We start from the raw sequence: 55,630 nt of genomic DNA, 5'->3' as shown, positions 1-55,630 counted from the left end.
ACTTTTGCGACTGGTACATCGAGCTGGTCAAGCCCCGGCTGCGGGGAGAAGACCTGGCTTCCAAACGCGCAGCGCAGCAGGTGCTGGCCACCGTTTTGGAAACCATTCTCAAACTGCTGCACCCCTGGATGCCCCACATCACCGAGGAGATCTGGCAGCTTCTCACCCAGGTCAATCAAACCACTTCCATCTCTGTGCAGCCCTATCCCACCCCGGATCCCAGTTGGATTGACCCTCAACTGGAGCGGGAGTTTGGCTTGGTGATCCAAACCATTACCAGCCTGCGCAACCTGCGGGCAGAAACCGGCCTCAAGCCCCATCAGACCATCAGGGCCCTTTTGCTCACTACCGATCCCGCCGAGCAGCGGATCCTGACGGCTGCCCAAGCTTATATCTGGGATCTGGTTAAGGCCGAGGCTTTGGAGATTACGGGATCCCTGGCCACGGAGCCCAAACAGGTGGCGGCTGCAGTGGTGGGCACGGTGCAGGTGCTGATGCCCTTGGCAGGACTGGTGGATGTGGAAGCGCTGCGGGCCAAGCTGCAAAAAGACCTGGCCAAGCTGGAAAAAGAGGCCCAAGGGATCCGCGCTCGCCTAGAGAACCCCAATTTTCTCAACCGGGCCAACCCTGAAGTGGTGCAAGCCAGTCAGGAGCAACTGGCGGAGCTGGAAGCCCAGATGAGGTTACTGGGATCCAGGCTGGAGAAGCTGGGCTGAGATGGCATCAGCGCAGGCAGAGCGGCGGGGTGATGAAGGCAATCTTCCCAGGATTTGGAAAAATCGGGGTGGCGAGCCCCTACTTCTGTGTTAGGATAGGGGACGAGATCGTTGTCGGTTGTAGTGCTCGTTTCTTCTAGTCTTGACGGATTTTCACGTTTTGTATTGGCAGACGGCTCTCCGAACATCTCACCCTTTGTTACTCTCTCTTTCGGAGATCGTCTATGTCGATTTATGTTGGCAACCTTTCCTTTAAGGTGACAGAAGCGGATTTGACCGCTGTTTTTGCTGAGTACGGTTCTGTGAAGCGGGTGCAGATCCCCACTGACCGTGAGACAGGCCGCATTCGGGGCTTCGGGTTTGTGGAAATGAGCTCTGAAGCAGAGGAGCAGGCTGCCATTGCTGCGCTGGATGGGGCGGAATGGATGGGGCGCGACCTCAAGGTGAACAAAGCTCGCCCGCGAGAAGAACGCCCCACCTCAGGTTTCCGCTCTGGTAACGCGAACAGTGGCGGCGAGCGGCGGCGGAGTTTTCAATCTCGCTATTGAAACGCCTGCTGAGGCTTCCCGGTGCTGGGCAAGGGATTCTCAGTTGAGCTTGTTTTGAAGCGCAGCACCAGGATCCAGCCGTCTCTCTAGGTTGCTTCAATTTTTGTTCAAGTGGTAGCTCAGGAGGAGTTGAGAGGGGATCCCAATCAACTCCTTTTGAATCTCTCACCGCCGACCTCTCTCTCAGAGGGAGAGGGGAGCTAGGGCAAACCGTATTTGAAACTGGAATAGCTACTGGGCTGGCGGTTTGTCTGGCCAGGGATCCGTTAGATCGGCGGTCAAGGGATCCCAGTCCCATCCCCAATCGCGGGCAATGGCCTGAGTAATCCCCAGTTGCCCGTGGCCAGGGTAGCGGGCCAGGGCTACCACCAGATCAACAAGCTGCTCACCGGCAGGGATTCGACCAAAGATGTGCAGCCCATCGCGAATCTGGGATTCTTTTAGCTCGCAAAGATAGCCATCCAGGCGATTCCAATCTTCTTCTTTTTCCAAGTTGAACTGCTGGTCTAGATGCTCGGCTCGAACCAGCTCCTGAATCTGGGCGCGAATCAGCGGGCAGCGGCCTGGATCCATCTGTTGGGCCTGCACGTACTCATCCATCAACCGTTCCAAGTCCGCCAGGGGGCCGTACAGCTCGGCGCGGGTAAGGGGCGGGGTGAGGTGGTCGATAATCACTGCCTGGGCTCGCCGCTTGGCCTGGGATCCCTCTCCTGGGTCGTTGACGATGAAGGGGTAGAAGTGGGGCATTGGCCCCAGAGCAACCTCCGGGTAGCAGGTGGCGGAAAGGGCGGATCCCTTGCCAGGCAGCCATTCCAAGTTGCCGTGCTTGCCCACATGCACCACCGCTTGAACGGCGAAGACCTGCCGCAGCCACAGGTAAAAAGCCAGGTACTCATGGGGGGGCACCAGATCCGGGGCATGGTAGTTCAAGGACGGATCCCGGTCATAGCCTCGCGGGGGCTGAATGCCTACAAACACCTGCCCTAACTGCAGTCCCACCACGGGAATATCTCGAGAGGGCGGATCCCCCCACTGCCGGACGAGGTCGGTCTGGATGGGCTCAGGCAAGCGGGCAAACCACTCTCGATAAAGGGCAGCAGAAAGGCATTGCCGAGCCGGGCGCAGGGATCCCAAGGGGTCGTAGGTCTGGCCTTCGGTTAGCCAATGGATGAGTTCATCTCCAGTCTGGGGCAGGGGATCTACTGAGTAGCCAGCTCCCGCCAAAGCTTTGAGAATTTCCACACAACTGGCAGGGGTATCCAGACCCACCCCATTGGCCAGTCGCCCGTCCCGACTGGGGTAGTTGGCCAGGATCAAAGCCAGTCGCCGCTGGGAAGGGGGGGTACGCCGCAATTTCACCCAGTTGGCCGCCAAATCGGCTACAAACTCCACCCGATCCGGCACAGCCACGTAGGCCACCACCTCCGTTTGCAAGTGGGGATCCCGCTGTTGAACCGCTTTGAAGGAAATGGCGCGGCTGATGATGCGCCCATCCACCTCCGGCAAAGCCACATTCATGGCCAGATCCCGCGCCCCCAATCCCCGCGTGGAGTTCTCCCAGCTCTGGCGGGATCCGCTGCTAAGGATTACCTGCAAAACGGGCACATCCAATTCCTGCCACAGGCTTACATCGGGCTGGTGGCTGTCCAACCGCGCCAGCGAAAAACTGGTGGTGTTGAGCAACAGGTCAATCTGGCCGCCAAAGTGATCCCGAATGGCCTGGGGCAAGTCGGGATCTTGAAGGCTGTAGGTGTAAAGGCACAGAGGCTGCAGCCCCCGCTCCACCAAGGCTTTTGCCAATTGATCCACCGGCTCTGTATTCCCCGCCAGAACATGGGCCCGGTAGAGTAAAATCCCCACCTTGGGAGCTTGGGGATCCGCCAGCGGAGCTATGGGGGGTTGATAGATCCCTAGACGAGGCAGCACTTGAGGATCCGGCGCCGAATATTGGCCCCCTAGGAACTCCCCAGCCAGCAACAGCAGACAGGCAGCCACATTCTCCGCTCCCCCCTCCAGCCAGTACCGCCACACCCGATCCGCCACCGCCAGGGGCACAGTGGAATGGCTCACCAAATCCCAGTCGGGGCGATCGTCCCCAGGAATGACGATCAGGGTGGATCCCTCCTCGGCGGCCACCTGCTTGGCTACCTCCAGGCCATAGCTCCAGTAGGCCCTTCCCCCCAACAGGCGAAGGAGCACCACCTGCGCCCGCCGCAGCACCCTCTCGGCATAGTCATCCAGGCTTAGGGGCTGTTGCAACTGCAACAAATTGGCCGCCCGCACCGCCGGAAAATCGCCGGGCAACAGGCGCAGGGCTGCGCTCAAGGCCGTGAGATCCGTATCGGCTGCCGAAAGGATAACGATGGGAGCGGGATCCTGCTCCAAGAAAATGACGCCGGATTGGGAAGGATCCCATCCCCCTGGCAAAGCAGCTATTCGGTGCATGGCCGCTCTCCCAAGGGAAGGAAGCTCAGGCTTAGCGACTGTACTTGAAGCACAGAAGCACCCCAGCTCCCAGCGCTCAACTGGTCAGGAAGGGCTCCCGTAGTGGTTCCCGCTACCCAAGCATTGCCCTGTCCAAAGTGCTCCGCACCGCTGGCGCGAAAGTGCTCCGCACCGCTGGCGCGAAAGTGCTCCGCACCGCTGGCGCGAAAGTGCTCCGCACCGCTGGCGCGATCGACAGCAATAGAGTCAGCCACCTCATTCGCAGGAGTTCCGAACTGGCGAGCCCACTCGATTGAATGCGAACCGTAGGCTCTCAGAAGAATTGAACTGGCAAAAAAAGTTAAAGCACTTGCGAAAACTACCCTGCCCACCCTTTTTTTCATATCCTTCAAGTCCCCCCTTGCCGACTAGGGCAGCACCGCCTAGAGCCTAGCATGGGGCAGCTTTCTGCTGGCTACTGGGGTGTTGAGCTGCCGCAGAGGGATCCCGCCCTGGCAAAGCCTCAGCCTAACGAGCGTATTTGAGTACAAAGACATCTTTCATGCCCGCAAGGACTCCGTCCCGCTGACGCGATCGGGGTTGGTCAGGAAAGGCTCCCCAAGTTACCCCCGCCACCCAAAGATTTCCCCTTCTATCCGAAGCAAGAGAACCGATCCATTGACATTCTCTCCCGCCTAAAGGCGAGGGATTCTTTCCCGGTTTGTGAAACGACTTTCACTTGCCGGGCTACATTGGGCGTGAGGCCAATACCTCAACCCAATGGGGGATGCCATCACCCCAACTACTGGGACATCGAACTGCCCCAGATACTTCCGTCTCAAATTCACTGCACCCACACCGTCGCGGTGAAACCTAAAGCCACAGGCTCGGCAATGATACTCCCTACCACTGGGCTTGTGGAGCATGTTGCAGCGCGGGCACTTCTGCGAGGTGTACCGCTCCTCTTGCAACACCACCCGCATCCCCAACTGCTCTGCCTTGTAGGTGAGCATCCGCCGCACCTGTCCCGACAGCATTTGGTGGATTTTCTGGTTGGCTACCTTGTTGTACTGGGCCGACCGCCGGATATCCCGGATGTCCCCAATCACAACCGTCTGCACGCCTCTTGCTTGGAGCGTGGAGACCAACCTGGTCGTCTGCTTGTGGAGAATGTCCGCCATCTGCTTTGCCAGCCTAGCTAACTGACGCTGCTTAGAACGAACTAACCGCTTCCACCGCCGTGAGTCTCTCTTCTTGCGAGCCATTAGCCTGGAGAGCTTGCCCTTCAGCTTGTTCTGGTAACGCCTTTGGGAACGCAGCAACCGCCCGTTGGCTATGAAAGTTTCCTTCCCATCGTGGGCAACGGCCAGATGCACTTCTCCCAAATCCACCCCTGCCACTTCCCCGGCCTTTGGTGTTTCCTCTTCTTTCCTCTCCGCCTGCCGTTTGCTGGGGTCGTAGCAGGCCCGCAGCTCGTACTGCTTGCCGTCCCAGCCGATTTCTACTTAGACTGGAGTCTCCCACGCCCAAGAAATGACCACAGGCGGGTTGGTCTTGCCGTTGGAAAGAACTAACTTCCCACCCCGAACCCTAATGGCAGAGGACTTCCAGATGACCTTGAAGTAGCGCCGCCGTCTTTTGGGGGGCTTGGCGGTGGGGTCGCTGTTGCGGCGGCTGCGCCAGGATTTCAGGGCAGCACAGAAGCTCTGCACTGCGGCGTCAGCACTGTGGGCATGGAGCTCATTTTCTGGGCTGTTGGGGAACCAGCGCATTAAGCTTGCGGGTTTCAACCACAAACCTTTTTTACGGACTACCCGCCAAAAGGAAACGAGGGTTTGGGAATACAGCTGGCCTGCTGCCAAAGCCAACTGGTGCAACTGTGGGGAAGTTCCTAACTTGAGCCTGCGGACGCGATACACTTACTTTCACCGGTGCCCCAACTAAGACAGACTATAGCGCTCTGCGCCGCCGCAGGCGTCCGCGAAAGCGTCACGTAGCGATGAAGTAAAAGCCGCCCTTAAGGGCAGGGCTTGCAACCCAGTTTTCTTGGTCAGGGGTTCTAAACTGGTGGCTCCAGAGTTCATTGCCGATGGCATCGTAAAGGCGCACAAAGGCATCGCTAGGCAACTGACCCGGTCTGCTCGGGAAGAGTTCCACTCGCCGCAGGCACCCAAAAGAGCTGAGCTGGCAAAAGCCAGCCCTAGAGAGACAACCCTCTCCAGCGGTCGCTCCCTGTTCATATGCCCACGGCATCCTGACGGGAAAGGACTCCGTCCCGCTACCGCGTTCGCGTTAGCGTCGCGTAGCGACAACGGCGCTTCTTGACAAGGGGGCACCGCCTAGAAGTTAGCACGGGATAACTGACGGGATAACTGTTGGATGATTCTCCAACGGCAGGACTGTCCTCTGGCCGGGAACCTTCCTCAGGCGACTTGGGGTACGGGCTCAGGGTTGGGCAGCAGGCCAGCTAGGCGCGGGGAAAAACGCAGTGCTGCCTGCACAAAGGCTTGAAACAGACGGAAGTGCTCGGCTTCTTCAAAGGTGAACTCGGGGTGCCACTGCACGGCAACAGCCCAGGGGTGGGTTTCGTGTTCAATGGCCTCGATCAGCTCATCTCGAGAACGGGCAGCCAAACGCCAACCTGAGGGCACATCGCGGATGGCCTGATGGTGCCAAGAGACCACAGAGATTTCTTCTGCGCCGACGATTTGGTGTAGCCGTGTGGAGCGGATCAGGCTGACATTGTGGCGAATGGGCTTGCGATCAGCGGGGTTGAAGTGATCCAGCTCGTCGTACACATCAGGCACATGGGGGATCAGCTTGCCGCCACTGACCACATTTAACAATTGCATCCCCCGGCAAATGCCTAAAACAGGGATCCCCTGGGCCAGCACGGCCTGAGCCAAGGCCACCTCAAATCGATCCCGCTCCGCGTTCACATAGCGCACCTGGGGATGTTGCGGATCCTCTCCATAGGTGCTGGGGCAGAGGTCGCCGCCACCGGTCAACACCAGGCCATCCACCCAAGACAGCAAAACCTGGGGTTCGCTTTCGCCTGGGGGAAAAAGAACAGGGATCCCTCCGGCAGCACGAATGGCATCCACATAACGGCCTGGCGCTACAAAGTCTCCCTCGTCATTGCGGTTGCGGGTGGTAACGCCGATGAGCGGTCGATTTGAAAAAGGGGATGTCCGATTCATCCTTCTACGATAACCTTATTTCCCGATGTTGATGGTGCTATGCCTACGGCAGAGGAACCGCACCACTGTCCTGAGCAGAAAAATCCAAAGTTTTCCCCCGCGATAGGAGTTAAATCTCGTTGTTGCGCAACGCTAACGCAAAGGGATCCCAGAAATCGCCGAAGCCATTAACCTTTCCCAAGGAAATAGCGGCGGCTGATCCCTTGGGCCAGCAAGACGAACAACACCAGGGATCCCTGAATCACACCGGCCAAAGAAGACTCCAATTGCAAAGAGAGAGGCAGTTGCAAGCTGCCGATGTTAAGACTGCTGAAGAAAAAGGCAATCGGCAAAATCAGCAGGGGGTTAAAGCCTGACAGCATCACCACCAACAAGGCCAGAAAGCCCAAATTGCTGGAGATATTGGGGATGAGGCGATGGAACAGAGCCAACACCTGCAAGGCGCCCGCCAGCCCTGCTAAGCCCCCACAGCAGGCAAATGCCATGAGCAACCTGCGGGTAGCCGGGATCCCCAACCGGAAAGCAGCTACAGGGTTTTTCCCCACCGCCCGCAACTGCAGGCCGAAGCGAGTGTTGCCCACCACCAGCACCGTCAGGGCCAAAGCCAACAGGGCCAGCAGCAACGCCACCGGACTGGCCTCTGACCGCCCCCAGGTGGGCAACCACAGACGGGGATCCAACACTTCCGTCCCGCTCATGGAAGCCACCCCCGGCCTTTTCCAAGGGCCGAAGATCAGGTAGAGCACCCAACCTTGGGCAACAAAATTCAGCCCCAGCCCAGCGAAGATCTCGTTGACCCGCCCCCACACATTCAGGATCCCAGCCAACAGGCCCCAGCCCGCCCCCCCCAGGATCCCGGCCAAAAGCGCCAAGGTAATGGCCAGTGGCGGCGGCAACCATCCCGCTTCCAGACGCACCAGAAACGTGGCCGCAATTGCCCCGACCACCATTTGCCCTTCGATGCCCAAGTTGTAGAGACCGGCAACAAACGTAAACACCAGCCCACAGCAGCAGAGGACAAGGGGAGCCAGCGTTGCCAAAACCCGGCCAAACTGAGCTTCAGTGCCGAAGGCCCCCTGCCACATGCTGGCCGCCACCTGGAGAGGTGAAGCCCCCGCCAGCAGGATCACCCCCGCCACAAATAGCAGCGCTGCCAGCCAAGCCAATCCCTGGATTACCCAGGTACGCTCTAGAGACACCCACGACCGGCCCGATTCCGCTATTCCCGCCATGCTTTAACACTTCCTAGGATTCTTAAACTTAAGATTTTTAAACTCAAAGAGGCTCCCCGCTGCCCTGCTCCAAGAGGGGATCCAAACGGCGCACCAGTTGCCAGCCCTCCACCTCCGCCAGAGGTTGTAACCCCAAATCCCGGATCTCCACCTTTTCTGCCTGCACCGGAGAAACCCAAAGGTAGTCTCCATATTCCCCTCGTTGCAGAGCCTGATCATCCACCCATCTCCCCGGATTAGGGGTATAAAAAGCGATGGCCTGGGCCTGACAGACATCCGGCAAGCCGCTGCGGCCAATATCCACCACCGTCTCCCCAGCCTCTGTCGAGGACTCCGTCCGAATAGCGCGAACGGACGGGGGCAGCATTTGGTTCCAATCCATTTGGGCAAAAGCAGGGCTGAAATTGCCAAAATCAGGCCGCAAGACGATGGTGATCATGGCGAGGATCCCGGCCAACAAGAGGGTTCCCACCCACAGACTGCCGGCACAGCGCAACACCCGCCGCCAACTCCAGATCCCTGGCAGCAAGAGGTACAAAACACCCATCACCACCAGCGGCCAAGCATGAGGCTGTAGGAGCTCCAGACCGTCTACGCCCAGCCGGACGGCCACCCCCAAACCCAACAGCAACAGCCCCACCGCTGCCAGTCCCCAAGAGAGCACCTGGGCCAGACGGGGCTTTAAGTGCAAGGACTCCGTCCCGCTAACGCGATCCGCACCGCTGACGCGACCCCGCATAGCCAACGCTTGATCCAAGGCTACCCCGGCCAAGAGAGCCAGCCAAGGGTAAAGCTGCACGGTGTAGTAGGGGGTTTTGGTGGGATAAAGCTGCAACAACAACAGCAGCAGCAGGGGGAAAGACCAGATCAGCAGCGTGGATCCCGGCTGCTGGCGCACCAGGAGAAAGCCACCCACCAAAGCCAAAACCGTCCACGGGAAGCCATGAACGGGAATGTGCCAAAGGTAGTACCAGCCGGTGGCATCCGCATGGAAGGGCTCTTGCCCCAGATCCCACACCTTCCCCACCAGGGTGGTCAGCACCTGTGGGCCATACACCTGCATGGCTGGACCTAGCCAGAGGCCAAAAATCCCCAAGCCCAGCCCAAGCGCCAGCCAAAATGGGGCGGATCCCATCCAGCGGCGCCGTTGCTGCACGAGATAGGGGATCAAAGCCGCCCCCGGCAGCAGGATCATGGCACTTTTCATCAGCAGGCCCAGCCCGAAGGCCACTCCGGTTAGCCAAAACCAAACCCTGTGGCCGCGGATACCGTTGACCAGCCCCAGGATCCCCAGCAGCTCCAGAAAGGTCAAGGGCACATCCTGCCCCACCAGCCGCCCCTGCTGCACCCAGAGGTAGCACAGGGGCAAAACCGCCATCCCCAAAAAGGCCGCCCGCATCGGCAAAAAAAACCACCCAATCCAACCCACCAGGGGAATGGAGAGCAAAGCAGCGAGGATCCCTGGCAGCCGCGCTGCCCACTCGTTTACCCCGTACAGGGCAAAACTGAGGGCCACGCTCCAGGTGAGCAGAGGGGGTTTCTCGAAAAAAGGCTCCCCCAAAAAAGTGGGCCCCAGCCAATGCCCTCCCCGCAGCAGCTCGCGGGCCATTTGGGCATAAAAGCTCTCGTCGCAGCCAGCCAAACTGGGATCCGCCCCCGAAAGCACAAACAGGGGCACCGCCAGGCCCATGACTAGTAGGCTTAGGCCCCAAAAGGGCACTAGGTGTGGGTCGCGGCGAAACTGAACGAAGGAGCTGGATCCCGGCAGGGATCTGCGGCTAGGAGAACTGCCCAGACGGTTGGGGTTGCCGAAAGGACGCATGGGACTCCGTCCCGCTAACGCGATGGGACAAGTCAGCAAGGGGCGGCTCTAACCAGACTAGACAAGGACTCCGTCCCGCTTACGCGATCGGCAGAATTTTTTAGGGAAGCTCCAGAGATCCAGAGGAGCTCTAAGGACTCCGTCCCGCTTACGCGAACAGCCTGGCCCAGTCCTCCCGGCCACGACTGAGGAAAAAGGACTCCGTCCCGCTGACGCGATAGGCTGCCAAGCGGACTTGGGTTTTGCGGATCCCACGCAGGGTGGTTTCCTGTTGCTCGCTTAAGGACTCCGTCCCGCTGACGCGAACGGGGTCTTGATCCAGGCGTAACAAGGCTTGCACAATGGCTTCCGTTGTTTCAGAGCCCAGAGCACAGCTCGACTGGGCCAACATTCCCAGATCAAAGCCAAAGGTTTCAGAAAGGACTCCGTCCCGCTTACGCGATAGGAAAAAGAGGCCAGCTTTGTAGGCAATCAGGCTGTAATAGCGAAAGTAGCCAACAATCTGCAAGACCAGAGCCGACTGGCGGTGTTGTAGGGCTGCCTCGGCCAACAAGCGGTACTGCTTGAGCAGGTTGTAGCCGCTGCGGATGTCTCGCGCGTTGATGACGGCCCGCAGATAGGTATTGAAAAACTTGATCACCCACCCCGCTACCGTGAGTTGTTGGGCTTCCAGGGCGCGGATCCCCAGCTCCCGGCTGTGAATGGCCACCAGGGTGCTCGCCTGGCGCATGCCGTTTAGCCCTAAGGACTCCGTCCCGCTTACGCGATCGGCAAATAAGGCTTGATACTGCCGCAGGATCTAAGGACTCCGTCCCGCTTACGCGATCAGCTCCAGCCAGGATCCTTCTGCCTCGATCCGGCCCAGCAGGCCCCTATCCACCGAAGCAAAGTCCGGATCCCGCCGCAGAGCCGGGGTAAAGAGAAACCAGGCAGGGGGCAGTTGTGCTTTGTGAGCGGCATAGAAGACCCATAGAGACTTCAGGCTATCCAAGGCTTCCAAGAGAATGCTTCCCTCCTGTTGGCGGAGAGCGCTGGTGGCGATGCTTTTGATTTCATCCAGAGCCGAGAGGCAGCGCTGATGAGCTGGCGAGCATTCGCCCATTGGAGAGTGCTGCTCTGTTGCTATGCCTACGGCACCCTGTATTCCTGCGCATCGCTGTTGCTGCACAACGTTGTCGTGACGAGGCCGCAGTTGCAGTGAACAACGGGAGAAATAGCCCCTCTTGGATCCGGAGTCCGATCCTGATCTCCTGGAAGCAAGGGATCCCAGGATGGCCTGCCGCACTTGCTGCTCAATGCGATGGATAATCGAAGCCGGCTGCAAAAAGTGAGACACGAAGCGAAAGTAGGGGATCAGCATCAAAAACGAAGCTGTGCCCAGCAGCAGATTCAGCCCGACGAGCAACCCTGGAGGGTGTTGCTCCGCAACGCCAACACGAACGTAAAGGCCCAGGGCTGCCGAACTCCACAAACTGACCACATTGGCCAAAATCAGGAAAAAGAAGAGGTAGAAATTGACTTTCTCGCGCAAAAACAGCTCCGTGACCTTTGGCGTGAAGCGATCCGCGCTCAACTGCACCACAATGGTCACCACCGAGAGGGTAAAGCCCAGCACCCCCGACAACACCTGAGCCAAGGTGGTTACAAATTCCTGCAAAGCTTCTGTATCCTGCGCGGATCCCGCCCGAACCAGGTTCAACCCGCTCTGGATCCAGCGATGCCCGCTCCAGGCCCAAAGCAAACCTGCCCCCACCACTGCAGCACTCCAGGGCAGAAAGCGGGGGCGACGCCCAACAAAGCCTGGATCTGTGTGTCTGATACATTTACGCTGAACACTGCTGAACATCACTGTTCAACTATGCAGCGATAGCATTCTGTTTGTTTCCAACCAGAATGGCGGTATCCCGCAAAGCTTTGAGTAGAATACCCAAAGCGCAGTTTCCGTGTCGTCTTACTACCAATTTTCTGCTTTGCTTTGGCTACCATGTTGGCAGACTCGAAAGTAAACAGAAAGATCAACTGGTAGTAATCCGTACTGAACATATTATACATTATTTTCAGTATAGTTGAGCTTATTATTGACTAGAGTCATGCTCCTTCACAATGGCCCTTCTCAGAGAGGGGGTGCCTCAATACTCGCTTAGAAGAGCTTCCACAAACTCGTAGCTGGAAAAAGGCCGCAGATCTTCTAGCCCCTCTCCGGCGCCGATAAAGCGGATGGGCAGGTTCATCTGCTGCGTAATGGCCAGGGCAATCCCCCCCTTGGCGGTGCTATCCAGCTTAGTCAGGATCACACCGCTCAACTTGGCAGCCTCGGCAAACACCTCGGCTTGGCGCAACCCGTTTTGCCCTTGGGTGGCATCCAGCACCAGAAGGCTTTCTACTTTGGCTTCGGGAGCTTTTTTGTCAACGATGCGGCGGATCTTGGCTAGCTCGTCCATCAGGTTTTTCTTGTTTTGCAGACGGCCTGCCGTGTCCACCAACAGCAGCTCTGTGCCCCTGGCCTTGGCGGCTGTGATGGCGTCAAAAACCACCGCTGCCGGATCGGCATTGGGAGAGGGATTGGCGATTACCTCTACCCCTGCTCGCTCTGCCCAAACCTTGAGCTGCTCCACAGCAGCAGCCCGGAAAGTATCAGCAGCAGCAATCAGACAGCGGTATCCAGACTCGCGGGCAACATGGGCAATTTTGCCAATGGTGGTGGTCTTGCCCGCCCCATTCACCCCGACAATCAACCAAATGTTGAGCGTGTCCCGTTGCGGCGCAAAGGTGGGATCCCCCACCGTCAACATCTGCCGCATCTGCTGCTTGAGGTATTTGACGGCCTCCTCTGGGGGCACCACCTCCTCTCGCATGCGCTTTTGTAGGGCTTGGATGATCCGCTCGGTGGCGTCGATCCCCACATCGGCCTGCAGCAACAGGGCCTCAATTTCTTCCACAGCCTTCTGATCCAGAGGGCCGCGGCCTACCAGGGCTTTCAACTGGTTGATCAGGTTAAGGCGGGTTTTGCCCAAGCCTCGCCGCAGCTTTTGCAGCCAGGAGATTTCCTCAACGGAAATCTCTTCCGGTTTGCGCCCTTGAGCCGCCAAGATCTCGGCTGACCAGCGGAAGCCCTCATCGAAGACCAGCTCTTCCGGCCCCGTCTCTGGAGAAGGAGCAACTGCTGCAGTCGCCGCCTGGGGTTTGGGCTCGTCCACAGCGCTGGCTTGCAGGGCTTGGAGACGCTCAGCAGCACGGGGAGCCAGATCGAAAAATGAGGGAGCTGCCGCCGGCTGCACAGGGGGCGATTCTGGAGATGCTGGTTCTTGTGTTGGAGTGGAGGACTGAACGGGTTCACGGGGTTCTGCTTGGGCAAGTGGGCCGGAGTCCTCAGTCGAGGCCGGTGGCTGTGGCTGGACGGATTCTGCAGGGATCCCTTCCGCTGGCGCAGGTGGGACAGAGTCCTGGGTTGCCGGTGGGGCTTGGGCAGCAGCACGGGCCTTCAGGTTGGCATAGGCGGCTTTGGCAAAAGCCAAATAGTCTTCCGGGGAGATCTCCGCCGGTTCCGGGGCCGGTGGCGAAGGCTCTGCTTCACCAGAAGAGTCGGTAGAGTCGGTATAGCGGCGGCGAAACCAATCGAAGGCCATAATCCCATCTCCAGCCTGGCTGATCTTTATCCAGTTTGACAGAGCAGCTCTCCTGCTAGAGCGCAGCCCTGGGGAGCTCATCCCTGCTCAATGGGGATCCCCGTTAGCGGGACGAGGTCCTTTCCAACCCTTCCACCCGCACAAACCCAATCACCTGCAACTGGTCAGGCTCTATCTCTAGGCTGAGCACCCGCATCAGGATCCCAATCTCTTCCAGCTCTTGCAGGTCAAGCACCTCATTGAGCCCGCCCAAAAACGCTGCTGAGATCTCATCGGGAACCCGCACAGAACCGATCACAAACTCCGGATTCTCCAGCTTTAGGCTGCGCCCTTCTTCCACGCGGATCCCGGTGTTAAACACCACCTCCACCGCTCGCGTTAGCGGGACGGAGTCCTTTTGCTCAGTACCGCCGTCTTTCTCCACCAAGAGGGCAGAGAGCTGAATGCGGCTGGGATCCGAAAACTCGACTCGAGGCTGACGCAGATCAAAACGGCGAGCTTCCCTTCCAGCTCCCCCAAAGGGCAGATCGGCCCGGATATCCTGAAACTGGCGGAGCACCTCTGGCTTGTTGAGGGCGGCATTCAAGTCCTCTTCCCGCACCAACACCCGTACCGCCGCTTGCAGAGGTCGCGTCAGGCGCAAGGGAGCCCCCTGGAAAAAAGAGGGGTCAATTGCCACCGGATCGGTTTCCAGCTCCAGAAGCTCGATGCGGGGAAAGGGCGCTCGATAGAGCCCGCGACCGGCGATCAGCAGGCGATCCGCTTGGCCATTCAGCAGTCGGTAATTGGGCTGGCTTTGAATACGCACCTCCAAAACCTCTGCCCGATCCAACTGATCCAGCAAAAGCTGCCGCGCCGTCTGATCCGCCAGATAGCCCGCTCCTCCTCCCAAGCTCGCCAACAGCCCCAAGAGAACCGCCAGGATCTCCATGCTCACTGCCCTGCTGTGCCCTAACCTAGGTTAGCAAGGGGATCCCTGGCCCCCCTTGGGGATCTGGGCTAGCGCAGCACCTTGAGAGGGCTGGCCTCAATGGGTCGGTTGCCCATAAAGGTTTTGGCAATTTTCAGGCCATCGGCCATTATCGGCCGATTGAGCGCGGGGTCATGGATGAATTTGGCGCCAGAGGCAACCGTTGGGCGTCCCTCCCCCCAAGTGTCCACGACTTTGAGAGTTGCAGCAGCAACTGGACGTCCGTCGGCATAGTAATCCACCACTTTCAGGGTTGAAGCCCCAACCGGACGGTGGTCAATCTCAATTTCGCTGAACTTGACAGGGCTGGGAAACACGGGCGGGCCGGATTTCTCCCCCAGCAGTACCGGCATCTGAGCAGCCGCAGAGGCCCCATCAGCAGGCAGGGGAGCCAGGTTTAGAGCGTTACCCGTTTGCGTTAGCGGGAGGGCGTCCTTTCCCATAGAAGAAGCCTCTTGCTCTGGAAGCGTGCCGGAATGACCATTTGGAACGGCCATAAGAAACTCCTGAGTTGGTAGAGATAATGAACAAAACAGGACGGGAAAGGGCAGGAAGCTAGATCCCAGTGGAGCGCTGCAGAAGAGGGATATCCTTGGCAAGGCTAAAGGTTGGCCTCCCCAAGTTCAAATGAGTGAGACTGAATCTCGAATCTAAAAATATTCTAAACCAAAGTTTGGCATGGGATCCGCCGGCTGTGACCCAACGGTTCCTGAGACGATGCCGGCCAGTCGCGTTAGCGTTGCGCAGCTATGACGTCCTCTTCGCTTCAGCCACTCCCTGGCAAAATCCAAAGCGGACGGTACACTAGTGAGTTAGCAAAGTCTATGGCAGGGATCCCCTATTCCTATTGGCGCTGGGCAAGGTGGCCGGCACCGGCTCTGTGGGCGTTGCTGCTTTTGTCTGCTCCTGCGGCTTGGGCTTCTGCCCTGGACGCGCCCCCATTTGACCTGAATGTTGTCCGCTCCCGTTCTCTGCTGTGGAGACATCCTCTCCTTGTTCCCGAGCAGAAGGATCCCATCCCATCCGCTCGCGTTAGCGGGACGGAGTCCTGGGTTGAGGTCGAGGTGACAGAGCATCCCTTTCTGGAGTTCACCCTTGAAGAAAGCAACGCAGCTGTTGCCCTATTTGGATGCGATTGCCCGGCCCACCTCAACCAGTTGCGGAGACTACGCGGTCTGCCTTTGCTGTGAAGCACAGCTCCACCAGTAGCCATCCCCGACCAAGAAACACAGGAAGTCATCAAGGCCAAAGATTGGGAGCGAGAGCCATTTCAGCCGGCCTTGGGCAGAAGGGATCCCTCTGTGCCGAGTTAGGGCAGGACAGGGAGTAGCGGCAGGATCTCAATCTCGGTGCGTTGGGTTTGTTCGGGGGATCCGGAGGGCCAAATGGAGCCGCCGGAGCCGTGGAGTGGAACGGTCTGACCGGCTGGGCTGACCATGCCGTGCTGAGTGATGAGCTGGTTGAGGCGGGCAATGCGCTCCGAGACGGGGGGATGGGTGCGCAGGAACTCTGGCACAGATCCGCGGGATTGCAACTTGGCCAAAAATTGCGGCATGCCCTGCGGGTCAAACCCGGCGCGATAGGCTGCCCCCAGACCTTTTTCATCGGCGATAAACTCGTTTTCACGGCTCTGCGGGCGCCGTACTCCCAATTCCAGGGCCAGAGCGGCCAGGGTACTATCGTTGAGCCCCAACAATTGAGCCCCAAACTGGGCAGTGGCAGCCTGCTGCAGTTGTTGCAGGCCGTGGCGTTCGCCGATGTGGGCCACCTCGTGGGCCAGCACGGCGGCAATCTGGTCGTCGTTGTCGGCGGCTGCGAGGGCACCAGTGGTGATGTAGACAAAGCCTCCCAGTGTGGCAAAGGCGTTGATGTCGGGATCTTCCACCACTTGAAAGGTGTAGGGCAGATGGGGCCGTTCGCTGTGGGCGGCCACCCGTTGGCCAATGCGGTTCACCCGCTCGACCCAGTAGGGATCCGAACTGAGGCGAAGTTGTCCCCGCGCTTTCAGTTGTCGATCGATCTGGCGGCCTAAGCTCACCTCTTGGGCATCGTTCAACTGGCTCACCTGCAGCCACTGAAGGCCATGAATCAGCAAACGGCCCAGATCTTGGGCATGGGCAGGGGATCCCATCCCAGATGCCGCAAGAATGCTGAGTAGGGCAATGGCGACCGGTCTCACCGCGCGAGAACTCCACCCCTTGGAGAGGAGAGGATCCTGTCCTGCTGGCGCGAGCAGCCTGAGGGTGTGGCGAGGTTTCAACATCAGGAATTGGCTCCATCAAGTACCCTCAAGTTAGCGATCCCGAAGCAAGATTGTCCTGCCACCCAAGCGAAACCGCTTTGCTATCAAGGGCAACCGCCGAGAGAGTTTCCCCTGGCTTGGGGGAATGGAATAGGATAGGGCTCTATATTCAGGCAGACGTTTAAGGGCGGTCATGACGGGATCCCCTACATGGAACCCTGAAATCTCCCCATCTCCAGACTCCTGGGCCACGGGCAGCGTTTACTTTCGGTCGGATGCCCAGGGGATCCATCTGCACTTGCCCAGCACCTTGCCTTGGGAGGAGCTTTGGGAAAACCTGGTTTGGCAGTTGCGCAGCCGCAAACCCTACTGGGCCGGAGTCGCTCCCCTCACCCTCTGGAGCCAGCAGCGAGAGCTGGACATGCCCACCCTACAACTTCTTGCTGCCCTATTGTCTCAGCATGGACTGCAACTGTGGCGCGTTCAAACTCGATCCCGCTCGACAGCGATTGCAGCAGCGACGTTGGGGTATTCTGTGGAGCAATCTTCCCTTTTGGAGGCAGTTCCCCCTGCTCCCCCAGACACCACACCTCTGTACCTACGTTCGACGGTGCGCTCTGGCATGTCCGTGCGTCACAGAGGATCCGTATTCCTGTTGGGGGATCTCAACCCCGGCGGCGAGATCATTGCTGGAGGAGATATTTGGGTTTGGGGACGCTTGCGGGGCCTGGTTCACGCGGGGGCCGACGGCGACAAGGGAGCTGTAATCTTGGCTTTGCAGTTGGAGCCCACTCAGTTGCGCATTGCCGATCAAGTGGCCCGTCCGCCAGAAGGCGGATCCCTGCCCAACACCCCTGAAGTGGTTTACCTGCAGGAGGATGTCATCTGCGTCGCCAGCCTTCAGGATTTTCTGCGGAGAGGAGTATGAGCCGAGTCATTGTCATAACCTCTGGTAAAGGTGGAGTCGGCAAAACCACCGTGACGGCCAACCTGGGCACTGCCTTGGCGCGCTTGGGTCGCTCGGTGGTGGTGGTGGATGCAGACTTTGGCCTGCGCAACCTGGATTTGCTGCTGGGGCTGGAGAATCGGGTGGTGTACACAGCCCTAGAGGTGATCGCCGGGGAATGTCGCCTCGAGCAAGCTTTGGTGAAAGACAAGCGCACCCCCAATCTCTCGCTGTTGCCGGCAGCCCAAACCCGCAACAAAACGTCGGTGCATCCGGATCAGATGCGCCAGTTAATCGAGAAGCTGGCCAGCAGCCATGACTATGTGCTGATCGATTGTCCGGCAGGGATCGAACAAGGGTTTCGCAATGCCATTGCCGGGGCCAACGAGGCCATCATCATCACCACCCCAGAAGTGGCAGCGGTGCGGGATGCAGATCGCGTGGTGGGCTTGTTGGAAGCCGCCCAGATTTCATCGACTCAGCTGATTGTCAACCGCCTGCGCCCGGACATGGTGGCAGCCGGCCAGATGATGTCGGTGGAAGATGTGGTGGAGGTGCTGGCCATCCCCTTGGTGGGTATTATTCCAGAAGACCGCGAGGTGATCGTCTCCACCAACAAAGGGGAGCCCCTGGTTCTCTCCGCCAATCCAACTCTGGCTGCTCAGGCCATCCAGCGCATTGCCCGACGGCTGGAAGGGGAAACAGTGGACTTCCCCAAGATGGCCAGTTTGGGCGAGTCCTTTTGGGAGCGGGCCAAACGGTTTTTAAACCAAAAGGTGCTCTGACAACTGTTCCATCTCTAATTCATCCAGGTTGCAATGGCAATTTTGACCTGTTTACAACTGAGTAACAAAGCCAACAAAACCTATGCTCCTCGATTTTTTGGATCAGCTTTTTTCTCGGCACTCCGGCAACAGCCGCCAGCAAGCCAAGCAACGGTTGAAGCTGATCTTGGCCCATGACCGCGCTGACCTCACCCCGGCGGCGCTGGAATCAATGCGCCTGGAGATTTTGGGGGTGGTGTCCCGCTATGTGGAGCTGGATTCAGAAGGGATGCAGTTTCACTTGGCCACGGAAGGGGGAACGACTGCTCTTATTGCCAATCTGCCTATCCGTCGCGTTAAGCCCTTAGAGACCGGTCTCAGCCGCTCAGAAGGCGAGAAAGCCTAGAAGGGGAGATTTCTGGCAGCATGTTAATTGGCCTTCATTCCAACAGGGCTCCCAATGCCAGAGTGGTCGTCAAGCTCGCTCTGTGATAGGTTGAGGTAAGTCGTGTGTACTGTAGAAAGAGTGGAGCTGGGTGTAGCTTTTGCAACTTTATGGAGCCAGCACACAGAGGTTAACTAAATGTTAACTCTGCATGTTCGAGCTCATGAACTGCTGACGTGATGGGCAGAGCCACCTTGACGATTGGAGACTTTCCAGCAGTCTGTATTGGCGTTAGCGTTGCGGAGTAATAACGACGTTAACGATGGAAACAAAACGATGGAAACAATGAGAGGGTTGGCGTTCAGTAGCTGGAAAGGTAAGGGCTCCGTCCCGCTATTGCGTTCGGTTAAGCCTTAATATGCAAGATTCATTTGAGCTGACGATCCTGTTTACGCTAGCCCTGGTGGCTGGGATCGCTGCTCAGGTGCTGGCCAATTTTGTCAAAGTGCCCAGCATTGTATTCCTGCTGCTGTTTGGCCTGTTGCTGGGGCCAGATGGTTTGGGCTGGGTTCATCCCCAAGTCATGGGATCCGGGCTGGAAGCGCTGGTGTCGTTGGCGGTGGCCCTGATCTTGTTTGAGGGGGGACTGAACCTGCGGCTGCAACGTCTCAATCAGGTATCCGATAGCCTGCGCAACTTGGTTTTGTTGGGATCCCTGCTGACCTTGGTGGGGGGAGCGGCAGCAGCTCACTATCTGGGGGAGTTTCCCTGGCGGCTGGCTTTTTTGTTTGGATCCCTGGTGGTGGTAACAGGGCCGACGGTGATCAACCCCATCTTGAAGCGGGTACGGGTCGATCCGGCAGTCAGCACGCTCCTGGAGGGAGAAGGGGTGCTCATCGATCCCATCGGGGCCATTCTGGCAGTGGTGGTGCTGCAGGTGGTGCTCTCCGGCCATCCCAGTTTTCTCATGGCCCTGGAACAGTTGTCCAGCCGTCTGGCCATCGGGTCGGCGGTGGGAGCGCTGGGGGGCTGGCTGATGGGATCCTTCCTGCTTTGGTCGCGGCAGTTTTTAACCGAGGAGCTGCGCAACTCGGTGGTGCTGGCGGGGGCCCTGGGGGTGTTTGCCTTGGCCCAGTCGCTGCGATCGGAGGCGGGGCTGATGGCGGTGGTGATGGCGGGCCTGGTGGTGCGGCAGAAGGCGGCCATTGCCGAGCGGGGTGTGCGGCAGTTTCACGGCCAGTTGGTGGTGTTGGCCATCTCGGTGATCTTTATTTTGCTTACCGCCACGCTCTCCCTCAAGGCGGTGTTTGCCCTGGGCTGGGGATCCCTGGCCACAGTGCTGTGCTTGATGCTGGTCATCCGCCCCTTGAGCGTGTGGCTGTGTACCTGGCGCAGCGACCTGAATTGGCGGCAGAAGCTGTTTGTGGCTTGGCTGGCTCCTCGGGGCATTGTGGCGGCTTCGGTGGCCTCCTTGTTTGCCATTCTGCTGACAGAACGGGGCATTACTGGGGGGGATGCCCTCAAGGCGCTGGTGTTTTTGACCATCTCAGTGACGGTGACGGTACAGGGGCTGACCGCGGCTTGGGTGGCCCGTTGGCTGGGTCTGGATCAGGGCAGTTCCACCATAATCATCGGCGATCATCCCCTCACCAACCAATTGGCCCAGTTGATGCGCTCGCTCAACCAGACGGTCGAGGTGATCCCGTTGGTTTCTGGGTCTTCCAAAAATGGGCACGGCAGCTACAAAGCTCCCCACCCAACAGACGGTAAGGACTCCATCCCGCCATCCCGTAAGTCCTCCACATCCCTGTCAGGAACGCCGAAGCGTCGTCCAGCAGATGGCTTGCCCCCACAACTTCATTCCTCTGACGGCAACGGCACCCACAAGTCTGCCCCAAGCCAGGAAGTCGGCAAGCCAGAAGCCATCCCCGGATCCCTGCAGGAAGCTGTACTGAACGAGTCTGCTTTGTTGAAGGCCGATATCGACCATGCGGAAACTCTGTTGATCCTGACTCTGGATCCGCAGGTAAACTGGGCCATTGCCGAGTTGATGGTGAAACTCTCGGTTTCGGCCACCATCTGGACGGTGTTGCTGCCGGATATGCCCATCTCAGAAGGGATCCGCACCTTGCAGCCTTCCTTCCCCCAACTGCAGCGCTGGGCCGGCTATCTGGAGGCCAACCGGGCTGAGCTGCGCTCGATCACCCTACCCACGTTGGCAGACCTGGGCCTGCCTCTCCCTTTATCGCTACGTGACGCTTCTGCGAATGCGGCCTCAACCCTGCCGGAGGCAGTGCGGAGCAATAAAGCTGATGTCTTGACGGCTCAAGAGTCGTTCCCGACAGCGGTGCGGAGCGCTTTTTCAGCACCAGCGCTGCCCAATCCCTTCCTGGCCCAGATGGGACTGGAGGATCCCACCCTTGAACGGCTGCGGGATCAGTTTGCCTATCGAATCAAAGCCGATCTATGCCTGCCCTTGTTGTTGGTGCGCCCGCAGCGGCTGAGGAGCGGCTCATCTCGACCGGGTCGGCTCTTCTACCTGCCTGAGCCAGACATTTGGCGACGCGGGGATCGCATCTACTACCTGGAGCGCGTTTCCAGCCCTGTGGATGCCGGTGCTCTCTCCGCCAAAGAGTCTGATTCCCAAGAATGGGATCCGTCGGCAGCCGTTCGCGTTCGCGACAGCGGTGCGGAGCACAACAGTGGGATAGAGTCTTTGGTGCTGCCCCAGTATGTTGAGGGCGTCAAGCTCCACTTTGATCTCTAGCCAGCCAGCGGCCACTGGGGATGAGGGAACACCCCTGCACCTGCTCAGGCCGACCCAGATAAACCCAAGCAAAGGTGCCGCTATCCAGTTGCACCCACTGCCGTTCGTACACCCGCGGGTGGTCTTCCAGCTCGTCCAATCGGGGCAATAGACTCAAGGGGATGCGGTAGCACTCGCCGTAGAGCCGGTTTCGGCCACGAACTGCCATCGGGTAGGGGCCGAGACTGTAAAGATCAATGTGGTTGAGGCTGTCTGTCCCCAAAAATTCTGCCCCCTGCAGCAAGCTGTGGTATTGGCCGCCCCGCAGCAGGGATCCGTAGACAAAAACCACTGTGGTCGGTTGCATAGCGTTGCGGAGTAATACAGCTGCTTCACAGTGCCTTGAAAATTAGGGAGATTGCGTCCATTTTTGGCCAATGCGCGGCTCCGACCCGGCCAGTAGGCGCTCGATGTTGCGCCGATGAGCACCGATCACATACACCCCGCCCGCCAACGCAAACAACAAATAGGGCAAAGGTTGAGCTGTTGCCCACATCACCACCGGAGCCGCCACTGCCGCCAGCAGGGAGCTGAAGGAAACGATGCGGGTGAGGGCGAGCCCCAGCAGCCAGACGCCGAAAGTTGTCAGGGCTACCGGCCAAGCCATAGCCAACAAGATCCCCAGGCTGGTGGCCACCGATTTGCCCCCCCTGAAGCCCAGCCAGCAGGAACGGCTATGGCCGATCACTGCGAACAATGCCGCCAAAACCACCCACCACGCGGATCCCAAGGCCGATCCCAGAGCCACTGCTGCTGCCCCCTTGGCAGCATCCACCAGCAACACCAGCAGGGCGGGCCCCTTGCCCAACGTCCGCAACACATTGGTCGCTCCGGTAGAGCCGGATCCCTGTTGGCGAATATCGATGCCTCCCCACCAACGGCCTACCCAGTAGCCGGTCGGGATGGATCCCAGGAGATAGCCCCCCAGCACCGCAAGAAGAGCCGTAAGCAATGCAGGCATAGCAGGATCTGGAACGCTCTTCCCTCACTTTGCCACAGGGTCTGGGCTGCAACTGGGATCTTGCCCCGTCCAGGAGCTTTTGGCTGTTTGCGGCCTCGTCTGCAACACCGTTACGTTCGCGCCAGCGGTGCGGAGCACTTTCCCCCTGCCGTGGGCCCCGAAGAGGCGGGACAGAGTTCTCTCCACCCAATATCGAGAGTTGCTAAATATCGAGAGTCGCTAAATATCGAGAGCCGCCAGATCCAAATGGGCACTGTGGGCCTCAATAAACTCCCGTCGGGGGCCAACGGCATCTCCCATCAAGATGGTGAAAATGCGATCCGCCTCCACCGCATCTTCGATGGTGATTTGTTTGAGGGTGCGCGTTGCCGGGTTCATGGTGGTCTCCCAGAGTTGTTCGGGCATCATTTCCCCCAGACCCTTGAACCGTTGGATGGTGTACTTGGTGTTGGCAGGCAGCCCCCGCAGGATTTGGTCTTTCTCGGCGTCGCTGTAGCAGTAGCGAACATTGTTGCGACCCCACTCGATTTTGTAGAGCGGCGGACAGGCGATATAGACATAGCCCTGTTCCAGAAGCGCCTTTTGATAGCGGTAGAAAAAGGTCAGCAACAGGGTGCGAATGTGGCTGCCGTCCACGTCAGCATCGGTCATGAGGATGATGCGGTGGTAGCGCAGTTGGCTGGGATCAAATTCATCCCCTTTCACCCCCAAACCCAGCGCTGTGATCATGGCCTGAATTTCGGCGTTTTTGTAGATCTTGGCGGGATCTGCCTTTTCAATGTTGAGAATCTTGCCGCGCAGGGGCAACACCGCCTGAAACTGCCGATCCCGACCTTGTTTGGCGCTGCCGCCTGCAGAGTCGCCTTCCACCAAATACACCTCAGACTCCGCCGGGTCGCGGCAACTGCAATCGGCCAACTTCCCCGGCAGCGTGGAAGATTCCAGGGCAGATTTGCGCCGCACCAATTCTCTGGCCCGCCGGGCTGCCTCGGCAGCATTGAAGGACTGGATGGCCTTATCGACGATCCCCCTGGCCACGTTGGGGTTGAATTCCAAGTACTCCGTGAGCACCTCGGAGACGAGGGTTTGCACAATGCCCCGCACCTCGGTGTTGCCCAACTTGGTTTTGGTTTGCCCCTCAAACTCGGGGTTGGGTACCTTGACCGAGACGATGGCCGTCAACCCCTCGCGCACATTTTCTCCGGCCAGGTTGCTGTCGGAATCTTTCAGCTTGTTGAGTTTGCGGGCTTGGCTGTTGATGGTGAGGGTGAGAGAGGTTTTCAGGCCCTCTAGGTGGGTGCCTCCTTCGTTGGTGCGGATGTTGTTGGCAAAGCCAATCAAAGTGTCGGTGTACACATCCGAGCACCACTGCAGGGCCACTTCCACCTCCACACCATCCCGCTCCCCTCGGATGTAGATGATGTCGGAGTGGATGGGCGTTTTTTCGTGGTTGATGAAGGCCACATATTCCTTGATGCCGCCTGCATATTGATAGGTTTCGCAGTGAGGCGGATCCCGCCGCAGATCGCTGAAGGTGATTTTCAAGCCGGCATTGAGGTAGGCCAACTCGCGAAAGCGGGCCGCCAATACGGCATAGTCAAACTCTCGCTCGGGAAAGATCAGCCCATCCGGCTTGAAGCGCACCTCTGTACCCCGCCGGTTGGATCCCTTGGGTTGGGGTTCAGATTTCAGGGATCCCACCACCGCCCCGCGCTCGAAACGTTGAAAGTAAACCTTGCCCTCTCGCCAAACCGTCACCTCCACCCATTCGGAGAGGGCATTCACCACCGACACGCCCACCCCGTGCAGCCCACCGGAGACTTTGTAGCCGCCACCGCCAAACTTGCCCCCCGCGTGCAGCACCGTCAGCACCGTAACCAGAGCCGACTGCCCGGTTTTGGGGTGGATGTCCACCGGAATGCCGCGGCCATTGTCCAAAACGGATACCGAGCCGTCGGGATGCAGGCTGATCTGAATATCATTGCAATAGCCGGCCAGGGCCTCATCCACAGAGTTGTCCACCACCTCGTACACCAAATGGTGCAACCCCTTCGGCCCGGTGGAGCCAATATACATGCCAGGCCGCTTGCGCACAGCCTCCAAGCCTTCCAAAACTTGGATCTGCTCTGCACCGTAGTTTTCCGTCATTCCCAACTCCAATCCCGAGGAAGGCTCCCGGCCAAGATCAACAGAAACCCAGAAAAATTGACCTTAAAGGCCAGGAATCAGCTTATCATCAAAAAACTGTCCCCATGATAGCACAAAAGGCTAGAACGGCCACACAGACGCTTCTGAGGGCCAAGTTCAGGATGGGATGCAGGTACGGAAGTCAGGCCGTCTTGCCGAACTCTAACCCAGAAAGCTCTCCACCAGCCCCGGCGGCGGCTGCACGTGCAGTGCGCCTTTTTCCAAGTCCACGACAGGCACCAGGGCTTTCACAAAGGGGATCAACACCTGCCGGTGATCAGGGGTTGTTATCTCCAGCACATCCTGGCCGGCTGCCAAAATCCCCGAAACCTGTCCCAGCAGCTCCCCCTGGCGATAGACGGTCAAGCCGATGAGATCGCGGTAGTGGTACTCTTCCGGCTGCAAGGGCAAGCGGTGGGAAGCCGGTACCAGCAGCCTAGCCCCCACCCAGGTCTCAGCCACCGTTCGATTGGGGATCCCTTCCAGTCGCACCAAATAAAGACCCTTAGCCGGGAAAAACTGCCCCTCAATCAGGGAATGCAGCAGGGGCTCGGGATCCGTATCCCGCTGCAGCCAGCGCGGTCCGGGCTCTGTGAGGCGTTCTGGGAAATCCGACCAGCACCTAACCCGCAGCCAGCCCCGCAAGCCGTGGGCCGCCACCACCTGTCCCACCAGCAGCCAATCGGGATCCCGGGCCATCATGGTCGGTCAAACTCAGTCGAGCCGCGGAAAGTCCACTTCGGTTGGGAAAGAAGCCGGGGTACGCAGCTTCTGAGAGGCCGCCGCGCGAGATCCTTCCCCACCCTTGGCCACGTCCACCATGGAGAGCAGCCCTTGCAGGGTGCCAGGGATCGAATTGGGATCCATGAAGATCACCTTGGCGCTGGGACTGCTGCCCACCTTGAGGCCCATGTCGATATAGTTTTGCGCCATCAGGTATTGCAACGCATTGGCTGCCTCTGGATTCTCTTGCAAAGTGGCGGCGATGGTCTTGATGGCTTCAGCCGTGCCCTCAGCCAACAGCAGCCGCTCCCGTTTCTCCGCTTCTGCCCGCAATAGCTGCGCCTTGGCGGCCCCAGCCGCTTGGTTGATGCTGGCCTGCTGCTCCCCTTCTGATTTCAGAATGGCGGCCCGCTTCTCCCGCTCGGCAGCCATTTGTTTTTCCATCGAGTCTTGCACGGTTTTGGAGGGTTGAATGTCCCTGACTTCCACGCGGGTGATCTTGATCCCCCAGGGATCTGTGGCCTCGTCCAGCTCTGTCAAAAGGCGAGCGTTGATCTCGGCGCGGGAGGAAAAGGTTTGATCCAAATCCATACGGCCAATTTCGGCGCGCAAGGCCGTCAGCACCAGGTTAATCAAAGCCCGCTGCACATCCTCGACCGCATAGCGGGCCTTGATCATGTCGGTGATGCGCCAGTAGACCACCGCATCGGCCATCAAAGAGACGTTGTCGCTGGTGATGCACTGCTGAGGAGGCACATCCAACACCTTCTCGCGGATGGTTTCCTGGAACACAATCCTATCGATAGGGGGAAGAATAAAGTGCAATCCTGGGGTCAGCTTGCGATGAAACCTGCCCAAACGCTCCACCAATGCCTCATACCCCTGGCTGATGATTTTGACCGAGTTGAACAGGTAGCCGACAAAGATCAGGGCAATGGCCGCTAAGATACCTGGCATAGGGCTTTTCTCCTAAGGGGGAGTTCAGTCCCCATTCTAGACGGTTGCTAGACGGTTGTTGGGACTGCTCCCTTCACTTGGATCACGCCTCAACAGAAATGTGGTGGACTCAGCAGGATAAGCAGTCCTCGGAACATATAGAGTTTCTTAAGATTTTTCAGGCCGCAGCCAACGACCTGAGATCACCCGGCAAAAAGCTCGTGAGGGGATCCCGTCCATGAAACTGAGCAGCAGGAATCTAGAAGTTGCTTTGAACAAAATCTATGACGTGATCGTGGCCGGAGGGGGAGCAGGGGGGTTGTCGGCGGCAATCTATCTGGCTCGTTATGGATTGAGTTGCCTGGTGGTGGAGAAGGGCAGAGGCCGCTCTTTTTGGATGCAGGATTTGCGCAATTATCTGGGATTGCCTCCGACCACTCCCGGACGAGAGCTGTTGCGACAGGGAACAGAGCACGCCCTCAGTTTAGGGGTAGATTACCTGCGCGGCTTCGTGGAAGATGCCACCGATGAGGGAGACCTTTTTGCAGTCAAGGTCAAGGTGGGAAAAGTTAACAGCCTCTACCCCATTTTTCGGAGCAAATATCTGATTGCAGCAACCGGCATTATGGACGAGCTGCCTCAGTTGTCGGATATGCAGAATGTTTACGACTACGCCGGCTATTCACTGCATGTCTGTATGATCTGCGACGGCTATGAAATGCGGGATCAAAAGTCAGTGTTGATCGTCAATTCGGAAGATCGGATCAATACAGCTTTTGTCCTCAACTGGTTTACACCCTATATCTCGGTGTTGACCCACGGCCTCTGCTCGGTCGGCCCCGACATGCGCAAAAAACTGGCGGATCATGGCTACCCCCTCTACGAATCTCCTATTCGCCGCTTTCTTGGAGAAAACCATCAATTGCAGGGTGTGGAGTTGGAAGATGGCACTTACATCGAAGCAACTACCGGCTTGGTGGCGATGGGCGCCAGATACCACAATGCCTATTTGAAAGGGATCCCCGGCTTGAAATGGCAAGGGGAAAACCTGTTGACCGACGAGTGGTGTCGCACTGCCCATCCGCGGCTGTTTGCGCTGGGCGATTTGAAGCAGGGCCTGAACCAGGTGGCGATTGCGGTTGCCGATGGCACCCTAGCTGCCACAGCCATTTGGCGGGACATCCGACGGGCCTCACCTGCACGTAAATGGGAAGAGCGCCTGCTCTCGCCACCTGGGATCCCAGGGCCTTCCGGATCCTCACTAAATTGATGGGCTCTATCGAGCTTGGGTGGCTTCTGTCCTATGATTGGTTGCGAAGGATTAAGCCATTCCATGCACTCTCTGAAAGTGTTGAAAGCGTTGATATTTTGCCTAGCCTTCCTACTGGTTGGACTGATCTACTACTGCACGGTAGAGGCCCAGCCTCTTTTTGAGCTGAACCTGACGGCCACCTCGGAATACAACCTCATTCTCCCCATCGAAAGCATTCGGGTGGTGCGCGGTGCCAATCCCCAAGATTTGCTCATTTATCTATCAGCTCCTTCGGCAGCCTGGATCCATCAAGAAGAGGTGAACGGGCATTATGTGATCGACATCCCCTACGGAGTCATTACCCATACAACAACCGTCGAGGTCGCTTCGGATCTGCCCTATCGGCTGAGCTGGGGCAACCAAAATGAGCAGACGGGGCGACTGTTGATTACCCCTGCTCCCCCTCGTGTGGAGGTGTTTCTGCAGCATAGCTGGATCCCGGATCCCGACTTTCTCGATCCGGCGGAAAACAGCCAACCTTTGCAACTGCCCTTGGAAGAAATGCTGGGGCCTTTACTGGAAGTGCCGCCTCGTTCTGCCTTTCTGACCATTGATGATGGCCCCTGGCCCCAATCCACCCCCCGACTTTTACAGGTTTTGGATGATCTTCAAATCCCGGCCACTTTCTTTGTTATCGGCACCCACGTTTCCCGATTTCCTGAATTGGCTCAATTGATCCAGGCCCATCACCACACCCTAGCCAATCACACTTTTACCCACGATTATCAACGTCTCTACGGAAGCAACGAGCTGTTTTATGCTGAGGTGGATCAGACAACCCAACTGCTCAAAGCGTTGAACTTGGATCCCCAACTGGTTGTTCGCCCACCGGGAGGTTTTCGCCTAGATTCTGCTTTGCGTCGCTCTCTGGAGCAGGCAGGGTATCGCGTTCTTTACTGGAACATGAGCGCAGAAGATGCCTACGCCGGCCAAAGTGCAGCCCAACTTTTGGAGCGCATTCGAGCCCAGTTGCCGGCGATCCAAGCTTCCGAGCGGCCCCTGGTTTTGCTGCTGCACGATCGCTGGCCCCACACTGCAGAGGCCCTGCCGGATATCGTCGCTGCCATTCAAGAGGCGGGCTATCGCTTTTTGCCTTGGCCGGCCTTCAGGGATCCCGTTTGAAGGGCTGGCAACAGGTTTTCTGGCTTGAGGACTCCGACCCGCCTTTGCCGGCTGGGGATGTTCAAAGAAGGGCTGCATCTCGCTCAGCTCAGCAGCGTTGCCCAGAGATAACGGAGGCCTGTGCCTTGACAAGCTTTTCCCCAAGTAGCACATTGAAAGTTTACAGGACTTGGCTGCGGGCCGAGGAAGATGAGCGAGAGGACATTATTCGATAAGGTGTGGGATGCCCATACGGTGCGGATTTTGCCCTCTGGGCAGACGCAGTTGTTCATCGGCCTGCACTTAATTCACGAGGTGACCAGTCCGCAGGCTTTTGCCATGCTGCGGGAGCGTCATCTGCCGGTTCTGTTTCCCGAGCGGACGGTGGCCACCGTGGATCACATCATTCCCACCGACAACCGGGCACGGCCTTTTGCGGATCCCTTGGCAGAGGAGATGATCCAGGAATTGGAGCGCAATTGCCGGCAATACGGCATCCGCTTCTACAACAGCGGCTCCGGTCGGCAGGGGATCGTGCATGTGATTGCCCCGGAGCAGGGGTTAACTCTGCCGGGGATGACCATTGCCTGTGGGGACAGCCACACCTCTACCCACGGGGCCTTTGGGGCCATTGCTTTTGGGATCGGCACCAGCCAGGTGCGAGACGTATTGGCCACCCAAACTTTGGCTTTGTCCAAGCTCAAGGTGCGCCGCATTGAGATCCACGGCAAGTTGGGGCCGGGAGTTTACGCTAAGGATGTAATTCTGCATATCATCCGCAAGCTGGGGGTCAAAGGCGGGGTGGGCTACGCCTACGAGTATGGGGGCAGCGCCATTGAAGCCATGAGCATGGAAGAGCGCATGACCCTCTGCAACATGTCCATCGAGGGAGGGGCCCGCTGCGGCTACGTCAACCCCGATGGGGTGACCTTTGAGTATTTGCGGGGGCGAGAGTTTGCCCCACAGGGATCGGATTGGGAAGAGGCGGTAGCCTGGTGGAGAAGCCTGGCCAGCGACGGCGATGCCCGCTACGACGATGTGGTGGTCTTCCAGGCCGCAGATATTGCGCCGACGGTTACTTGGGGGATCACCCCCGGCCAAGGTATTGGGGTGGATGAGCGGATCCCTACCCCCGAGGATCTGCCGGAAAGCGAGCGGGAACTGGCCAAAGAGGCCTATGCCTACATGGACTTGCAGCCAGGGGATCCCATTGTAGGGACACCGGTGGATGTCTGCTTCATCGGCAGTTGCACCAATGGCCGCTTGAGCGACCTGCGGGAGGCAGCCAAGATTGCCAAGGGGCGGCGGGTGGCCCCAGGGGTGAAGGCGTTTGTGGTGCCCGGCTCAGAACGGGTAAAGCAGGAAGCAGAACAGGAGGGCTTGCGGGAGATCTTCGAGGCGGCAGGGTTTGAGTGGCGGGATCCCGGTTGCTCCATGTGTTTGGCGATGAACCCGGATCGGTTGGTGGGGCGCCAGATCAGCGCCTCTTCTTCCAACCGCAACTTCAAGGGCCGCCAGGGATCCCCCAGCGGGCGCACCCTGCTCATGAGCCCGGCCATGGTGGCAGCGGCGGCAGTCAGTGGCAAGGTGGTGGATGTGCGGACACTGCTTTAACCAACCGTCTCTCAGGCATAGCGGGGACTGGATTTGAACCAGTGACCTTCGGGTTATGAGCCCGACGAGCTACCAGGCTGCTCTACCCCGCGGCGCTTTTCTAGCCTAGCTTGTTCTCGGGCCAACCGGCAAGCCTACGCCTAAGTTTCGCCCTTTTGTGTGGGTATTGTCTTCGGGGATCCCCGTCGCACCTGGATGAGCTGGGCGGTGATGCTGATGGCAATCTCGGCGGGGGTTTCGGCGTGGATCTCCAGACCGATGGGGGCAAAGAGCCGAGTAAACTACCCGGCCCTGACTGCTTCGCAGTACAGGGCGGGCTTTCGGTAGCCCTGCAGTTGGCAAGCCAACCACGGGCCTCTAGGCTGGTTTACGACAGCCCCAAGCTTGGCAATCATGTTGGCCCCATTCCAGTCCGCATCCCCTTCCCATCCACAGTGCCCACACTTGAACTGCTTCCCACTGCGATAGGATTGCGCAGGGTCGGGATGGATGTGCAAACACTTGTGACAGGTCTGCGACGTGTAGGCAGGCGGAACAAGAATCAGAGCAACCCCCGCACGCAGAGCCTTGTACTCCAAAAATTGACGGAGTTGATAAAACGCCCAACTGTTGGCCTTGCGCCGTTCGGCTTTGCTGCGTGGCTGTTGATTGACCCTTTCCCGAATCCCTGTCAAGTCTTCCAGAGCAAGAGCGCTGTTTGTGGCTTTTGCCCTAGAGACAATAGCTTTGGAGATGCGATGATTGACCCACGTTTTTGCTACGCAACGCTGACGCGACTGAAAGCGTCTCTCCTTGCCAGACAGCCGTTGCAACAGTTCTCTGCATCTGCGCCGCGAACTGCGTGTGCCCTTACTGGCTTTGCGTTGGAGTGCCGCCCTCAACCGGGAGTAGTGGTCTCGGACTCTGTTCAACTGCTGTCCATTCCAGTTCTTCCCCTCTGAGGTATGAGCGATATCTATCCTTCCCAAATCCACCCCGATCACCTTGTCGGTATCTTGTTGCTTGGGTGGTTTTTTCTCTACGCAAATCTGGATGTAGTAGGAGCCGTCTCTGCGCTTGACCAGAGTGGCTGATTTGGGATTGGAGCCCGCCAACTGTTCTCTCTGGTAACGGCCAATCGCCAGCTCAAAGCGCTCTCGACCCTCCACTGTGGTCAGCGACACCGTCCAGTCTTTCTCGCGGAACGAAAAGATACGAGCGTCATAGGTCGCGAAGCCCCCCTTGTTCGCGTTAGCGTCGCGTAGCGACAACGCTTTGACGGGGCGGTTTTTCTGTCGGGCAACCTTGCGGGCACCGGCCAGCCGTCTGCAGACCTGCTGGTCGCGTAAGCGGGACGTAGTCCTTGCCAAGTTACTGGACAAGCCGAACCGGGCACGGATTTCGCGGTAGCACAGAGATTGAAGTTTAACGGTGTTGGTGACTTTCTCGGGCGTGTTTTGGTTGACCCAGTTCAACGCCTGCACAAAGGCATCCAAGGTCGCGTCCAACTTTGCGGCCTGCGACTGGGACACCTTGAGCTTACAGGAGACGGTCAGGACTTGGGTCATGGTTCTATCGTAACTTCCGCATTCCTCCCGACACTGACCCTACGGGTACAGTGCGGGGCTCCTGCGATTTCTAGCTGAGGTAGGGGAACCCCTGGGGATCGAGGGGGGTGATCAGCCAAGCCCTTGGCCCTTGGGTCAGAGCCTGGAGGATCTGGGCCGCCAATGTTTGGGCAAGGGATCCCTGCCATCGCTGTAGCCAAATGTGCATCCGTCCCCCGCAAACGCCCAGGGGAGGGCTGTTGAGGTCAAGGGAAACTTGCATCCCAGCCGGCGAGGACTCCCCATCGCCAACGGGAACAGCGGTCTGCAAAAGGGTTTGCGCTCGGGCAATGACTTCCGCTTCGGCAGCTCCACCGCCAATGGTGCCCAACAGGGTGCCATCAGATCCCACGGCCAGTTTTGCCCCCGCCTGGCGAGGCACAGATCCCTGGGTGCGGACCACCGTGGCCACCACCAGCGGCCCGCGGGAGAGCATGTCTGCCAACTGTCGGTAAAAGGTCTCGTCCACCTCAGCCTCGGTTATGCCTACGGCACCCTAGCGGGAACGGTCAGGGACTCAATGATCAAGAAAGCCCCTCTAGGATGGCCTGATGGAAGGCAACCCGGAAAGCCTGGAACCCGTTCTCCCGCCGACCGTGGTAGACGGCGTTGGTGAGCAGCGCCACCACCAGCTCCCGCTCTGGATCGATCCACAGAGAGGTTCCGGTGAAGCCGGTGTGGCCGAAGGCGCTGGGGCTGAACGGGTAGCTGCTGGCCAAGGGATCCGGGGAGCGCAAGGCAAACCCCAAACCCCGGCGCTCGTGACAGCGGTGGGCATCCCCTTGCCGAGGCAACTGCTCGCGGGTCATTTCCCTCACCGTCTGCGGCTGCAACAGGGATCCCGTCAAAAAACTCTCCCCGAAAGCAGCTACTTCCTCTGCCGTGGCAAACAGTCCGGCATGGCCGGCGATCCCGCCCAGGCGGGCGGCATTTTCGTCGTGAACCTGCCCCTGCAGGCGGCGCTTTCGCCAAGGACACAGCTCGGTGGGGGCACAAGAGACAGAGACAGGGGGTGGGTCGAAAGGATCCCCCGGATAAAACTGAGTTTGGCTCAGGCCCAGAGGCCGCAAGATCCGGGCGTACAAGATCTGATCCAGAGGGGTTCCGCTCAGACGTTCCAAAGCCAGCCCCAGCAGGATCAATCCAAGATCGCTGTAGACTCTGCGGGATCCTGGTCTGTAGGCCAAAAAGGTGTGCAAAGCCATGTGCCGGGCAGATTCGGCATCGGGCTGTCGAAAAAGGGGTCGCCAGGCGGGCAAACCGGCGGTGTGGGCCAGCAACTGTCGCACCGTCACCTGTTCTGTTGCAACAAGCTGGCCTAAGGATTCCGGTTCCACAGCAATCCATTTCCCCGGCTGCAGAGGATCTTCATAGGGGGCAATGGGGCGGGATCCCTGAAACTCCGGCAACAGGAGACTCACCGGTTGATCCAACAGCAACGCTCCGGCTTCCACCAGGGCCATGCAGGCGGTGGCGGTGTACAGCTTGGTCAGCGAGGCCAGGTCAAAACGGGTGGCCGAGGTTGTTGGTTGGCGCCGGGTCTCAGGGTCGAGATAACCTGCCGCCCTTGAGTAAATACACCTTCCCTTGTGGCGGATGGCCACTTGGGCAGCGGGGAAAAGGTGGGGAATGGCGGAGTTGAGCAGCCCCTCCAGCAAGGTCGGATCCCAGCCCATCTGCCTCCTCTCCTCCCGGCTTGAGGATCCCCAGTCCAACAAACAACTTGTAACGGTGTTTACAAAAGCCTACCGCTTCCCCAGCTAGGATGCCACCACGGCAGGCTACATCATCAAGGGATCCCAGGTGCGGCTGGAGTTGTTGCAAGCTTTTTTGAACGTGGTGGAAACGGGCAGCTTTTTGGCCGCTGCTCGCCTCAGCGGTCTGACCCAATCGGCCATTAGCCGCCAGATCCAGGCCCTGGAGGAAGCGGTGGGGGCTCCGCTGTTGCATCGCAAAAGCCCGGTGGCTCTAACCGTAGCTGGGGAACGGCTTTTGCCCCATGCCCGTCGCATCTGTCAAGAATGGCAGCGGGCTCAGGAAAGCATTCGAGAATGGTTGCAGGGCCAGCAAACCGAGCTCTGCATTGCTGGGATCCATTCGCTGATCGCCCATCAACTGCCGCCGGTGCTGCAACAGTTTTGCCGGGAGTACCCAGAGGTGCAGTTGCGGGTTACCGCTCTGGGCAGCGACCGCGCCTTGAAGGTGCTCAGGGATGGGCTGGTGGACGTGGCCCTGGTAATGGAGAATCCCCTGATGACGCGGGGGGCAGAGCTGGTGGTGGAGCCACTGTACTCGGAGCCAATTCAAGTATTGATGCCCGCCACCCATCCCCTCAGCCGCTACGAGCGGATCCCCTGGAAGGTGCTGGCGGAGTATCCCCAGGCTGTGTTCAAAGATGGCTATGCCATGCGCTCCTTGGTGGGATCCCATCTGGCCCGACAGGGGCTTCCCCTGAGAGCAGCCCTGGAACTGAACACCTTGGATGCCTTTCGGGGGGTGGTGCGACAGGGGCAGTTGATTGCCCTCCTGCCGGAGTCGGCCCTGGTGGACTGCTGCGCCGATCCGGATTTGCAGGTGCGACCCACCGAGCCCCCCCTATTGAGGCGACAGGTGGTTATGGTCACCACCAGCGATCGCTATCGGATCCCTCCCATTCGCCGGTTTTTGCAGTTGGCCGCCCAGCTTATCAGGCAGTCTGAGGTTGAGCCTGCTTCCGGCGCAGATCCCCATTGGCCCTCTGCTGGGCTGTTGTCGGTTTTGTAGAGACCTTTTGTAGAAATTTCTGGTCAAATACCCATATCGGTAGTTTCAAGTGTTCCGCCCTTATCTCCCCCTATCCTGAGTAGCCCAGCGCTCCCGACCGCCGATGCTATGAGCCAAGAGTTTCGCGAGCTGTTGAAAAAAATCGGCAGCGGCACCCACACCCACCAGGATCTCAGCCGGGCAGAGGCCGCCAGCGCTGCTCGAATGCTCCTGCGGGGGGAGGCCACTCCCGCCCAGATCGGGGCTTTTTTAATTGCCCACCGCATCAAGCGCCCCACTGCCGAGGAGCTGGCCGGTATGTTGGATGCCTATGCAGAGTACGGCCCTCTTCTGCCCCGGCAGGATCTGCCTCATCCCTTGATCATCTTTGGCCATCCCTACGATGGCCGCTCGCGGACGGCACCGCTGGGGGTGCTGGTGGCTTTGCTGCTGGCAGCGGCAGGGTCAGCCGTTTTGCTGCATGGCTCTGGCTTCTGTCCCACCAAGTATGGGCTGCCCTTGGAAGCGGTGTGGCGGAGCTTGGGGGTGGATTGGCGAGGGCTATCCCTGGAGCGGGTGGGGCAACTGCTGGAACAAACCGGGCTGGGATTTTTGTATTTGCCCACCTGTTTTCCCCAGGCTCAGGCTCTGATGGACTACCGGGATCAAATCGGCAAGCGCCCCCCCTTGGCCACCTTGGAACTGGTCTGGACGCCCTACCAAGGCCCCTTTCACCTGGTGGCCGGCTATGTGCATCCTCCCACCGAGGCCACGATGCTGGAGCTGTTTGCCCTGCGGGAGATTCGACAATTCACCACCGTCAAAGGTCTGGAAGGCAGTTGCGACCTGCCACGGGAGCGAGCGGCCATTCTCAACCAGGGCGGCAAACGGCTGCTCTTGAAGGCCAGAGATTGCCACTTGGCAGGCCCGGAGATCCCCTTCTCCGGAGAGAAAGAGCTGCTCCGGCAGATGCAGCAGGTGCTCAGCGGGGATTCCTGTGAACTCACCCCAGCCGTTCTCTGGAATGGGGGCAGCTATCTGTGGCTCCTCGGGCTTGCTCCATCCTTGCCAGAAGGGATCCAACAGGCGGAAGACCTACTTCGCTCCGGACGGGTGATGGAGAAGCTGAAACAACTGATCCAGGTGATCGACCTCTCCTAGGGCTGGGATCCCCTGTTTCGATGACTAGAGTCAAGCTCTCCAGCCCAGGGAAAAAAGCCCCCCGGCCAGCTCCAGGGGGCGAGAAGCCGAAGGTTGGATCCTTTAGGGCAACAGCTCCTCGATGGCCTCCTCCTTGGTGTTGGTGCGGCGGGAGAGGGTGCGGCGGTCGAAGGTCATGTGGATCTCCCGGTTTTGCTCGCCATCGGCAGCCACCGCAAAGATGGGGAAGTCGATGTTGCCGTCTGGGAAAGCCATGTGGAAGCGGAAGGTGCCATCGGGCTTGAGCTGGATCTTGCGCCCGCCAATGGTAACGGTGGCATCCGGCTCTGTGGCCCCATAGACAATCAGCTCGGCATCGGCCACCAGCCAGAACTTGCGAGAGCGCTGCGGCAGCACTTCGGAAGCCCCCGAGAACAGGCCCAAGCCGGATCCCGAAGCCATCCAAGGAGCAGCAGGCACTTCGGCCATGGCCATCCCCATCATGCCCACACCCGAGGGGATGATAAACGAGCTGATGGCCTGCTCGGGCACCAATTGGCGGCTGCCCATCTGGTGGCTGCCAAACAGGGATCCCGCCACCCGCATCGCCTCAAAGCCGCCCACCATTTCTAGGAAGGGATCGACCATGGCCCCTTGCTGCGGCTCATCGCCCTTGTAGGCCACCACACCCATGCCGGTGGCGCTGCGCTTGTAAGGCTCGCTGAGCTGGTAAAGGGTGCGGCCCTGCAGAGCCATGTCGAAGGGCACTGTCAGGAAGTGCTCTTCAAACCAGTCGGAGGGAAAGACCGGCGGCACCATCACCGCCGCCGAGCGGGCCAACATCAGCCAGCGGCCATCTGCCGTCCGGTAGCCAATTTCCACAATGTAGGAACGATCGCTCACCGGGATCGGCAAATACCACTCCCGCGCCAACTCATCACAGGGGTACTCCTGCATGCTGTGGGCCGGCTGGTAGCTGAAATCGATATCCGTCACATCGTAGAGGCGCAGCGCCAACTGTTGGCCGCCCTCGCGGCGCTTGCTCTCCTTGGCCTCGTTGGGCACATCCCAATAGGCGTAGGCCCACTGGGGATCCCGCGGCAGCAAAACGATGCGGCTTTCCCCATAGCCCTCCGGCAGATCCCCCAGCCCTTTGTCCACATCGGCCAGATCCGTCTTGCCGGCAACCTCTTGACCCCTAAACTTCGTTTGGGTGACCGATTCTTGCCCCTTGGGCTCCGGCATGGCATCGACAGGGCGGCCAGCTTTGACTTGGGCCTCTCGAATGGCCTCAATCAGCTGGTCTTTGGTCATGCGGCTGTACTTGGGGATCTGATAGCGGGCAGCTTCTTCCCGCAACTGCCGGATGGTCATTTCTTCCAACGGGATCCGCTCTTGTGGCATGGTCGGGGTCTCCTGTCTTCGACAAATCGGGCTTCGTGCAATGCTCCAGCTTTTGTCCTATGGGCCGATCCCAGCTTGTGGTTCTGAGGACAACCTTGAACCTGCTGATGTATCGGCTTGCCTCGGGCTCTCCAGCCGCTGATGACCACAGGTGGGGATCAACGGGGATCATCAAGAATGATGAACCCATGTTTGCGTATTTTTGCCTGTCGGTCAAGACCCTGGGGATCGCTGGGGATCAATCTCTTGTTCTCCGACCCACCTTTAGGGAGAGGCCAGGAGCCCCAGCTGCTCTCAAGCCAAGGGGAAGACTGCGCGGGATCCCCTGCCGAACCGGCCCTGCCTGGGTAGCATGGGGGAGGATGAGCGGTTGCCGAGCGGGCCGCAGGTTTTGAGGCCAAGAGGTGTGGGCATGAGGTGGTGGAAGTATAGGATTCAAGGCATACGGATCCAAGGGAGCTGGGCAGCACTGGGGATCCTGCTGGCGGGGCCGGTCTTGCCGGTGGAAGCTGTGGATGCCCAAACGCTGTTTCCTCCCCTTTACCGCTTGCAAGGGGGATCCCCTACCCTGCCCGCTTCTGAAGCAACGCCCTGGCGTCCAGTAACCCAGGATTCTGTTCCGCTCCCACAAACAGATCAAGCCGATCCAAAAGTCCAGCCGGCCCAACCCGGCCATGGAGAAGTGGCAGAAGGCCCGGTTTTCGATCTGGATCTGTTGCGGCAGTTCGGCACCAGCCCTGGCGGCAGTGGCTCTGGATCCCGGCAGGGGGAAGTGATCGGGCCGGGCAGCGGCCAGAGTGGGGTGCGCGGAGCCAGCCCTGGCTCAGGGGTGGGCACAGGCCAAGGGCCAGGGGGCGGAACGGGTCTGGAGGCGGGATCCCAGCGGCGGGAACCGCAAGTGACAGGGTTGATTGTGGATGCACGAGGCTTGGATTTCTTGCCTAGCCAGTCAATGCGCTTGTTTGATCCCGATGGCAATCAAGTCTATACCCCCGTTACTCTTGGCCAAGACCTCAACGCGGCCTTTGTGGGCAGCGAGGGCACAGCTGCCTATGCCACCTCGGAAGAGCAGGCCCGCTCACTGGTGAACCGCATCGGGGAACGGCCTCACCGCATTCGTGCCATCCGCACCCTGGGCTACGACCTGGTGATTTCCGCCGAAGATGCTTTTAGTCTGCGCCAGATGAATGCGACAGATGGCTTTCTGGATCGCTTTGCTGTGGTGGTCATCTGGGATGGCAGCCAAGCCAGTCTCCCCTGAGGCCCAGGAATCCCAGCATGGCCATCAAAGCACAGGACGGAGGAATGCTAGCCTAGCAAAAGTGCTCTGTCTGCACCACCCGCACCACCTCCAGCGGGGTTGATATCTTCCTGGGGATCCCAGCCTTATGCAACGGTTTGCCAACCAACCTCTGCGGGAACATCCCCACCTGGCGGTGTTTTCCTCCAGCAAGGTGGGCAATTTTGTGGTTACCATCCCGCTGTTGCGGGGCCTCAAGGAAAAATACCCCGGCTGTGTGCTGGATTTTTTTGGCAGCGAGATTACCCGCGACTTTGAACTTCACTGTCCCTACATTGACTTTAGCTTTCCTCTTTACAGCCGTCGCCCCGATTACCTCGAGGCCCTAACCGCTGCTGTGCGAGAACGGGTGACCCAGGCCGGCCCCTACGACTTGGCCATCAATTGCGACGAGTTTAGCGAGCTCAACTTGGTGGCGGTGACGGCGCTGCGTCCTCAATACATTGCCGGAGCCGGTTTGACCTTGGATTTTCGCCGCAAGTTGGATCCCGGCTCCGACCCGGTGCAGCGCATGCTCCAAGACGACGACTGGAACAGCCTGGAGTTTTTGCAGCGCTACAAAGATATCCTCACCAGCAACTACATTGCCGAGATCTTCTGCCGCCTGGCCTATGTGGAGACGGATTTTTTTCGTCTGGAGCTACCCAGCCGGGATCCCGATTTTCCGGTGCCAGAGGTTTTGGTGCACATCACCACTACCCGCCGCGCCAAGATGTGGCCTCTGGAGTACTGGCGGCAGGTGATCCAGTGGTGCCAAGGCCAGGGCCTGCAGGTGGGGCTAATCGGCAGCGCGCCGGAGCTGCAGCGATCCCTCTACCACGGCGGCAGCAGCGAAGACGAACTGCTGGCGCAAACGGGAATGGTTGACCTGCGGGGCAAAACCAGCCTCATGGAGCTGGCGGGGGCCCTGAAGCGGGCGCGGGTGTGTATCTCCGTGGATGCGGGGCCGATGCACATCGCGGCGGCAGTGGGCTGTCCCACCATTGCCCTGTTTGGCAACGATGCCGATGGGGATGGGGCCAGCCCGGTGCGACTGTGGGCTCCTCGTCTGCCCCACGTTTACCTCACCCAAACCGCCTACAAGTGCCGGGTCTGCGCAGAGAACAAGTTCAAAAACGAAACCTGCCTGGTGGAGGGTCATCCCTGTATGGCCCATCTCAAGCCGGAAACGGTCATCGGCTACTTGAAAGAGATTCTCAAGCAAACCTAGAGGTTCCACGCCCTCACCCCCAGCCCCTCTCCCAAAGAGAGAGGGGAGCTATGGAGCGACGGGGTGAGTTGTTTCATGGCTACTTGAAATGGCCATGTCTTGGGATCCCCATCTTTTTCCCCCTGGGAATCAGGGGGGCCGGTGGGCAGCAAGGAGTGCCCAGGGGCGCAGTTCGAATCCCTGGAAGTCCGTTTAAGCTGAGAGTTCAAGGCTGAAAACTTAGTGCCTAAACCATTTGGGTGTGAGCTGTGACTTTGGAGATGTGGTATCGCCACCAGCTGAGCCGCTTTGCAGAGTGGGGAAAAATAAGGCTCTGGCAAGGAGTTGCCCTGAAGCTGCTGGCCACTGCTTGCTTTGCCTGTTTAGGCGCGATCATCCGGCTCAACACTCCCGCCCTTCACCCCTTTCAGATTGTGTTTTTGCGCAACCTATTCGGGTTTCTCGCCCTGTCGCCGCTGGTGTTGCGGGCTGGGATCCAGTCTCTGCACACCGCCAAGATGGAGTTTTACCTCCTGCGCTCGGCGATCAGCACGGTGGGGATGTTGCTCTCCTTTTGGGCAGCCAGCCTGTTGCCTCTGGCAGAAGCTACGGCGCTGAGCTTTGTTCAACTTTTGTTTGCCGGCACGATGGCGGTATGGGTGTTGGGCGAGCAGATGCGCTCGTCCCGCTGGCTGGGATTGGGCCTGGGGTTTGCCGGGGCTTTGGTGATGTTGAGGCCAGGCTTCCGAGAGTTTTCTCTGGGAACAGGGCTGGCCTTGGGGGCGGCAGCACTCTTTGCCTGGGTGACCATCGTGCTCAAGATCCTCTCCCGCACCGAGTCCAGCCTCACGATTACGGCCTACATGGGCCTGCTGCAGACCCCCCTTTCCTTTCTGGCTGCCGTCTGGGTTTGGACCTGGCCTTCTCCTGAGCAGTGGCTGTGGATGGTGGCCATGGGGCTGCTGGGCAGCATTGGCCAGGTGGCCCTCGCCCAGGCCTACAAGCTGGCTGAGGTGACGATGCTGCTGCCTCTGGATTTCTCCCGTCTGCTCTGGGCCAGCCTAATCGGGTTTTGGGTGTTTGCCGAGATCCCGGATGGGTGGACTTGGATGGGCGGAGCCTTGATCTTGGTGGGCGCCACCTCTGGAGCCTACGGCGAAGCCCGCCTGCCCACAATGCCGACCCAGGCCCGTACCGGCGGAGTTGGATAGCAGACAGATATCCTCTGCCAGGACTTACAGCCGAGGGAGAACAGGGCTGGAGCTGGTCAGGTCTGTGGTGGTAAGGGCCACCAACAGGGCTTCTGGACTGACGGGGAAGGGCAGGTGGTGGATGTCGGATCCTGGCTGGCAGGCCACTTGGGCAGCATGCAGCAGGTCGGCGGATCCCAAGTGACCTAGCTTGAGATCCCGCAAGTTGAGGGGCAGCCCCACCTGGCGGTAGAACTCCAGCAACTGGGTACGTGCTGCCAGCGCCAACTGGCTTCCCTGCAAGATCTCCTCCAGGCGCAATTGCACCAGGATACCGAAGGCTACTTTTTCTCCGTGCAGAGTGGCCCGATGCCCCAGCAAATGGGTTAGCCCGTTGTGGACAGCGTGGGCAGCCACCGTCCGACATTTGGCCCCACCCATGCCGCCGACGATCCCCGCCAGGCAGATGCAGGCATCCACCACCTGCTTCCAAGCGGTTCCGCCCGGCTCCCTCAAGGCCGCCGCCGATTGCTGGAGGAGCAAATCCCGCAGGACGCGGGCCTGCTGCACAGCGCCAATCACCAGGGCATCTTCTGAACTGCCGCTGCTGACGGAAGACTCGTACCACTTAGCCAAGGCATCTCCGATCCCAGCCACTAGGGTGCGCGCTGGAGCTTGCAGAATCAGCTCATAGTCCAGGATCAGGGCAGCAGGGGCGCGATCCAGGCTCACATCCTGCTGAAAAGCGCCGCTGTCGGAGTAGATATTGGATAGGGCGCTCCAGGCGGCACAGGTGGCAGCAGAGGTGGGCACGGTAACCACGGGGATCCGCAGCCGGTGGGCCACCAGCTTGGCCGTATCCAGAGCCTTGCCCCCGCCTACCCCCAAGATGCCGGTTACCGATTCCGCCGTGGCCAGCGCCTGCAAACGCGCCAGCTCGGACTCGCTGCAGTCTACCCCGTAGGTAGTCCAGTGAACTTGGAGGGCGGGATCCCGCGCGAAATTGCGCTGCAGAGGGGACTCAGCCACAGCCAAGGAGCGTTCCCCCCCGATCACCAGCACGCGGGATCCCAGTACCGCAAGGGGCACAGCTTCCAGAATGCCGCTGCCGCGGTACAGCCGACCTGGGGCCGGAATGGCAAGATCCAATTGGCAAGGAGAGGCGCTTAGCATTGCAAGAATGGGCGAGAAAAAGGACTCCGTCCCGCTATCGCGGTAGCTCAGTGTCCGTGAATACAGATAACGATCCTAGCCGAAAAAAGGGCTGCGCACCGCTGGCGCGAACGCAGATGGCTCACCCAAGGTCTGGCTATAGTTAAGCTGTTCATCCCCTCAACTCTGCAGCCTCTAAGGTCTCTGGCCCCCTGACACGTTCGCAGAAGTGTCGCGTAGCGACAACAGTTCTCAGCAAGGGATCCCACCATGAACCCCACAACTCAACATCAGCTCATGCTTAAAATTGTGGCCGGCTCTGCTTGGGCCGATGGGCATTTGGAACCCCAGGAATTGGCCTACTTGGGATCCCTGCTGCGCCGCTATGGTTTGGAGCACGATGCCGAGCTGCGAGAGCTGATCCAAGAGCCCATTCCGATGGCGCAAACGGAGCGCTGGATGGCCGATTATCTCGCCCAGGCCACCGAAACCGAGCGCCTACAACTTCTGGGGGCAATCGGCAACCTGATGATGGCCGACAACGCCGTTTCTCCGGAAGAGCACGACCTTTTGGATGACTACTACACCCTAATGGCAGGGATCCCGCCTCGCCCAGAATCGGCACCCCATCTGGTGAAGGGCGTGGGGCAGTTTTTCCGGCGCCTGGTCAAGGCTGTAAGGGGGGACATTGCTTAATCAATTCTTAGCTGAAAAATAGGGTTCTCATAACCTGTACGAGGTGCAATCTACTTCTGGAATAGACATAAGTTTGGAAAAGTTAAAAACTTGCTCTGAATTCTATAATTCTATAAAACGGCTAGATTTCATGGATAAATAGAAGGGGCTGTGCTAGACTGAAGTCATCGCTGGGGACAGGGCTATGGCTGAGCGTTATAGACAGGTAGAGCGGGTTGGGTTTGGCTCGCGGCTGGCCAGTTCTTTTGTATCAGTGTTTGTTGGATTGATTTTATTTTTGGGATCGTTCTGGCTTTTGTTTTGGAATGAGGGGCGGGTCAACCTTGCCCAAGTGGCAACTGGGGCCATTGAAATCAGTCCATTGGGCTCGCCCTCTGCGCCTCTTGGAAGCTTAGTATCGCTCACAGGCCCAATTACCAGCAATGAGCTTTTGGGCGATAATCTCTTCCTGCGGCCAGGGCCGTATATTGCCGTCAGGCGCAAGGCGGAAATGTATGCTTGGGAAGAGGAAAAAGAAACTCGCACTCAAGAGGAGTTTGGCGGATCGGAAGTCAGAGAGACAATCTATACTTACACCAAAGTCTGGACGGAAAACCCCGAAGATTCAAGCCGGTTTTATCGCAGCAGTGAGCACGTCAACCCACCGATGGCTTTTTCCAGCCAACTCTTTCGAGTCAGCCAGGCTCAAATTGGGAATTACCGAATTGGAATGCAAGATTTGCAGATCGAAACTCCCTACGCTGTTCCTCTGGAGCCCCAAACGTTGATCCCGGGGATCCCAGCTAGGGTGGAAGGCTCTTATGTTTTCAAGGGGCGGGGAACCCTGGCCAATCCACAAATTGGCGATATGCGAACTTCGTACACTGCCTTGTACAGCGGAACTCAAGTAACTGTCTTTGGTCGTTTGGCCACCCCTAACAGCCTAGAGAGCTACCTGGGGCCGCGCAGCATTCGATTTTATCGGCTATTTGCCAGCGATCGATTTGCAGCCATTGAGCGTCTTGCTGCCGAACACAATGCCCTGACTTGGATCCTGCGCTTTGTGGGATTCTTGATGATGTGGATCGGGGCCGACTCTTTCTTCGTCCCCCTTCATACGATGCTCAGCATCTTTCCTTTTCTAAGCGGCCTGGGGCGATCTATGACGAGAGTGGTCACCTTTTTCATAGCCTTGGTTTTAACAGGGACGACTATTTTAGTCTCATCGATAGTGCATAATCCGGTGGCGCTGCTCCTCTGTTTGGGTGTGGCGGGAGTTTTCATCCTCAACGTGCTGGGGCGACGTCCCAGACGGCAAGTGGCAGGTTTTTAAGAGTTCCTCTGCCGGCACAGCAAAGAGCTTGCAGCGCTGCTGCATCCATTCAAATATGGCTGCTCCGAAGAGCAGCGAAATAGCTTGTCTCGATTCCTCTTACTTTCCCCTCACCCCCAACTTCTCTCCCGAAGGACAAAAGGAGCTGGGGATCAAGGCAAACGGTTTCAACGCAATTTGGAGCGACCAACCTACTAATCCCCGAAGGTTAAGAGCCGCTTTGTGGCTGCCCTAGCAGATTCTTTTTCCTATATTGATCGTTGGCCCATGAGTTTGTACAGTTGCTCTCCGAGGATCTGGATGCCGCTGAGGATGCGCTCTTCCGGTTGGTAGCTGAAGGCGAGGCGCAGGGCGTGATCCCCTTGGCCATCGGCAAAGCAGTGGGTGCCCGGCAGGAAGGTGACCCCCAGGGCACGGGTAGCCTGCAACAAGGTGCTGGCTCTTAGGGAAGGGGGCAGCTCACACCAGACGAAAAATCCACCCCCAGGGGCCTCCACCTTGACTTCGGGCGGAAAATATTGAGCGATGGCCTCCAGCATCACCTGGCACTTTTCTCGGTAGCGACGGGTGAGGAGTTGAATGTGGCTTTGCAGACGGCCCTCCCCGCAATAGCGGGCCACCACCCGGCCCAAAAAGGGCCCCAGGGATCCCTCGCTGCGAAACATCTCCAAGCGGCGGATGATCTCAGGGTGACCACAGGCCCAACCCACCCGCACCCCCGGCACCACAATCTTGGAGAAGGTGCCCACATGAAGAACCCAGCCTTCCCGATCCAGCGCAGCCAAGCTGGGCAAGGGATCCCCGGCAAAGCGCAGGTCGTAGTAGGCCTCGTCCTCCACCACCACCACACCGTACTCAGCTGCCAACTGCACCAATTTCTGCCGCCGTGGCCCAGAGAGGGTGCAGCCTTTGGGGTTTTGGAAGGTGGGAATGGTATAGACAAATCGGGGGCGGATCCCTTGGCGAGCCAGATCGCGCAGCACCTCTTCCAGGCGATCCACCACCATGCCTTCCCCATCCACCGGGATCGAGATCAGACGCGCTCCTGCCGCCGCAAAACGGCTGACAGCCCCCATGAAGGTGGGCCCTTCCACAATGACTACATCCCCCGGCTCCACGAAGACCTGAGGCAACAGGCCGAGGATCTGCCCAGAGCCATAGCCGATCAGTAGGTTTTCCGGCTGGGCCTCTACCCCTCTATCCCGCATCAACTGCAGCACCACGTCGATCAGCCCGGCAAACGTGCCGCCGTAATTGAGGGCATTGTCCCCATCTTCCGCCAACACCTCCGCCGTGGCCCGCGCCAAGTCGGCCTTGGGAAACAGGCGCGGATCCGCCAGCCCAAAGGTAAAACTGGTAACCACCGGCGCTGCACCTGGGATCTCCGCCCCGAAAGGAGAAGGGATCACAGCCTGAGCCCGTTGGGCAAAAAGGGTTTGCAACAAGGGCCGCGAAGTGCTACGCGGTGCCGATGCGGACGAGGTCTGGGTCATGGCAAGCAAGAGAAAGAATACCTTAGGCCAATGCCTGCCACGATAACAAGAAAGAACTGCCCAGGAGTAGGGATCCCAAAACCCGCCGCCAGCTCCGGTAGGGGATCTCAGCCAAGACGCCGCCGGCGCTCAGGCATAGGAAGGGGAGCACCACCAAACCCCAGCGAGCACTTTGCTGCAGGGTGTTCACTTGGGGATCCCAAAACCATGTCGCCAGCGCCCCCATCCAGAGGACATGGCCCAAACCGGCCAAGCTGAGCAGGGCTTGCTGCCGTTCTGCCCAGGGCCAGCCCAACCGCACCAAGCTCAACCCCAAGGGCAGCATCAAAGTAGCCAAAACGGCCAAGCCACCTTGGGAGCTGAGAGGATGGGGAATCACCTCAGCAGAGGTAGCTGGCCAATCAATCCGTCCCAACCAGGAAAAACCCATCACCAGCAGCAGCAAAAGCAGTCCTGATGCCCCGCACTGCTGACGCGAACGCAACGGTTGCCGTGGCCACTGCTGGCTCGTCCACAGCCCCGCCCAGAGCAGAGCCAAGGGCCAAACCTTATAAGACAGGGCACAAGCTAAGGCCAGACCCCACCAGCGCAAGGTGGATCCCGGCCCAACACCACAACTGCAAAGCAAAACCAGGCTGCCCAAAATCTCGCTGCCCGGCTCCAACCCTTGGGTCAACACCCAGGGGCTGAGTCCCCATAGACCGGCACTCCAGAAGTTGCCCCAGCTCCAGCACAACAGCAGAATGGCCAAGCAGGCCATAGCTGAGAAGATGTGCAGGATCCCTTCAGCCGAGATCCCGGTTCCCTGAGCCAGCCAGGGCAGTAGCCTGTCGGCAAAAGCGCTCCGCACCACTGACGCGAACGAGTGGTAGAGAGGCAGTTCCGGTTGGACAAAAGTCAGGGATCCCTCAGAACTGCTCACCGGCAAAACGCGCCACCACTGCAGAGGAGCCGGTTGCCCCCAAGAGCGGAGTCGCTGCCCCAAAAGAAGGCCCATCCCTCCCCATAGCAGCCAGTGGCCCATGAAACCAAAACCAACCAAACGCCGACGGCGATGGTTGTCCCTGTTGGAGGAGCTCAGGCGGGGAAATGAGCCGCGGGGCAGCCGCTTGCCCGGGCGGGGTGTGGCGGGGGGAAACTTCATGGGTAAACCCTAGCCTGTTCGCATGAGCAGTGCAGAACACTATCCCTACACGGGGTGGGCCCTCGACCGGCAGCAGAACATCCAACGCCCTCTACTCTTGGCCGGTTGGGGAGAAAAAGTGCCCCTTCGTTACTTCCAAAAGAGAATCTCCCCGCGTGACATACTCCCGCACTCATGCTGACGCAAAGCGCTCCGCGCCGCTAGAGAGAAGGTCTAGTCAACTCTAGATCGCCCGTCAAGGGGCAACCCGACTGTTGCCAGCGGCGGATGGCCTGGGCAGTGAGTCCATTCGTGACATCGCGAATGGGGATCCCCGATCCGGTTACCTGCAGACGCACCAACCGCCAGGGATCCCCAGGAGCAGCCCGCAGAACATAAGCCTCGTAGGCCAGTTGCAGGGTTTCGCTGCGCCGACCGGCCAAGGAGTTGCCCTCCTTTTGGGGGTGTTGGGGCAAGACCAAGCGGCGCTCCAGCGTGGTGAAATACAGCCGAAAAGCTTCTGGCGAAACAGCAGTTGCGGTGTCCGGCAAAACCGGAGCCAGCTCCTGTTGGCGTAAGCGGGCCAGAGACCTTGGAGAGAGCATTTCAACCTCCGGCTTCCCCACCAGCACAACCTGAAACTCAGAGCGGGAGCGGCTCAAGGCCAGATTGAGAAACAAAGGCAACTGCTCCGTTAGAGCCTCAGCCCAAACCTGAGGAGCAGCCAGGCAAGTTTCCCCTCTTGCCGGAACGAAATGCTCCGCACCCCTAACGCGCCCAGGAGTGCTGACCAGGCCCAAAACCACCGACAAACCGACTCCTAGCCAACATCTCCTGCCGGATCCAGTCGGCCTTTTTTCAGGGATCCACTGCACAAGCCTACGGCGTCGTTGCATTACAGAACTACCCCAATAACATCGGGCATCTCCCCACACCCTCACCCGGCAGCATCCCATGAGGCTTGGAAGCGCCGCAAGGCGGCCACGGGATCGGGAGAAGCGGTGATGGGGCGGCCCACCACCAGATAATCGGCTCCTGCCCGCAGAGCTTCGTCGGGCGTGCAGATGCGCTGTTGATCCTCCTCTCCATCCCCCGCCTTGGCTTGGCCCAGACGGATCCCAGGAGTAACCAGCAAAACCTCCGGCCCCAAAGCTTGGCGCAACCGCGAGACCTCCTGAGGAGAGCAAACCAGTCCAGTAAAGCCTTGAGCTTGAGCCAGCCGGGCCAAATGCAACACATAGTCGGCGGGATCCATCTCGATGCCCAGTTCCTGTCGCACCTGCGGGGGGCTGAGGCTGGTTAAGAGGGTAACCGCCAATAGTCGACAAGAACTGCCCTGGGCGGCTGCCACGGCTGAGCGCAACATAGCACTGCCACCGGCGGCATGGACGGTGAGCAGATCCACTCCATAGCCGACGGCCACCGCCGTAGCCCTCCCCACCGTGTGGGGAATGTCGTGCAGCTTCAAATCCAGAAAAATGCGCTTGCCCCTTTCCTTGAGAGCCTGCAGAATGGGAAAACCCGCAGCAGTGAACAACTCCAGACCCACCTTCCACCACAGCACCTGCGGCAAAGAGTCCACCCACTTCAAAGCCTGCTCTTGAGAAGAGGTATCCAGCGCAACAATCAGGCGGTCACCCTTCATCGGGGCTCATTCCGGGGCTCATAGTGGGGACAGCCCTCACAGGGGCCGCAGGGGTTGACGGCGCAGCGCAACTCTGGAGAATGGGCATTGTAGCGGCAGGTGGGATCCCCGATGTATTCTGGCGGCGAAGCCACGTAAGTGTAAACAACCACACCCCCAAATCCTATCGGGCTGACGAAGAAACGACTGGTGGTGAACGATTCGCCCACAGAAGGGTTGAAGGTTTCCTCAAAAGGCTCTGGCTCAGGCTCCACTTCCTCCTCCAGATTCCAGAGGGCTTCCCACTGCCTAAGGGTTTCCTGTAAAGGCACAGCCAAGTGCTCTGCCAGCTCCATCAGGGCAGTCTCCAAAGAGGCCAAACTTTCTTCGGCCACTTGGGCAAAGGCTGCAACCCATTCCTCCAAAAGTTTCTCAAAATCCATGCAGCAGCGACCTAGAGGCTCCTTCTTCACCTTACCGCCAGCCCGGACAATCTCTAACTTCCTCCCCGGCAAACGGCATCCACTAGAGCTTGATTCACCAATGGAAACAGCTCTGCCAACTCTTCTGTGGAGAGGTTTCCGGTGCAGACATTGGCGCGAATATGCCACTCTGCCCACATTTGCGCCGAGGGAGCAGCGGGATCCCGGCCCTCCTCAGAACCCGAACCGCCCACAGGTACCCGAGGGAGGCTACGTCCCGACCCAAGGTTCAGTTGCAGTACGCTGTCACGGTTGATGCCGGTTAGAGAGGTTTGAGCATTAACCCCTTCAGGCAAAGCAAGCGCCAGGGACAAAGCCATCCAAGACAATCCACAAAAGGTAACGCTGCGAAACATGGGATCCTCGCCGGCTAGGATTAGTTTATTTTAAGAGCCCTATCTTGAGCGCAATTATAGCCACTGCCTCCGGTTCCTCTGGGCAGAGCCGGGCTAAGTCTTCCTACGACCGCAGGCCGATTCCCGACCACTGCACGCAATGACGGCCCTGCTCATCCTTCAGGGATCCATCGCGGCGGTAGGAAAAGAAATCTTGGGGTTGGCTGAGGGTGCAATGGGGGCTGACGGCAATGTGTTCAGGGGGGATCCCTTGGGCTTGGGCTTGGGCACCGTTGACCCAGCGCAGATCCAGGCGAACCTTGCCAGGCAGAGGATCGGGCAAGAGAGCGGCGCGGGCATCCAGCCCTGGGGGTAGGCTTTGCAGCACCTGCTCCGCCACCTCCTCTGACACCTGATAGACTGACCCCGAAATAGAGGGCCCGATGGCCACGCGGATCCCAGCAGCAGGGATCCCCGCCTGTAAAAACTCCTGCAGCACCTTGGACAAGATCCCCGCAGCAGTGCCTCTCCACCCGGCGTGAATGGCCGCCACCCATTCTCGACTGGCCACCAAAATCGGCACACAGTCAGCGGTGCAGACCCAGGCAGAATCTCCTTGGCGGCGGGCAATGACCGCATCTGCCTGAGAGCGGGTAGGGATCCCTTGACCAACAGAGCAGTCCTGCTCTCCCTTCTGTCCAAGGGTTTCCGTGATCCCATCTGCCCAAACCCAGTTGCAGCCATGCACCTGATGGCCCCACGCGGCCTGTTCAGGGGGCAGTTGCAGCCGGGCGGCCAACTGAGACGGGGGATGGGGATGACCTTGGCGAGAGCCAAAAGCGTGAGGCCACTCCGCCAAAAGCTGACACTCCAGCCAGCGCCATCTCCCTGCCTGCTGCCAAACCCACAAGACGGAGCCACTCATTGGCGAGAGCTACCCAGGCCAGCAGTGGGCGGGGATCCTTGAGACCGATGTTGGGCGCGGAGATGGCCCACCCGCTCTTCCAAACACATCTTTAGCTCGGCAGGGTTAAACAGCATCGGCAAAAAATGAATGCTTTTGGTTTCTCGGAAAAAGAACAACACCGGCAGCGGCGGCCAGAAAATTTGCCAATCCTGCCACTCGCTGTAGGGGAACTCGCGGATGCGCCTGGAGCCGCTGTAGACCTGCAGCGCTGTTCTGGTAAAGGCCAGACCGATCAGAGAGGTCTGCACCACCAAAAATAGGCCAAACAGGCCCACCCCCAGCCCCGCCCAAAACGAAAGCCAGAACAGCGGCACTGCCAAAGCCAACACCGACAGGCTGAGGCGAAAATCCGGGGTCAATAGATGGGCAGAATTGGGTCTAATCATGCCCCATTTCTCCTCTCGGGGATCCCAGACCCATTCTAGGCCGCCTCGGCAACTCTTCAGAAGTCAGAGGATCTGTAGGACATAGAGGAGAGAGCCTGATACATTTACGCTGAACACTGCTGAACATCACTGTTCAACTATGCAGCGATAGCATTCTGTTTGTTTCCATTCGCGTTAGCGGGACGGAGTCCAAACAGAATGGCGGTATCCCGCAAAGCTTTGAGTAGAATACCCAAAGCGCAGTTTCCGTGTCGTCTTACTACCAATTTTCTGCTTTGCTTTGGCTACCATGTTGGCAGACTCGAAAGTAAACAGAAAGATCAACTGGTAGTAATCCGTACTGAACACATTATACATTATTTTCAGTATAGTTGAGCTTATTATTGACTAGAGTCATGCTCTTCTCGAAATCAGGGAACGAGGGGAAAACCGAACCCGTTTTTTGAGTTATCCCGAAAAATACTTGGGATCCTGGGGAAATTGGGGTTTGCCATTGAGCTTCTTCCCACAGCTGGCCGATACAACCGCGCAGGCGGGATGGAATCCTCGCGTAGCTCTCAACTGAGGGCCTCACCGCGTGCGATGGTATACGATAAACTCCAGAGTTCCGCAAGTTTACAGATCAGAACCGGCAAGACGACCCCCATCTACCCAAATGCGCCCTTGGGAAAACCGGCATAATACGGATATAACGAGTGCTTACTGCTAACCCGCACAATTCGTTGGGCCTCTCCATGCCTCTCGACCCTCTCTCTCAGTTGCCAGAGGAGCCAACCACTCAGATCCCCTTGGAGTTTTACGAGCGCAGACCCCAGCCTGAGGCAACTGCGGCCTTTCTAACGGTGCTCAGCGGCGCCAATGTGGGCATGACGTTTCCCTTGGCGAGGGGTGGAGTTTTGGGGCGCAGCCACCGCGCGGACATTCAGCTCTTGGATCACGCCGTCTCCCGGCAGCACTGTCGGCTGGAAAGAGAAAGTGAGGGTTATGTTCTCACCGACCTGGAGAGCCTCAACGGCACATATGTTAACGGCGAGCGCGTCAGCCGCGTTCTCCTGAAGGATGGAGATCGCATTCAAGTGGGGGCCAGCACCCTCAAGTTTGCCTACTACGACGCGGCAGAAGAAGCCTTCTTTTTGCAAATGGCCACTGCCGCCCTCCACGACCCGCTGACCGGCTTGCATAACCGACGTTTTTTCCTGGAGCAACTGGAGCTGGAGATCCCCTTTGCCCTTCGCCATCGCATTCCCCTCCACGTGCTCTATCTGGATTTGGATGGGTTTAAGCAAATCAACGACCGCTGGGGGCACTGGGCTGGGGATCAAGCCTTGATCCAGGTGGCGCGGCGATTGCAAGCTCACGTTCGCCAAGACGATCTGGTGGCCCGCTTGGGGGGCGATGAGTTTGCCCTGCTGGTGCGCGGGATCCCGAACTCGCAGATCCTAGGGCTGGCAGAACGCTTGCGGCAGGCTGTCCAGACCCTGTTGGTGCAGGCGGGGACGGAGACCATCTCCCTAAGCTGCAGTGTGGGCATCGCCTCTCTGCTGGAGTTGGGAGAGGGAACTGACCCACAAAGTCTGCTGGCTGCTGCCGACAAGGCCCTCTACCAAGCCAAAGCTGAGGGGGGTAACCGAGAGACTTTGCTGTAGTTCAGGGCCAACTGCTGGAGTTTAGGATCCCTCTACCAAGCTGGCATAGGCTTCGGCACTCATGGTGTCCTCGAGATCTTCGGGGTTGGCAATGCGCACCTTGATCAGCCAGCCATCGCCATAGGGATCGTCGGCAAGGCTTTCGGGGCTCTCCACCACCGCTGTATTCACGGCCACCACCTCTCCAGAAAGAGGGGCATAGAGATCTTCAACGGCCTTGACCGATTCCACCGAGCCAAAGCTTTCCCCTTTTTCAATCTCTGTCCCTTCTTCGGGCAAGCCCACGAAAACGATATCCCCCAGTTGATCGACGGCATAAGCTGTGATCCCAATCACCGCAATATCATCCTCAACATGGATGTACTCGTGGGTGTCCACGTAGCGCAGATGGGATGGATACTCCAGGGCCATGCCGGTTCTCCCGTAGAATTCAGTGGATTATTCTAGGGTGAACTCTCGGAGATGGTAAAGGGCGGATCCCAAGCCCGGCCCGCTAGAGAAACTCCATCAGCAGCCGATTGACCGTTTGCGGAGCTTCCTGCTGCGCCCAATGGCCGCATTCGGGGATGTACTCCTTGCGCAGGCCGTTGGGGAAAAAGGGATCCATCCCCTCAGTTAGCTCGCGGCTGAGGGCAAAGTCTTCTTCTCCCCAAATCAGCAGGGTAGGGGCGAGGATTTGCCGCATGGGCTGCAAAAACAGGTTCTGCAAAGTGGGCAGGTTAAAAAGCTGGCGGTAGTAGTTGAGGGCAGAGGTGAGAACCTTGGGTTTGGAGAGGGCCTCTTGGTAGAGCTTGAGGTCGTGGCGGGTGAAGGCGCTTTTGCGCACCGAGGTTTCCTGGAAAATGCGGCGCACCCAATCTCCCAAATCCCACTGCAGCACCCACTCTGGCAGCCAAGGCAATTGAAAAAAGAACAGGTACCAACTGCGGCGCAGTTGATCCAAGTTGCTCAAGAATTCCCGGCGAAAGCAGGCCGGATGGGGAGAATTGAGGACGGCCAGCTTGCGAATCTCCTCAGGAAAAAATTGCGCCCAGTGCCAGGCAATGGCTCCCCCCCAATCGTGGGCTACGACCACCGCCCTCTGAGCCCCAAAGTGGCTCAGCAAGCCGCGAATATCCTCAGTAAGGGTATCCAGGTCATAGCCGTGATCCGGTTTGTCGGAATCGTTGTAGCCGCGCATATCGGGTGCCACCACGCGAAACCGCTGCGCCAACACCGGAATCTGATGCCGCCAGGAGTACCAAAACTCCGGGAAACCGTGCAACAAGATCGCCAGCTCCCCTTCCCCTTGGGTGACGTAGTGCAGTTGAATGCCATTGGTAAGGGCATACCCGTGCTGCCAGGTTCCCATTTTGGCAGCTACCTCAGGAGGAAGGCGGGGGATCCCTGCTTCTGCCATGTCGTCTGCTCTCGAGCTAACCCATGATTTGGTATCCACCCATACTAACCTTTGTCGCCGGTCTTCCCTTTGCCGGCGCAGGCTTTTTGAGAGGCATCCTACGAAGAAAGCTTAAGAGAAAGTCTGCGGGTGAACAGATTAGATGAACACTAGCGCAGAAGGCCAAAGCCCAACATCCCCGCAAAGCGTTGCCATTTTGGGAGCCGGGGCTTGGGGAAGTACCCTGGCGATGCTGGCTCAGGGGCAAGGGCACCGGGTGCGGGTTTGGGATCGCCGCAAGGGCCTGGATTTGGCAGAAGTGCTCCAGGGATCCCAAATCCTCATCTCAGCCGTCTCTATGGCGGGGGTACGCCCTGTGGTGGAAGCAGTGCGCCAGGTGGGGATCCCACCGCAGGCAATTTTGGTCTCGGCCACCAAAGGGTTGGATCCACTGCAGCTTCTGACCCCTACCCAAATTTGGGGGGCCACCTTCCCGGAGCAGCCCCTGGTGGTGCTTTCGGGGCCTAATCTTTCGGCGGAGATCCGCCAAGGCTTGCCGGCAGCGGCAGTGGTGGCCAGCCGGGATCCCTGGGCCGCTGTGCAGGTGCAGTATGCCCTTTCCTCGGAGCGGTTCCGCCTCTATACCAGCAGCGATCCGCTGGGAGTGGAGCTAGGCGGCACCCTGAAAAATGTTATCGCCATCGCTGTTGGCGTGTGTGATGGCTTGCAACTGGGGGCCAATGCTCGTGCGGCTCTGGTTACCCGCGGCCTGGCAGAGATGATCCGGGTGGGATCTAAGCTGGGGGCACGGGCAGAAACCTTCAATGGCCTGTCGGGGTTGGGGGATCTGCTGGCCACCTGCCACAGCCGCTTGAGCCGCAACTACCGAGTGGGCTACGGGCTAGGCCAGGGCCAACCCTTGTCGCAGATTTTGGCGGAGATCGAGGGCACCGCCGAAGGGGTTTACACCGCTCCCGTCGTGGTCGAGATCGCTGCCCAGCACGGCATTCAGGTGCCCATCACCCAGGAAGTGCATCTGTTGTTGCAAGGGCAGACCACCCCCACCGCCGCCCTCACCCGCCTGATGGAACGTCAACTGACTTCGGAATAGGCTGCCTTCACTTCTCCCAAAGGAGGAGGGGGGTTTCTGGCATAACCGCAAATCTGCGGATGAGGAAAGTTGTTCCGCACTCTATCAGGATTTTTGCAGAGCAGGGAGATCCCAGAATGAGCGATTTGGCGGAGTTTTTTTTTCCAGAGTTTCCCTATGCTGCAGCTGTAGTTCTTCGACTTGTTCTTGCATCAACTCGGATCTCTCTGGCTCCGGGAAGGCGGACAGTAGGCCCGACAGGTTGGGCCAGGTCTTTGTTTAATTTTTTACAAAGTTATGTCCAAACGCATCCTGGTGATTGAAGACGAACCCTCTATTCGCACCTATCTGCAGAAGGTGTTGCAACGAGCGGGGTACGACACGGTGGCGGCCACCGATGGAGAAGAGGGCTTGCAGATGGTGCGCACCCTGATGCCCGACTTGGTGTTGTGCGATGTGGTGATGCCCAAGCTGAACGGCTATGGGGTGCTGGATGCCCTGAGATGGGATCAGTCTACAGCTCACATCCCCTTCCTCTTTCTCTCCTCGAAAATCTCTCCCGAAGAGATTGAACAGGGGCTATGTTTTGGCTCCGATGCCTATCTGACGAAGCCCGTTGACCAGAAACGCCTGCTGAAAGCCGTTGCTGCCCAATTGTCTTGAGTTGACCAAAAGGCGCGGCAAGCCCCGTCCTTCAGGGCGGGGAAGGATAGCGCCGACCGTAGCCGACGCCCTTTAAAAACGCAGTGTCGGCCATGTGAATATCGTTGTCATCACGCATAGGCCAAGAATACGATTGAGCGGTGCAACGACTTCAAGCCTTCAAGTACGAATTGCTGCCCAACAGCCAGCAGGAACGGCAGATGCGCCGCTTTGCTGG

Annotated in this window: 54 protein-coding genes, 1 tRNA gene and 2 pseudogenes (1 of these 57 cut by a window edge); 21 read left to right on the top strand and 36 right to left on the bottom strand. The window is 58.8% G+C overall.

The genetic code is table 11. The annotated features are described in order from the left end of the window. Together ACVWXW_RS06315 and ACVWXW_RS06310 are read left to right on the top strand one after the other, a co-directional pair. Positions 1-716 carry the final stretch of a valine--tRNA ligase gene (locus ACVWXW_RS06315; RefSeq protein ID WP_457403228.1) on the top strand. Its footprint begins 2,023 nt before the window's first position, so 716 of the gene's 2,739 nt are visible here — the last part of the coding sequence; its start codon lies beyond the left edge, outside the window; the stop codon is at positions 714-716. Positions 717-940: 224 nt separating this feature from the next. Next, the gene (locus ACVWXW_RS06310; protein WP_011431969.1) at positions 941-1,264 is read left to right on the top strand and encodes an RNA recognition motif domain-containing protein; all 324 of its coding nucleotides are present in this window, start codon (positions 941-943) and stop codon (positions 1,262-1,264) included. Positions 1,265-1,495: 231 nt separating this feature from the next. On the opposite strand, the gene cobN is transcribed toward ACVWXW_RS06310, so the two are convergent. The 13 genes and pseudogenes from cobN to ACVWXW_RS06245 all read right to left on the bottom strand — a co-directional run bounded on the left by cobN (position 1,496) and on the right by ACVWXW_RS06245 (position 14,981). Continuing rightward, complete coding sequence (gene cobN / locus ACVWXW_RS06305; RefSeq protein ID WP_457403227.1) at positions 1,496-3,709, bottom strand: cobaltochelatase subunit CobN; 2,214 nt, start codon at positions 3,707-3,709, stop codon at positions 1,496-1,498. Beyond that, on the bottom strand, positions 3,697-3,963 hold the full coding sequence (locus ACVWXW_RS06300; protein WP_414374432.1) for a hypothetical protein: 267 nt from the start codon (positions 3,961-3,963) through the stop codon (positions 3,697-3,699). The genes cobN and ACVWXW_RS06300 overlap by 13 nt, the downstream gene beginning before the upstream one ends. Before the next feature lie 420 nt (positions 3,964-4,383). Beyond that, positions 4,384-5,160: an RNA-guided endonuclease InsQ/TnpB family protein gene (locus tag ACVWXW_RS06295; protein ID WP_457388284.1), complete on the bottom strand. Its 777-nt coding sequence runs from the start codon at positions 5,158-5,160 to the stop codon at positions 4,384-4,386. A gap of 33 nt (positions 5,161-5,193) precedes the next feature. Next, positions 5,194-5,607 carry a hypothetical protein gene (locus tag ACVWXW_RS06290; RefSeq protein ID WP_457403226.1) on the bottom strand — a complete coding sequence of 138 codons (414 nt, stop codon included), beginning with the start codon at positions 5,605-5,607 and terminating at the stop codon, positions 5,194-5,196. A 504-nt stretch (positions 5,608-6,111) separates the two neighbouring features. Then, positions 6,112-6,888: a gamma-glutamyl-gamma-aminobutyrate hydrolase family protein gene (locus tag ACVWXW_RS06285; protein WP_414389413.1), complete on the bottom strand. Its 777-nt coding sequence runs from the start codon at positions 6,886-6,888 to the stop codon at positions 6,112-6,114. A 167-nt stretch (positions 6,889-7,055) separates the two neighbouring features. Beyond that, the gene (locus tag ACVWXW_RS06280; RefSeq protein ID WP_414375051.1) at positions 7,056-8,120 is read right to left on the bottom strand and encodes an ABC transporter permease; all 1,065 of its coding nucleotides are present in this window, start codon (positions 8,118-8,120) and stop codon (positions 7,056-7,058) included. 43 nt (positions 8,121-8,163) lie between these two features. Beyond that, positions 8,164-9,942: an ArnT family glycosyltransferase gene (locus ACVWXW_RS06275; protein WP_457403224.1), complete on the bottom strand. Its 1,779-nt coding sequence runs from the start codon at positions 9,940-9,942 to the stop codon at positions 8,164-8,166. A 148-nt stretch (positions 9,943-10,090) separates the two neighbouring features. Continuing rightward, positions 10,091-10,672, bottom strand: a complete 582-nt coding sequence (locus ACVWXW_RS06270; RefSeq protein WP_457403223.1) for a hypothetical protein — start codon at positions 10,670-10,672, stop codon at positions 10,091-10,093. Between the two features lie 87 nt (positions 10,673-10,759). Beyond that, positions 10,760-11,788, bottom strand: coding sequence for a DUF2254 family protein (locus ACVWXW_RS06265; protein WP_457403222.1), 1,029 nt, complete (start codon positions 11,786-11,788; stop codon positions 10,760-10,762). Between the two features lie 10 nt (positions 11,789-11,798). Then, positions 11,799-11,982: pseudogene (locus ACVWXW_RS06260) on the bottom strand (hypothetical protein); the annotation flags it as partial. A gap of 89 nt (positions 11,983-12,071) precedes the next feature. After that, positions 12,072-13,568, bottom strand: a complete 1,497-nt coding sequence (gene ftsY / locus ACVWXW_RS06255) for a signal recognition particle-docking protein FtsY (protein WP_457403221.1) — start codon at positions 13,566-13,568, stop codon at positions 12,072-12,074. A 103-nt stretch (positions 13,569-13,671) separates the two neighbouring features. Beyond that, positions 13,672-14,499: an LmeA family phospholipid-binding protein gene (locus ACVWXW_RS06250; RefSeq protein ID WP_457403219.1), complete on the bottom strand. Its 828-nt coding sequence runs from the start codon at positions 14,497-14,499 to the stop codon at positions 13,672-13,674. 68 nt (positions 14,500-14,567) lie between these two features. Beyond that, a complete protein-coding gene (locus ACVWXW_RS06245) occupies positions 14,568-14,981 on the bottom strand; it encodes a hypothetical protein (protein WP_457388252.1) in 414 nt (137 codons plus the stop codon). Positions 14,982-15,362: 381 nt separating this feature from the next. Here ACVWXW_RS06245 and ACVWXW_RS06240 point away from each other — a divergent pair, with 381 nt between their 5' ends. Continuing rightward, the gene (locus tag ACVWXW_RS06240) at positions 15,363-15,728 is read left to right on the top strand and encodes a hypothetical protein (RefSeq protein ID WP_457403217.1); all 366 of its coding nucleotides are present in this window, start codon (positions 15,363-15,365) and stop codon (positions 15,726-15,728) included. A 119-nt stretch (positions 15,729-15,847) separates the two neighbouring features. Here ACVWXW_RS06240 and ACVWXW_RS06235 read toward each other — a convergent pair whose 3' ends face one another. Beyond that, positions 15,848-16,801 carry a M48 family metallopeptidase gene (locus ACVWXW_RS06235; protein ID WP_457403215.1) on the bottom strand — a complete coding sequence of 318 codons (954 nt, stop codon included), beginning with the start codon at positions 16,799-16,801 and terminating at the stop codon, positions 15,848-15,850. Between the two features lie 172 nt (positions 16,802-16,973). Here ACVWXW_RS06235 and minC point away from each other — a divergent pair, with 172 nt between their 5' ends. From minC to ACVWXW_RS06215, 4 genes are all read left to right on the top strand, one after another. After that, complete coding sequence (minC, locus tag ACVWXW_RS06230) at positions 16,974-17,708, top strand: septum site-determining protein MinC (RefSeq protein WP_414329647.1); 735 nt, start codon at positions 16,974-16,976, stop codon at positions 17,706-17,708. Then, on the top strand, positions 17,705-18,511 hold the full coding sequence (gene minD, locus ACVWXW_RS06225; RefSeq protein ID WP_011431984.1) for a septum site-determining protein MinD: 807 nt from the start codon (positions 17,705-17,707) through the stop codon (positions 18,509-18,511). Before minC ends, minD begins: the two co-directional genes overlap by 4 nt. 82 nt (positions 18,512-18,593) lie before the next feature. Next, on the top strand, positions 18,594-18,896 hold the full coding sequence (gene minE / locus ACVWXW_RS06220; RefSeq protein ID WP_011431985.1) for a cell division topological specificity factor MinE: 303 nt from the start codon (positions 18,594-18,596) through the stop codon (positions 18,894-18,896). A 397-nt stretch (positions 18,897-19,293) separates the two neighbouring features. After that, on the top strand, positions 19,294-21,642 hold the full coding sequence (locus ACVWXW_RS06215; protein ID WP_457403214.1) for a cation:proton antiporter domain-containing protein: 2,349 nt from the start codon (positions 19,294-19,296) through the stop codon (positions 21,640-21,642). Here ACVWXW_RS06215 and ACVWXW_RS06210 read toward each other — a convergent pair. The 5 genes from ACVWXW_RS06210 to ACVWXW_RS06190 form a co-directional block, all read right to left on the bottom strand. After that, positions 21,620-21,988 carry a gamma-glutamylcyclotransferase family protein gene (locus tag ACVWXW_RS06210; RefSeq protein WP_414329655.1) on the bottom strand — a complete coding sequence of 123 codons (369 nt, stop codon included), beginning with the start codon at positions 21,986-21,988 and terminating at the stop codon, positions 21,620-21,622. The genes ACVWXW_RS06215 and ACVWXW_RS06210 overlap by 23 nt on opposite strands. A 42-nt stretch (positions 21,989-22,030) precedes the next feature. After that, the gene (gene plsY / locus ACVWXW_RS06205) at positions 22,031-22,642 is read right to left on the bottom strand and encodes a glycerol-3-phosphate 1-O-acyltransferase PlsY (protein WP_041436109.1); all 612 of its coding nucleotides are present in this window, start codon (positions 22,640-22,642) and stop codon (positions 22,031-22,033) included. 219 nt (positions 22,643-22,861) lie between these two features. After that, complete coding sequence (gene gyrB, locus ACVWXW_RS06200; protein ID WP_457403213.1) at positions 22,862-24,790, bottom strand: DNA topoisomerase (ATP-hydrolyzing) subunit B; 1,929 nt, start codon at positions 24,788-24,790, stop codon at positions 22,862-22,864. A 201-nt stretch (positions 24,791-24,991) separates the two neighbouring features. Beyond that, positions 24,992-25,531: a ribosome maturation factor RimM gene (gene rimM / locus ACVWXW_RS06195; RefSeq protein ID WP_457398395.1), complete on the bottom strand. Its 540-nt coding sequence runs from the start codon at positions 25,529-25,531 to the stop codon at positions 24,992-24,994. Between the two features lie 12 nt (positions 25,532-25,543). After that, positions 25,544-26,509 (bottom strand): SPFH domain-containing protein, encoded by a 966-nt coding sequence (locus ACVWXW_RS06190; protein WP_414409308.1) that lies wholly within the window; start codon positions 26,507-26,509, stop codon positions 25,544-25,546. 217 nt (positions 26,510-26,726) lie between these two features. On the opposite strand from ACVWXW_RS06190, the gene ACVWXW_RS06185 reads away from it, so the two are divergent. The 3 genes from ACVWXW_RS06185 to leuC all read left to right on the top strand — a co-directional run bounded on the left by ACVWXW_RS06185 (position 26,727) and on the right by leuC (position 30,515). Beyond that, positions 26,727-27,758: an NAD(P)/FAD-dependent oxidoreductase gene (locus ACVWXW_RS06185; protein ID WP_457403212.1), complete on the top strand. Its 1,032-nt coding sequence runs from the start codon at positions 26,727-26,729 to the stop codon at positions 27,756-27,758. A gap of 63 nt (positions 27,759-27,821) precedes the next feature. Beyond that, positions 27,822-28,922, top strand: coding sequence for a polysaccharide deacetylase family protein (locus tag ACVWXW_RS06180; protein ID WP_457403211.1), 1,101 nt, complete (start codon positions 27,822-27,824; stop codon positions 28,920-28,922). Between the two features lie 189 nt (positions 28,923-29,111). Continuing rightward, positions 29,112-30,515 (top strand): 3-isopropylmalate dehydratase large subunit, encoded by a 1,404-nt coding sequence (gene leuC, locus ACVWXW_RS06175; protein ID WP_457403210.1) that lies wholly within the window; start codon positions 29,112-29,114, stop codon positions 30,513-30,515. Between the two features lie 18 nt (positions 30,516-30,533). On the opposite strand, the gene ACVWXW_RS06170 is transcribed toward leuC, so the two are convergent. From ACVWXW_RS06170 to ACVWXW_RS06150, 5 genes and pseudogenes are all read right to left on the bottom strand, one after another. After that, positions 30,534-30,607: transfer RNA gene (locus tag ACVWXW_RS06170), tRNA-Met, on the bottom strand. Positions 30,608-30,655: 48 nt separating this feature from the next. Beyond that, positions 30,656-30,790: pseudogene (locus tag ACVWXW_RS06165) on the bottom strand (XdhC family protein); the annotation flags it as partial. A 6-nt stretch (positions 30,791-30,796) separates the two neighbouring features. After that, a complete protein-coding gene (locus ACVWXW_RS06160) occupies positions 30,797-32,062 on the bottom strand; it encodes an RNA-guided endonuclease InsQ/TnpB family protein (RefSeq protein WP_457403209.1) in 1,266 nt (421 codons plus the stop codon). Between the two features lie 70 nt (positions 32,063-32,132). Then, positions 32,133-32,570: an XdhC family protein gene (locus ACVWXW_RS06155; protein ID WP_457403208.1), complete on the bottom strand. Its 438-nt coding sequence runs from the start codon at positions 32,568-32,570 to the stop codon at positions 32,133-32,135. Between the two features lie 55 nt (positions 32,571-32,625). After that, positions 32,626-33,777 (bottom strand): serine hydrolase domain-containing protein, encoded by a 1,152-nt coding sequence (locus ACVWXW_RS06150; RefSeq protein ID WP_457403207.1) that lies wholly within the window; start codon positions 33,775-33,777, stop codon positions 32,626-32,628. Between the two features lie 127 nt (positions 33,778-33,904). On the opposite strand from ACVWXW_RS06150, the gene ACVWXW_RS06145 reads away from it, so the two are divergent. Then, positions 33,905-34,864 (top strand): LysR family transcriptional regulator, encoded by a 960-nt coding sequence (locus tag ACVWXW_RS06145; protein WP_457403205.1) that lies wholly within the window; start codon positions 33,905-33,907, stop codon positions 34,862-34,864. Positions 34,865-34,972: 108 nt separating this feature from the next. After that, a complete protein-coding gene (locus ACVWXW_RS06140; RefSeq protein ID WP_457403203.1) occupies positions 34,973-36,004 on the top strand; it encodes an anthranilate phosphoribosyltransferase family protein in 1,032 nt (343 codons plus the stop codon). A 102-nt stretch (positions 36,005-36,106) separates the two neighbouring features. On the opposite strand, the gene ACVWXW_RS06135 is transcribed toward ACVWXW_RS06140, so the two are convergent. Continuing rightward, a complete protein-coding gene (locus ACVWXW_RS06135) occupies positions 36,107-37,387 on the bottom strand; it encodes a DUF4912 domain-containing protein (protein WP_457403202.1) in 1,281 nt (426 codons plus the stop codon). 412 nt (positions 37,388-37,799) lie between these two features. Here ACVWXW_RS06135 and ACVWXW_RS06130 point away from each other — a divergent pair, with 412 nt between their 5' ends. The 3 genes from ACVWXW_RS06130 (at position 37,800) to ACVWXW_RS06120 (ending at position 41,087) form a co-directional block, all read left to right on the top strand. Continuing rightward, positions 37,800-38,648 carry a hypothetical protein gene (locus ACVWXW_RS06130; RefSeq protein WP_414351624.1) on the top strand — a complete coding sequence of 283 codons (849 nt, stop codon included), beginning with the start codon at positions 37,800-37,802 and terminating at the stop codon, positions 38,646-38,648. Positions 38,649-38,775: 127 nt separating this feature from the next. After that, positions 38,776-39,897 carry a glycosyltransferase family 9 protein gene (locus ACVWXW_RS06125; protein WP_414424656.1) on the top strand — a complete coding sequence of 374 codons (1,122 nt, stop codon included), beginning with the start codon at positions 38,776-38,778 and terminating at the stop codon, positions 39,895-39,897. Positions 39,898-40,145: 248 nt separating this feature from the next. Then, positions 40,146-41,087, top strand: coding sequence for a DMT family transporter (locus ACVWXW_RS06120; RefSeq protein WP_238376852.1), 942 nt, complete (start codon positions 40,146-40,148; stop codon positions 41,085-41,087). 24 nt (positions 41,088-41,111) lie between these two features. On the opposite strand, the gene ACVWXW_RS06115 is transcribed toward ACVWXW_RS06120, so the two are convergent. Continuing rightward, a complete protein-coding gene (locus ACVWXW_RS06115) occupies positions 41,112-42,239 on the bottom strand; it encodes an iron-containing alcohol dehydrogenase family protein (RefSeq protein ID WP_457403200.1) in 1,128 nt (375 codons plus the stop codon). 249 nt (positions 42,240-42,488) lie between these two features. On the opposite strand from ACVWXW_RS06115, the gene ACVWXW_RS06110 reads away from it, so the two are divergent. Then, positions 42,489-42,914: a tellurite resistance TerB family protein gene (locus tag ACVWXW_RS06110; protein ID WP_457403199.1), complete on the top strand. Its 426-nt coding sequence runs from the start codon at positions 42,489-42,491 to the stop codon at positions 42,912-42,914. A 184-nt stretch (positions 42,915-43,098) separates the two neighbouring features. Next, positions 43,099-44,226 carry a TMEM43 family protein gene (locus ACVWXW_RS06105; protein WP_414401319.1) on the top strand — a complete coding sequence of 376 codons (1,128 nt, stop codon included), beginning with the start codon at positions 43,099-43,101 and terminating at the stop codon, positions 44,224-44,226. Between the two features lie 248 nt (positions 44,227-44,474). Here ACVWXW_RS06105 and ACVWXW_RS06100 read toward each other — a convergent pair whose 3' ends face one another. The 8 genes from ACVWXW_RS06100 to ACVWXW_RS06065 form a co-directional block, all read right to left on the bottom strand. Next, the gene (locus tag ACVWXW_RS06100; RefSeq protein ID WP_457403198.1) at positions 44,475-45,719 is read right to left on the bottom strand and encodes an aminotransferase-like domain-containing protein; all 1,245 of its coding nucleotides are present in this window, start codon (positions 45,717-45,719) and stop codon (positions 44,475-44,477) included. 22 nt (positions 45,720-45,741) lie between these two features. Then, positions 45,742-46,863: a hypothetical protein gene (locus ACVWXW_RS06095; protein ID WP_457388910.1), complete on the bottom strand. Its 1,122-nt coding sequence runs from the start codon at positions 46,861-46,863 to the stop codon at positions 45,742-45,744. Between the two features lie 200 nt (positions 46,864-47,063). Further along, entirely contained in the window at positions 47,064-47,648 is a 585-nt protein-coding gene (locus tag ACVWXW_RS06090) for a hypothetical protein (RefSeq protein WP_414329542.1), read from the bottom strand. Positions 47,649-47,779: 131 nt separating this feature from the next. Beyond that, positions 47,780-48,487 carry an orotidine-5'-phosphate decarboxylase gene (gene pyrF, locus ACVWXW_RS06085; RefSeq protein ID WP_457403197.1) on the bottom strand — a complete coding sequence of 236 codons (708 nt, stop codon included), beginning with the start codon at positions 48,485-48,487 and terminating at the stop codon, positions 47,780-47,782. Further along, a complete protein-coding gene (locus ACVWXW_RS06080; protein WP_457403259.1) occupies positions 48,484-48,822 on the bottom strand; it encodes a DUF6464 family protein in 339 nt (112 codons plus the stop codon). Before ACVWXW_RS06080 ends, pyrF begins: the two co-directional genes overlap by 4 nt. Before the next feature lie 140 nt (positions 48,823-48,962). Beyond that, complete coding sequence (locus ACVWXW_RS06075) at positions 48,963-49,304, bottom strand: hypothetical protein (RefSeq protein ID WP_414374986.1); 342 nt, start codon at positions 49,302-49,304, stop codon at positions 48,963-48,965. A 103-nt stretch (positions 49,305-49,407) separates the two neighbouring features. Further along, positions 49,408-50,208 carry a peptidoglycan editing factor PgeF gene (gene pgeF / locus ACVWXW_RS06070; protein ID WP_457403196.1) on the bottom strand — a complete coding sequence of 267 codons (801 nt, stop codon included), beginning with the start codon at positions 50,206-50,208 and terminating at the stop codon, positions 49,408-49,410. After that, positions 50,205-50,636, bottom strand: coding sequence for a DUF3119 family protein (locus tag ACVWXW_RS06065; protein WP_457385707.1), 432 nt, complete (start codon positions 50,634-50,636; stop codon positions 50,205-50,207). Before ACVWXW_RS06065 ends, pgeF begins: the two co-directional genes overlap by 4 nt. A 734-nt stretch (positions 50,637-51,370) precedes the next feature. On the opposite strand from ACVWXW_RS06065, the gene ACVWXW_RS06060 reads away from it, so the two are divergent. Then, the gene (locus ACVWXW_RS06060; protein WP_457403194.1) at positions 51,371-52,282 is read left to right on the top strand and encodes a diguanylate cyclase; all 912 of its coding nucleotides are present in this window, start codon (positions 51,371-51,373) and stop codon (positions 52,280-52,282) included. Between the two features lie 21 nt (positions 52,283-52,303). Here ACVWXW_RS06060 and gcvH read toward each other — a convergent pair whose 3' ends face one another. Both gcvH and ACVWXW_RS06050 read right to left on the bottom strand, forming a co-directional pair. Further along, complete coding sequence (gcvH, locus tag ACVWXW_RS06055) at positions 52,304-52,693, bottom strand: glycine cleavage system protein GcvH (RefSeq protein WP_011432013.1); 390 nt, start codon at positions 52,691-52,693, stop codon at positions 52,304-52,306. An 82-nt stretch (positions 52,694-52,775) separates the two neighbouring features. Then, positions 52,776-53,681, bottom strand: coding sequence for an alpha/beta fold hydrolase (locus ACVWXW_RS06050; protein WP_414331097.1), 906 nt, complete (start codon positions 53,679-53,681; stop codon positions 52,776-52,778). 142 nt (positions 53,682-53,823) lie between these two features. On the opposite strand from ACVWXW_RS06050, the gene ACVWXW_RS06045 reads away from it, so the two are divergent. The 3 genes from ACVWXW_RS06045 to ACVWXW_RS06035 all read left to right on the top strand — a co-directional run. Beyond that, entirely contained in the window at positions 53,824-54,771 is a 948-nt protein-coding gene (locus ACVWXW_RS06045; RefSeq protein ID WP_457403193.1) for an NAD(P)H-dependent glycerol-3-phosphate dehydrogenase, read from the top strand. A 276-nt stretch (positions 54,772-55,047) separates the two neighbouring features. Then, positions 55,048-55,413, top strand: coding sequence for a response regulator (locus ACVWXW_RS06040; RefSeq protein ID WP_457403192.1), 366 nt, complete (start codon positions 55,048-55,050; stop codon positions 55,411-55,413). A 140-nt stretch (positions 55,414-55,553) separates the two neighbouring features. Then, positions 55,554-55,630 (top strand): helix-turn-helix domain-containing protein (locus tag ACVWXW_RS06035; RefSeq protein WP_414381514.1); only part of this gene is annotated, 77 nt, incomplete at its 3' end.

The organism is Thermostichus sp. MS-CIW-30 (assembly GCF_054058015.1).
The sequence above is the reverse complement of the archived record's forward strand: the minus strand, read 5'-3'. Positions and strand labels throughout refer to the sequence as shown.

Excerpts from the sequence above, each read along its gene's own strand:
- ACVWXW_RS06310 (WP_011431969.1), top strand. The coding sequence starts at position 941 with ATGTCGATTTATGTTGGCAACCTTTCCTTTAAGGTGACAGAAGCGGAT.
- cobN (WP_457403227.1), bottom strand. The coding sequence starts at position 3,709 with ATGCACCGAATAGCTGCTTTGCCAGGGGGATGGGATCCTTCCCAATCC.
- ACVWXW_RS06285 (WP_414389413.1), bottom strand. The coding sequence starts at position 6,888 with ATGAATCGGACATCCCCTTTTTCAAATCGACCGCTCATCGGCGTTACC.
- ACVWXW_RS06280 (WP_414375051.1), bottom strand. The coding sequence starts at position 8,120 with ATGGCGGGAATAGCGGAATCGGGCCGGTCGTGGGTGTCTCTAGAGCGT.
- ACVWXW_RS06275 (WP_457403224.1), bottom strand. The coding sequence starts at position 9,942 with ATGCGTCCTTTCGGCAACCCCAACCGTCTGGGCAGTTCTCCTAGCCGC.
- ACVWXW_RS06270 (WP_457403223.1), bottom strand. The coding sequence starts at position 10,672 with ATGCGCCAGGCGAGCACCCTGGTGGCCATTCACAGCCGGGAGCTGGGG.
- ACVWXW_RS06265 (WP_457403222.1), bottom strand. The coding sequence starts at position 11,788 with ATGTTCAGCAGTGTTCAGCGTAAATGTATCAGACACACAGATCCAGGC.
- ftsY (WP_457403221.1), bottom strand. The coding sequence starts at position 13,568 with ATGGCCTTCGATTGGTTTCGCCGCCGCTATACCGACTCTACCGACTCT.
- ACVWXW_RS06250 (WP_457403219.1), bottom strand. The coding sequence starts at position 14,499 with ATGGAGATCCTGGCGGTTCTCTTGGGGCTGTTGGCGAGCTTGGGAGGA.
- ACVWXW_RS06245 (WP_457388252.1), bottom strand. The coding sequence starts at position 14,981 with ATGGGAAAGGACGCCCTCCCGCTAACGCAAACGGGTAACGCTCTAAAC.
- ACVWXW_RS06240 (WP_457403217.1), top strand. The coding sequence starts at position 15,363 with ATGGCAGGGATCCCCTATTCCTATTGGCGCTGGGCAAGGTGGCCGGCA.
- ACVWXW_RS06235 (WP_457403215.1), bottom strand. The coding sequence starts at position 16,801 with ATGTTGAAACCTCGCCACACCCTCAGGCTGCTCGCGCCAGCAGGACAG.
- minC (WP_414329647.1), top strand. The coding sequence starts at position 16,974 with ATGACGGGATCCCCTACATGGAACCCTGAAATCTCCCCATCTCCAGAC.
- minD (WP_011431984.1), top strand. The coding sequence starts at position 17,705 with ATGAGCCGAGTCATTGTCATAACCTCTGGTAAAGGTGGAGTCGGCAAA.
- minE (WP_011431985.1), top strand. The coding sequence starts at position 18,594 with ATGCTCCTCGATTTTTTGGATCAGCTTTTTTCTCGGCACTCCGGCAAC.
- ACVWXW_RS06215 (WP_457403214.1), top strand. The coding sequence starts at position 19,294 with ATGCAAGATTCATTTGAGCTGACGATCCTGTTTACGCTAGCCCTGGTG.
- ACVWXW_RS06210 (WP_414329655.1), bottom strand. The coding sequence starts at position 21,988 with ATGCAACCGACCACAGTGGTTTTTGTCTACGGATCCCTGCTGCGGGGC.
- plsY (WP_041436109.1), bottom strand. The coding sequence starts at position 22,642 with ATGCCTGCATTGCTTACGGCTCTTCTTGCGGTGCTGGGGGGCTATCTC.
- gyrB (WP_457403213.1), bottom strand. The coding sequence starts at position 24,790 with ATGACGGAAAACTACGGTGCAGAGCAGATCCAAGTTTTGGAAGGCTTG.
- rimM (WP_457398395.1), bottom strand. The coding sequence starts at position 25,531 with ATGATGGCCCGGGATCCCGATTGGCTGCTGGTGGGACAGGTGGTGGCG.
- ACVWXW_RS06190 (WP_414409308.1), bottom strand. The coding sequence starts at position 26,509 with ATGCCAGGTATCTTAGCGGCCATTGCCCTGATCTTTGTCGGCTACCTG.
- ACVWXW_RS06185 (WP_457403212.1), top strand. The coding sequence starts at position 26,727 with ATGAAACTGAGCAGCAGGAATCTAGAAGTTGCTTTGAACAAAATCTAT.
- ACVWXW_RS06180 (WP_457403211.1), top strand. The coding sequence starts at position 27,822 with ATGCACTCTCTGAAAGTGTTGAAAGCGTTGATATTTTGCCTAGCCTTC.
- leuC (WP_457403210.1), top strand. The coding sequence starts at position 29,112 with ATGAGCGAGAGGACATTATTCGATAAGGTGTGGGATGCCCATACGGTG.
- ACVWXW_RS06160 (WP_457403209.1), bottom strand. The coding sequence starts at position 32,062 with ATGACCCAAGTCCTGACCGTCTCCTGTAAGCTCAAGGTGTCCCAGTCG.
- ACVWXW_RS06150 (WP_457403207.1), bottom strand. The coding sequence starts at position 33,777 with ATGGGCTGGGATCCGACCTTGCTGGAGGGGCTGCTCAACTCCGCCATT.
- ACVWXW_RS06140 (WP_457403203.1), top strand. The coding sequence starts at position 34,973 with ATGAGCCAAGAGTTTCGCGAGCTGTTGAAAAAAATCGGCAGCGGCACC.
- ACVWXW_RS06135 (WP_457403202.1), bottom strand. The coding sequence starts at position 37,387 with ATGCCACAAGAGCGGATCCCGTTGGAAGAAATGACCATCCGGCAGTTG.
- ACVWXW_RS06130 (WP_414351624.1), top strand. The coding sequence starts at position 37,800 with ATGAGGTGGTGGAAGTATAGGATTCAAGGCATACGGATCCAAGGGAGC.
- ACVWXW_RS06125 (WP_414424656.1), top strand. The coding sequence starts at position 38,776 with ATGCAACGGTTTGCCAACCAACCTCTGCGGGAACATCCCCACCTGGCG.
- ACVWXW_RS06115 (WP_457403200.1), bottom strand. The coding sequence starts at position 42,239 with ATGCTAAGCGCCTCTCCTTGCCAATTGGATCTTGCCATTCCGGCCCCA.
- ACVWXW_RS06110 (WP_457403199.1), top strand. The coding sequence starts at position 42,489 with ATGAACCCCACAACTCAACATCAGCTCATGCTTAAAATTGTGGCCGGC.
- ACVWXW_RS06105 (WP_414401319.1), top strand. The coding sequence starts at position 43,099 with ATGGCTGAGCGTTATAGACAGGTAGAGCGGGTTGGGTTTGGCTCGCGG.
- ACVWXW_RS06100 (WP_457403198.1), bottom strand. The coding sequence starts at position 45,719 with ATGACCCAGACCTCGTCCGCATCGGCACCGCGTAGCACTTCGCGGCCC.
- ACVWXW_RS06095 (WP_457388910.1), bottom strand. The coding sequence starts at position 46,863 with ATGAAGTTTCCCCCCGCCACACCCCGCCCGGGCAAGCGGCTGCCCCGC.
- pyrF (WP_457403197.1), bottom strand. The coding sequence starts at position 48,487 with ATGAAGGGTGACCGCCTGATTGTTGCGCTGGATACCTCTTCTCAAGAG.
- ACVWXW_RS06080 (WP_457403259.1), bottom strand. The coding sequence starts at position 48,822 with ATGGAGCTGGCAGAGCACTTGGCTGTGCCTTTACAGGAAACCCTTAGG.
- ACVWXW_RS06075 (WP_414374986.1), bottom strand. The coding sequence starts at position 49,304 with ATGTTTCGCAGCGTTACCTTTTGTGGATTGTCTTGGATGGCTTTGTCC.
- pgeF (WP_457403196.1), bottom strand. The coding sequence starts at position 50,208 with ATGAGTGGCTCCGTCTTGTGGGTTTGGCAGCAGGCAGGGAGATGGCGC.
- ACVWXW_RS06065 (WP_457385707.1), bottom strand. The coding sequence starts at position 50,636 with ATGATTAGACCCAATTCTGCCCATCTATTGACCCCGGATTTTCGCCTC.
- ACVWXW_RS06060 (WP_457403194.1), top strand. The coding sequence starts at position 51,371 with ATGCCTCTCGACCCTCTCTCTCAGTTGCCAGAGGAGCCAACCACTCAG.
- gcvH (WP_011432013.1), bottom strand. The coding sequence starts at position 52,693 with ATGGCCCTGGAGTATCCATCCCATCTGCGCTACGTGGACACCCACGAG.
- ACVWXW_RS06050 (WP_414331097.1), bottom strand. The coding sequence starts at position 53,681 with ATGGCAGAAGCAGGGATCCCCCGCCTTCCTCCTGAGGTAGCTGCCAAA.
- ACVWXW_RS06045 (WP_457403193.1), top strand. The coding sequence starts at position 53,824 with ATGAACACTAGCGCAGAAGGCCAAAGCCCAACATCCCCGCAAAGCGTT.
- ACVWXW_RS06040 (WP_457403192.1), top strand. The coding sequence starts at position 55,048 with ATGTCCAAACGCATCCTGGTGATTGAAGACGAACCCTCTATTCGCACC.